General features: G+C 71.1%; 52 protein-coding genes (2 of these 52 cut by a window edge). 12 read left to right on the plus strand and 40 right to left on the minus strand.

The window, feature by feature from the left end; genetic code table 11:
• Positions 1-429 carry the 3' end of an MATE family efflux transporter gene (locus tag ABH935_RS37640; protein ID WP_370382749.1) on the plus strand. 1,266 nt of this gene lie to the left of the window's left edge, so the window shows 429 of its 1,695 coding nt (coding positions 1,267-1,695); its start codon lies off the left edge, out of view; it ends in the stop codon at positions 427-429.
• On the opposite strand, the gene ABH935_RS37645 is transcribed toward ABH935_RS37640, so the two are convergent.
• The 14 genes from ABH935_RS37645 to ABH935_RS37710 all read right to left on the minus strand — a co-directional run bounded on the left by ABH935_RS37645 (position 407) and on the right by ABH935_RS37710 (position 15,288).
• Complete coding sequence (locus tag ABH935_RS37645; protein ID WP_370382750.1) at positions 407-2,251, minus strand: phosphodiester glycosidase family protein; 1,845 nt, start codon at positions 2,249-2,251, stop codon at positions 407-409. The two genes, ABH935_RS37640 and ABH935_RS37645, sit on opposite strands and share 23 nt — an antisense overlap.
• A gap of 208 nt (positions 2,252-2,459) precedes the next feature.
• Complete coding sequence (locus tag ABH935_RS37650; RefSeq protein WP_370382751.1) at positions 2,460-3,263, minus strand: VIT1/CCC1 transporter family protein; 804 nt, start codon at positions 3,261-3,263, stop codon at positions 2,460-2,462.
• Positions 3,264-3,283: 20 nt separating this feature from the next.
• Positions 3,284-4,432: a prolipoprotein diacylglyceryl transferase gene (lgt, locus tag ABH935_RS37655; RefSeq protein WP_370382752.1), complete on the minus strand. Its 1,149-nt coding sequence runs from the start codon at positions 4,430-4,432 to the stop codon at positions 3,284-3,286.
• Positions 4,433-4,487: 55 nt separating this feature from the next.
• Complete coding sequence (locus tag ABH935_RS37660; RefSeq protein ID WP_370382753.1) at positions 4,488-5,483, minus strand: DsbA family protein; 996 nt, start codon at positions 5,481-5,483, stop codon at positions 4,488-4,490.
• A 220-nt stretch (positions 5,484-5,703) separates the two neighbouring features.
• Positions 5,704-6,552 (minus strand): DsbA family protein, encoded by an 849-nt coding sequence (locus tag ABH935_RS37665; RefSeq protein ID WP_370382754.1) that lies wholly within the window; start codon positions 6,550-6,552, stop codon positions 5,704-5,706.
• A gap of 44 nt (positions 6,553-6,596) precedes the next feature.
• Positions 6,597-7,127 carry a MauE/DoxX family redox-associated membrane protein gene (locus ABH935_RS37670; protein WP_370382755.1) on the minus strand — a complete coding sequence of 177 codons (531 nt, stop codon included), beginning with the start codon at positions 7,125-7,127 and terminating at the stop codon, positions 6,597-6,599.
• Positions 7,128-8,126: 999 nt separating this feature from the next.
• Complete coding sequence (gene trpA / locus ABH935_RS37675; RefSeq protein ID WP_370382756.1) at positions 8,127-8,936, minus strand: tryptophan synthase subunit alpha; 810 nt, start codon at positions 8,934-8,936, stop codon at positions 8,127-8,129.
• Entirely contained in the window at positions 8,933-10,207 is a 1,275-nt protein-coding gene (trpB, locus tag ABH935_RS37680) for a tryptophan synthase subunit beta (RefSeq protein ID WP_370382757.1), read from the minus strand. Before trpB ends, trpA begins: the two co-directional genes overlap by 4 nt.
• 178 nt (positions 10,208-10,385) lie before the next feature.
• Positions 10,386-11,210 (minus strand): indole-3-glycerol phosphate synthase TrpC, encoded by an 825-nt coding sequence (trpC, locus tag ABH935_RS37685; protein ID WP_370382758.1) that lies wholly within the window; start codon positions 11,208-11,210, stop codon positions 10,386-10,388.
• A 231-nt stretch (positions 11,211-11,441) separates the two neighbouring features.
• Positions 11,442-11,648: an HGxxPAAW family protein gene (locus ABH935_RS37690; RefSeq protein WP_370382759.1), complete on the minus strand. Its 207-nt coding sequence runs from the start codon at positions 11,646-11,648 to the stop codon at positions 11,442-11,444.
• A 55-nt stretch (positions 11,649-11,703) separates the two neighbouring features.
• The gene (locus tag ABH935_RS37695) at positions 11,704-12,540 is read right to left on the minus strand and encodes a Trp biosynthesis-associated membrane protein (RefSeq protein WP_370382760.1); all 837 of its coding nucleotides are present in this window, start codon (positions 12,538-12,540) and stop codon (positions 11,704-11,706) included.
• A complete protein-coding gene (locus ABH935_RS37700; protein ID WP_370382761.1) occupies positions 12,537-14,087 on the minus strand; it encodes an anthranilate synthase component I in 1,551 nt (516 codons plus the stop codon). The genes ABH935_RS37695 and ABH935_RS37700 overlap by 4 nt, the downstream gene beginning before the upstream one ends.
• On the minus strand, positions 14,084-14,548 hold the full coding sequence (gene hisI, locus ABH935_RS37705) for a phosphoribosyl-AMP cyclohydrolase (RefSeq protein ID WP_370382762.1): 465 nt from the start codon (positions 14,546-14,548) through the stop codon (positions 14,084-14,086). Before hisI ends, ABH935_RS37700 begins: the two co-directional genes overlap by 4 nt.
• A 191-nt stretch (positions 14,549-14,739) precedes the next feature.
• Positions 14,740-15,288, minus strand: a complete 549-nt coding sequence (locus ABH935_RS37710; RefSeq protein ID WP_370382763.1) for a hypothetical protein — start codon at positions 15,286-15,288, stop codon at positions 14,740-14,742.
• Positions 15,289-15,494: 206 nt separating this feature from the next.
• Between ABH935_RS37710 and ABH935_RS37715 the strand changes: the two genes are divergently transcribed.
• Together ABH935_RS37715 and ABH935_RS37720 are read left to right on the plus strand one after the other, a co-directional pair.
• Positions 15,495-16,544 carry a LysR family transcriptional regulator gene (locus tag ABH935_RS37715; protein WP_370382764.1) on the plus strand — a complete coding sequence of 350 codons (1,050 nt, stop codon included), beginning with the start codon at positions 15,495-15,497 and terminating at the stop codon, positions 16,542-16,544.
• 78 nt (positions 16,545-16,622) lie between these two features.
• The gene (locus ABH935_RS37720) at positions 16,623-17,288 is read left to right on the plus strand and encodes a DUF1707 domain-containing protein (protein ID WP_370382765.1); all 666 of its coding nucleotides are present in this window, start codon (positions 16,623-16,625) and stop codon (positions 17,286-17,288) included.
• Between the two features lie 115 nt (positions 17,289-17,403).
• On the opposite strand, the gene ABH935_RS37725 is transcribed toward ABH935_RS37720, so the two are convergent.
• Both ABH935_RS37725 and ABH935_RS37730 read right to left on the minus strand, forming a co-directional pair.
• Positions 17,404-19,323 (minus strand): ABC transporter ATP-binding protein, encoded by a 1,920-nt coding sequence (locus tag ABH935_RS37725; RefSeq protein ID WP_370382766.1) that lies wholly within the window; start codon positions 19,321-19,323, stop codon positions 17,404-17,406.
• A complete protein-coding gene (locus tag ABH935_RS37730; RefSeq protein ID WP_370382767.1) occupies positions 19,320-21,131 on the minus strand; it encodes an ABC transporter ATP-binding protein in 1,812 nt (603 codons plus the stop codon). Before ABH935_RS37730 ends, ABH935_RS37725 begins: the two co-directional genes overlap by 4 nt.
• Positions 21,132-21,632: 501 nt before the next feature.
• On the opposite strand from ABH935_RS37730, the gene ABH935_RS37735 reads away from it, so the two are divergent.
• Positions 21,633-23,069 (plus strand): hypothetical protein, encoded by a 1,437-nt coding sequence (locus ABH935_RS37735; protein WP_370382768.1) that lies wholly within the window; start codon positions 21,633-21,635, stop codon positions 23,067-23,069.
• On the opposite strand, the gene ABH935_RS37740 is transcribed toward ABH935_RS37735, so the two are convergent.
• From ABH935_RS37740 to hisD, 12 genes are all read right to left on the minus strand, one after another.
• Positions 23,046-23,729: a response regulator gene (locus tag ABH935_RS37740; RefSeq protein ID WP_370382769.1), complete on the minus strand. Its 684-nt coding sequence runs from the start codon at positions 23,727-23,729 to the stop codon at positions 23,046-23,048. The two genes, ABH935_RS37735 and ABH935_RS37740, sit on opposite strands and share 24 nt — an antisense overlap.
• Positions 23,726-25,132: a sensor histidine kinase gene (locus ABH935_RS37745; RefSeq protein WP_370382770.1), complete on the minus strand. Its 1,407-nt coding sequence runs from the start codon at positions 25,130-25,132 to the stop codon at positions 23,726-23,728. Before ABH935_RS37745 ends, ABH935_RS37740 begins: the two co-directional genes overlap by 4 nt.
• Positions 25,129-25,974, minus strand: a complete 846-nt coding sequence (locus ABH935_RS37750) for an ABC transporter permease subunit (RefSeq protein ID WP_370382771.1) — start codon at positions 25,972-25,974, stop codon at positions 25,129-25,131. The genes ABH935_RS37745 and ABH935_RS37750 overlap by 4 nt, the downstream gene beginning before the upstream one ends.
• Positions 25,971-26,924, minus strand: a complete 954-nt coding sequence (locus ABH935_RS37755; protein ID WP_370382772.1) for an ABC transporter ATP-binding protein — start codon at positions 26,922-26,924, stop codon at positions 25,971-25,973. The genes ABH935_RS37750 and ABH935_RS37755 overlap by 4 nt, the downstream gene beginning before the upstream one ends.
• 897 nt (positions 26,925-27,821) lie before the next feature.
• The gene (gene hisF, locus ABH935_RS37760; RefSeq protein WP_370382773.1) at positions 27,822-28,610 is read right to left on the minus strand and encodes an imidazole glycerol phosphate synthase subunit HisF; all 789 of its coding nucleotides are present in this window, start codon (positions 28,608-28,610) and stop codon (positions 27,822-27,824) included.
• 39 nt (positions 28,611-28,649) lie between these two features.
• Positions 28,650-29,045, minus strand: a complete 396-nt coding sequence (locus ABH935_RS37765) for a RidA family protein (protein ID WP_370382774.1) — start codon at positions 29,043-29,045, stop codon at positions 28,650-28,652.
• A gap of 5 nt (positions 29,046-29,050) precedes the next feature.
• Positions 29,051-29,782: a bifunctional 1-(5-phosphoribosyl)-5-((5-phosphoribosylamino)methylideneamino)imidazole-4-carboxamide isomerase/phosphoribosylanthranilate isomerase PriA gene (gene priA, locus ABH935_RS37770; protein WP_370382775.1), complete on the minus strand. Its 732-nt coding sequence runs from the start codon at positions 29,780-29,782 to the stop codon at positions 29,051-29,053.
• A 40-nt stretch (positions 29,783-29,822) separates the two neighbouring features.
• Positions 29,823-30,461 carry an imidazole glycerol phosphate synthase subunit HisH gene (gene hisH / locus ABH935_RS37775; protein ID WP_370382776.1) on the minus strand — a complete coding sequence of 213 codons (639 nt, stop codon included), beginning with the start codon at positions 30,459-30,461 and terminating at the stop codon, positions 29,823-29,825.
• The gene (locus ABH935_RS37780) at positions 30,458-30,628 is read right to left on the minus strand and encodes a hypothetical protein (protein WP_370363869.1); all 171 of its coding nucleotides are present in this window, start codon (positions 30,626-30,628) and stop codon (positions 30,458-30,460) included. The genes hisH and ABH935_RS37780 overlap by 4 nt, the downstream gene beginning before the upstream one ends.
• Positions 30,629-30,630: 2 nt before the next feature.
• A complete protein-coding gene (gene hisB, locus ABH935_RS37785) occupies positions 30,631-31,221 on the minus strand; it encodes an imidazoleglycerol-phosphate dehydratase HisB (RefSeq protein WP_194917447.1) in 591 nt (196 codons plus the stop codon).
• Positions 31,218-32,321, minus strand: a complete 1,104-nt coding sequence (locus tag ABH935_RS37790) for a histidinol-phosphate transaminase (RefSeq protein ID WP_370382777.1) — start codon at positions 32,319-32,321, stop codon at positions 31,218-31,220. Before ABH935_RS37790 ends, hisB begins: the two co-directional genes overlap by 4 nt.
• Before the next feature lie 2 nt (positions 32,322-32,323).
• Positions 32,324-33,673, minus strand: coding sequence for a histidinol dehydrogenase (gene hisD / locus ABH935_RS37795; protein WP_370382778.1), 1,350 nt, complete (start codon positions 33,671-33,673; stop codon positions 32,324-32,326).
• An 86-nt stretch (positions 33,674-33,759) separates the two neighbouring features.
• Between hisD and ABH935_RS37800 the strand changes: the two genes are divergently transcribed.
• Positions 33,760-34,425 (plus strand): LON peptidase substrate-binding domain-containing protein, encoded by a 666-nt coding sequence (locus ABH935_RS37800; protein WP_370353200.1) that lies wholly within the window; start codon positions 33,760-33,762, stop codon positions 34,423-34,425.
• Between the two features lie 110 nt (positions 34,426-34,535).
• Here ABH935_RS37800 and ABH935_RS37805 read toward each other — a convergent pair whose 3' ends face one another.
• Positions 34,536-35,504 carry a hypothetical protein gene (locus tag ABH935_RS37805; protein WP_370382779.1) on the minus strand — a complete coding sequence of 323 codons (969 nt, stop codon included), beginning with the start codon at positions 35,502-35,504 and terminating at the stop codon, positions 34,536-34,538.
• A gap of 121 nt (positions 35,505-35,625) precedes the next feature.
• Here ABH935_RS37805 and ybaK point away from each other — a divergent pair, with 121 nt between their 5' ends.
• A complete protein-coding gene (ybaK, locus tag ABH935_RS37810) occupies positions 35,626-36,123 on the plus strand; it encodes a Cys-tRNA(Pro) deacylase (RefSeq protein WP_370382780.1) in 498 nt (165 codons plus the stop codon).
• Positions 36,124-36,126: 3 nt separating this feature from the next.
• Here ybaK and ABH935_RS37815 read toward each other — a convergent pair whose 3' ends face one another.
• The 4 genes from ABH935_RS37815 to ABH935_RS37830 all read right to left on the minus strand — a co-directional run bounded on the left by ABH935_RS37815 (position 36,127) and on the right by ABH935_RS37830 (position 39,386).
• On the minus strand, positions 36,127-37,008 hold the full coding sequence (locus tag ABH935_RS37815; protein ID WP_370382781.1) for a DUF4436 family protein: 882 nt from the start codon (positions 37,006-37,008) through the stop codon (positions 36,127-36,129).
• A 73-nt stretch (positions 37,009-37,081) separates the two neighbouring features.
• Entirely contained in the window at positions 37,082-38,020 is a 939-nt protein-coding gene (locus tag ABH935_RS37820; RefSeq protein ID WP_370382782.1) for an RluA family pseudouridine synthase, read from the minus strand.
• A gap of 28 nt (positions 38,021-38,048) precedes the next feature.
• Entirely contained in the window at positions 38,049-38,858 is an 810-nt protein-coding gene (gene lspA / locus ABH935_RS37825; RefSeq protein WP_370382783.1) for a signal peptidase II, read from the minus strand.
• A 93-nt stretch (positions 38,859-38,951) separates the two neighbouring features.
• Positions 38,952-39,386: a TraR/DksA family transcriptional regulator gene (locus tag ABH935_RS37830; RefSeq protein ID WP_370382784.1), complete on the minus strand. Its 435-nt coding sequence runs from the start codon at positions 39,384-39,386 to the stop codon at positions 38,952-38,954.
• On the opposite strand from ABH935_RS37830, the gene ABH935_RS37835 reads away from it, so the two are divergent.
• Complete coding sequence (locus ABH935_RS37835) at positions 39,376-39,759, plus strand: hypothetical protein (RefSeq protein ID WP_370382785.1); 384 nt, start codon at positions 39,376-39,378, stop codon at positions 39,757-39,759. The two genes, ABH935_RS37830 and ABH935_RS37835, sit on opposite strands and share 11 nt — an antisense overlap.
• A gap of 246 nt (positions 39,760-40,005) precedes the next feature.
• Here the strand turns inward: ABH935_RS37835 and ABH935_RS37840 are convergent, their stop codons facing one another.
• Complete coding sequence (locus tag ABH935_RS37840) at positions 40,006-40,284, minus strand: DUF167 domain-containing protein (RefSeq protein ID WP_370382786.1); 279 nt, start codon at positions 40,282-40,284, stop codon at positions 40,006-40,008.
• Positions 40,285-40,588: 304 nt separating this feature from the next.
• On the opposite strand from ABH935_RS37840, the gene ileS reads away from it, so the two are divergent.
• Entirely contained in the window at positions 40,589-43,786 is a 3,198-nt protein-coding gene (gene ileS / locus ABH935_RS37845; protein ID WP_370382787.1) for an isoleucine--tRNA ligase, read from the plus strand.
• A gap of 63 nt (positions 43,787-43,849) precedes the next feature.
• Here the strand turns inward: ileS and ABH935_RS37850 are convergent, their stop codons facing one another.
• Positions 43,850-44,338 carry a hypothetical protein gene (locus ABH935_RS37850; RefSeq protein ID WP_370382788.1) on the minus strand — a complete coding sequence of 163 codons (489 nt, stop codon included), beginning with the start codon at positions 44,336-44,338 and terminating at the stop codon, positions 43,850-43,852.
• 371 nt (positions 44,339-44,709) lie between these two features.
• Here ABH935_RS37850 and ABH935_RS37855 point away from each other — a divergent pair, with 371 nt between their 5' ends.
• Positions 44,710-45,978: an NYN domain-containing protein gene (locus tag ABH935_RS37855; RefSeq protein WP_370382789.1), complete on the plus strand. Its 1,269-nt coding sequence runs from the start codon at positions 44,710-44,712 to the stop codon at positions 45,976-45,978.
• On the opposite strand, the gene ABH935_RS37860 is transcribed toward ABH935_RS37855, so the two are convergent.
• The 3 genes from ABH935_RS37860 to ABH935_RS37870 are packed head-to-tail and all read right to left on the minus strand — an operon-like array spanning position 45,911 to position 48,479.
• Entirely contained in the window at positions 45,911-46,834 is a 924-nt protein-coding gene (locus tag ABH935_RS37860) for a TauD/TfdA dioxygenase family protein (protein ID WP_370382790.1), read from the minus strand. The two genes, ABH935_RS37855 and ABH935_RS37860, sit on opposite strands and share 68 nt — an antisense overlap.
• Positions 46,835-46,838: 4 nt before the next feature.
• A complete protein-coding gene (locus ABH935_RS37865; RefSeq protein ID WP_370382791.1) occupies positions 46,839-47,468 on the minus strand; it encodes a TetR/AcrR family transcriptional regulator in 630 nt (209 codons plus the stop codon).
• A gap of 45 nt (positions 47,469-47,513) precedes the next feature.
• Positions 47,514-48,479: a phosphotransferase family protein gene (locus ABH935_RS37870; protein WP_370382792.1), complete on the minus strand. Its 966-nt coding sequence runs from the start codon at positions 48,477-48,479 to the stop codon at positions 47,514-47,516.
• A gap of 114 nt (positions 48,480-48,593) precedes the next feature.
• Between ABH935_RS37870 and ABH935_RS37875 the strand changes: the two genes are divergently transcribed.
• Positions 48,594-49,454 (plus strand): exodeoxyribonuclease III, encoded by an 861-nt coding sequence (locus tag ABH935_RS37875; protein ID WP_370382793.1) that lies wholly within the window; start codon positions 48,594-48,596, stop codon positions 49,452-49,454.
• A gap of 9 nt (positions 49,455-49,463) precedes the next feature.
• Here ABH935_RS37875 and glgB read toward each other — a convergent pair whose 3' ends face one another.
• Both glgB and ABH935_RS37885 read right to left on the minus strand, forming a co-directional pair.
• Positions 49,464-51,350, minus strand: a complete 1,887-nt coding sequence (glgB, locus tag ABH935_RS37880) for a 1,4-alpha-glucan branching protein GlgB (protein WP_370382794.1) — start codon at positions 51,348-51,350, stop codon at positions 49,464-49,466.
• Complete coding sequence (locus ABH935_RS37885; protein ID WP_370382795.1) at positions 51,347-52,654, minus strand: glycosyltransferase family 4 protein; 1,308 nt, start codon at positions 52,652-52,654, stop codon at positions 51,347-51,349. Before ABH935_RS37885 ends, glgB begins: the two co-directional genes overlap by 4 nt.
• A 178-nt stretch (positions 52,655-52,832) precedes the next feature.
• Here ABH935_RS37885 and ABH935_RS37890 point away from each other — a divergent pair, with 178 nt between their 5' ends.
• On the plus strand, positions 52,833-55,511 hold the full coding sequence (locus ABH935_RS37890; protein WP_370382796.1) for a glucosidase: 2,679 nt from the start codon (positions 52,833-52,835) through the stop codon (positions 55,509-55,511).
• Between the two features lie 1,281 nt (positions 55,512-56,792).
• Positions 56,793-57,671, plus strand: partial view of an ROK family protein gene (locus tag ABH935_RS37895; protein ID WP_370382797.1) — the 5' portion only. 423 nt of this gene lie beyond the right edge of the window; 879 of the gene's 1,302 nt are visible here — the first part of the coding sequence; its start codon is at positions 56,793-56,795; its stop codon lies off the right edge, out of view.

Genomic DNA, 57,671 nt, shown 5'->3' on the forward strand with positions numbered 1-57,671 from the left:
ACCATCCACTCCGCGCGCAGCGCACCCGATCGCCGCATCGGGTCCGCGGTCCTCGGCGTCGGTGCCGTGCTGGGTCTGGGCGCCGCCGTGGTGTACGCCGCCACGGCGCCGTGGATCATGGCCGCGTTCACCGCGCGCCCCGACGTGGCAGGGGTCGGCGTGGTGTTCCTGCGGTGGCTGGCGCTGTACCTGGTGCCGACGGCGGTGGTGATCGGCCTGTCGGGGGTGCTCGCGACCGGGCGCGGCGGGCGGCGGTTGCTGCCGGTGACCGTCGTCGGGACGGTGCTGGCCGTGGTGCTGGCGCACGTGCTCAGCGGGCCGTTCGGGCTCGCCGGGGTCTGGGCCGCGATGGCGAGCAGCGCGGCACTTCAGTGTGCCGCGCTGCTGGTGGTGCTCCGGGGTGCTGTCAGCGCAGGTACACGGCCATGAAGTCCTTCGTGGAGTTCACGAAGAACTTGTTCGGGCCCTGCAGGAAGTCCTCGTACAGCTTCGAGGTGTCCGGGTTGCCGTCGCGGTTCGGGAAGTACTGGAAGTCCGCCCAGCGCAGGTTGATGTCCAGCTGCATCGCGCGGACGGCGCCGGCGTCCTTCAGCAGGCGGGCCAGGGAGGGCGCGGTCAGCTCGTTGCCGCCGACCCAGACGATGTCGCCGTCCGCCTTCACACCGACGCCGGAGCGCCACACCGCGGCCGAGCCGTGGTCGGCGCGGCCCCAGGTGGAGCTGTCGTCGATGTAGGAGACGACCTGGCCGTTGTCGACCATCAGCTTCAGGTTCTGGCGGACGCTGGCGATGTCGGCGTTCTTCTGGAAGCTGTAGTCACGGCCCCACATGCCGACCGCCATGTGGCCGTCCTTGAAGATGACCTCGCTGGCCGCGCCGTCGACCAGGGGGGCGGCGGTGACGCCGTGGTCGTAGTAGCCGCCGTGCGATTCGCTGATCTTGAAGCCGCCGTTGAACAGCGCGATCAGGTTGGGGCGGGCGTTGGCGTCGATCTGGTTCGGGACGTTGGTGATGATCGAGTTCAGCCCGCCCTCGTGCCCGGGGTGCAGCACGTAGCTGGAGTGCTTCTGGTCGATCACCGCGACGTCGGCGGTGACGCCGGTGTACGTCGCGTCCGGCCGGACCCGCGCGACCTGCACCACCGGCTGCCCGCTCGGGGTCTGCACCGCGACCTGGAACTCGCCCTCGCCGGACTCCAGCGTCAGCCCGGGCGGGGCCGGCAGGCGCGGCTGCATCGGGATCACGTCGGCCTGGCTGCTCGGCGCGCCGGGCTTGCTCGGGACGCCGTTCTTCGACGGCTTGGCCGACGGCGGCGCGTTCGTCGGGCCGAGGTCGGTGAACTGCTTGACGTCCACCGAACCGCCCTTGGACGGCGGGTTCAGGTCGTACTGCCACTGCTCCAGCGTCGTCACCACGCCGGCGAGGCCGTGGTCGTGGCCCCACTCGGCCAGCCGCGCCTGCACGGTGTCAGTGCCCGGCGAGGTCAGGGCACCGGTGATGGACCAGGCGATGGTGCCGAAGAAGACCAGCACGCAACCCCACAGCGAGCGCACCACGATCTTGCGGCGACGGCGTTGCTTCGGGTTCAGGCGCGCCTTGTGCTTCCACGGCAAGACCCGGACACCGCGTCCGTACAAAGGAGTGTGGCGCTTGCGCCGCGCCGGGAACGGAGCCTCGGCGTCCTCGTCGCCGGCCTCGGCGTGCGCGGCGGCCTCGTGGCCGGGACCGGAGTCCGGGCCGTGGTCGCGGCCGTGGTCGCGGCCGTCGGCGGAATCACCGCCGCCGGAGTCGCCGCCCCGGAAACCGCCGCCGCCACCGCCCGCGCCACCGGCAGAACCGGCGACGTCGCCGGAAGCCTCGGCGACGGCACGCGCCGTCTCGTCCGCGACGTCCTGCGGGACCGGCACCGGCACGACGTCGGTCACCGCGGGCCCGGTGGGCTCCTGGGTGATGTGCGTCGCGTCGAGCGGGGCGGTCGCAGCCTGCGGGCGTACCCGCATGTGGTCGTGGTCGCCGGCCGATGTCAACGAGACCGTCTCGGCCAGCGCGTCTCCCTGCTGGGGCGTCACCGCCGGCAGCGACACGGTCTCGTCCAGCGCGGCGCGCTCGGCACTGCCCGCGCCCGCACCCGCGGTGTCGGCATCGGCATCGGTATCAGAATCGACCACCCGGTCCCCGTGAACCGCCCCGACGTCGCCGTCGGTCGGCTCGCCGTCCCGCAGGCCTTCCAGCTCCTCGCTCTTCGCGGACACCAGCCGCACCTCTCCTCGCCCTGATCCGGCGCCGCCCGATCCCCGTCAGCGGCCCCGCGTCTGCCCGTATGCTCTACGTCTTCGACGCGAGCGGGGCACGACTGGTTGCCTCGAACCTCAATACCTGATCTCGCGAGTCATCTCCCACCGATCGACGCCCGCCGAACACCGCTTAGCCCAGATGATGTGATTTATACATCATTGGGACTCAGCCTAGGTGTCCGCCGATCAGCACGCCGAGTCCGAAGGTCACCACCGCGGCCGCCGCGCCGAACAGCAGCTGCCGCAGGCCGGAGAACCACCAGGAGCGGGAGGACACTCGCGACACTATCGCCCCGCAGGCGAACAGGCCGCCGAAAGCCAGCAGCATCGCCACCCACAGCTGGTTCAGACCCAGCAGGTAGGGCAGCAGCGGCAGCACCGCGCCGATCGCGAACGACCCGAAACTGGACACCGCGGCCACCACCGGGCTCGGCAGATCGGTCGGGTCGATCCCGAGCTCCTCCTGCACGTGCACGATCAGCGCCTGGTCCGGATCCCGGTGGATCTGCCGCGCCGCCTCCAGCGCGAGATCGGGGTCCAGCCCGCGCTCGGTGAGGAACTCGGCGAGCTCCTTCATCTCCGCGGCCGGCCGCCGGGCCAGCTCCAGCCGCTCCATCTCGATCTCGGCCTGGGTGACCTCGGTCTGGCTGGCCACCGAGATGAACTCCCCGGCGGCCATCGAGCACGCGCCGGCGACCAGCCCGGCCAGGCCGGTCAGCACGATGGTCTTGTGCGCCGCCGCCCCCCCGGCCATGCCGGCGATCAGCGAGAAGTTGGACACCAGGCCGTCGGTGACGCCGAAGACGGCCGGCCGCAGCCAGCCGCCGGTGACGTCCCGGTGGTGGTCCTTCGGGATGGAAGGGCCCTGGTGGGCCGGGTGTGAACGGTCGTCCGGGCCGGAGGGGCCGGAGCCGGAATCGTCGTCAGTGGTCGGATCGGGGACAAGGACGGAAGCGTCAGGGTGATTCATCGACTCGATCCTGGCAGGCGTTACGGGTTCGAGGACTCGCTCGCCTTGCCGGTCGGTGTCGACACCACGTCGGGTCCGCCGTCCTGGGCCGGGACCACTACGACTTCGGATTCCTCAGCAGCGACGGATGCATCCTCACCTGCTTCGGAAGCCTCGTCCGCGGCGGCGGGCTCGGAGTCCGCCTCCAGTTTCCCAGGTTCGCCAGCCTGTTCGCCAACAAGGGCAGCCTCAGTAAGGGCGTCCTCACCAGCGTCTTCAGGCGTTTCGGAGGTCTCCGCGGCGACCGCCGGGTAAGGGGTGGTCTCCCGCCCCGGGCACTTCTTCCGGGACCACACGAAGTACCCGACCGCGCCGGCGAACACGATGATCGCGGTCCAGTCGTTCAGCCGCATGCCCAGGAAGTGGTGCGCGTCGTCGATGCGCAGCGACTCGATCCAGAACCGGCCCACGGTGTACGCCGCGACGTAGACCGCGAACACCCGGCCGTAGCCGAGCTTGAACCGCCGGTCGGCCCACAGGCACAGCACCGCGACGCCGACGCACCAGATCGACTCGTACAGGAACGTCGGGTGGAACGGCCCGCCGGCGACCAGTTCGGCCTTGCCGTCCGGACCGATCACCGAGGTCTGCGTCGTGGTGTCCATGACGTGCACGTTCAGACCCCACGGCAGGCTGGTGTGGCTGCCGTAGAGCTCGTTGTTGAACCAGTTGCCCCACCGGCCCAGCGCCTGCGCCAGCACGATGCCCGGCGCCGCGGCGTCGGCGAACGTGCGCAGGCTCGCACCGCGCCGCCGGCAGCCGATGTACGCCCCGACGGCGCCCAGCGCGATGGCGCCCCAGATCCCCAGACCGCCCTGCCAGACGTAGAGCGCCTTGACCGGGTCCCCGTCCTTGCCGAAGTACGGGGCCGAGGTCGTGATGACGTGGTAAAGACGCCCGCCGACCAGGCCGAACGGCACCGCCCAGATGGCGATGTCGACGACCTCCTGCGGCTTGCCCCCGCGGGCCCGCCAGCGCTTGTCGCCGAGCCAGACGGCGACGAGGATCCCGGCCAGGATGCACATGGCGTACATCCGGATCGGGATCGGGCCCAGGTGGTACTGGGCCTTGGTCGGACTCGGGAGGTCCGCCAGGTACGTGGCGACCTGGTGCGCGCAGGTGTGGCTCATCGGGGGCGGGCGTCCTCGGGTGGTGGGGGTGGGCGCAGGTCAGACAGCGGTCGGGTCAGGACTTCGACGAGCTCGGGGTGGAACCGGACGTCGAGCCGGACGTCGAGCCGGACGTCGAGGACGACGAGCCGGACGTCGACGGCGCGCCCGACGTCGTGCCCGAGGACGACGGCGTCGACGGCGCGGAGGACGAGGCCCCGGACGACGGCGCCGAGCTGGGCGCGGTCGGCAGCGTGGCCTTGGTGCCGGCCTTGCCGCCGTCCTTCTGGAACGCGGCGTCGAGCTGCTGCTGGAAGTACTGCAGGATCGCGGCCGGGGTCTGCTGGGTGAAGGAGAGCTGCTGGCCGTCGACGAAGACCGTCGGCGTACCCGGCAGACCCAGCTTGTTGAAGTTGTCGGCGTTGGACTGCACCCAGCCGTTGTGCGTACCGCTGGTCACGCAGCTCTGGAAGGCGGTGCTGGCCTTCAGCGACGGGATCTGGTCGGCGATCGCCAGGATCGGGGTCTTGGAGGACCAGGGGTCGGTCGACTCGTTCGGCTGGTTCGCGTAGAGCAGGTCGTGCAGGGGCAGGAACTGGCCCTCGTCCTGCGCGCAGGCCGCGGCGTTGGCGCCGTTGAGCGACCCGGTGCCGTTGTCGTGGCTGTCGATGATGCGCGCCGGGTGGTAGGTGATCTGCAGCTTCCCGGCCTCGACGTACTGCCGGTAGGTCGGCTCGACCGCCTGCTCGACCGCCTGGCACACCGGGCAGCGGAAGTCCTCGAACACGTTCATCTTCACCGGGGCGTCGTCCGAGCCGACGTGGATGCCCGTGGCCTTGTCGGACTTGGCGACCGGGTCGACCACCGCCGCGACCGGGGCGGAGTAGGGCGCGCTGTTGTGCTTGGCCGCGGAGACCGCGATGCCGACGCCCGCCGCCACGCCGACGACCAGCACGACGACACCGCCGATGGTCATCTGCTTGCGGCGCCGCTCAGCCCGCTGGCGGGCGATCTTCTCCGCCAACACCCGCTCGCGAGCGTTCTGCTTCCCTACCCGGTTCGCCTGGCTCATCGTCGTTAACAGTCCCTGTCCGATGCCGTCTGGTATGGGCACACCACCGTTCCATCCCCGGGGCGCGCGCACCGCATCCTATGCGGTGACGACGTGGAAACGCACCGGAGGTGGCTCGGGTTGCGGCAAATCCTTCAGGAACTTTTAGGCCGCCGTCCGGCGGTGTCGGCGCGACACCGCCGGACGGCGCCCGGCGCGATCGGGCGAACACCCAGGCGGATCAGCCCTGCTTCGCGACGGCGGCGTCAAGCGCAGCCTTGTAGTCGGCGGTCTGCTGGGTGCCGGGCACGGCGTTCGGGTCCTTGAGCGTGAAGGAAGTTCCGTCGATGTAGATGTCCGGCGTGCCGACGCTGCCACCGAGCTTCTTGCTCAGCCAGTTGTAGTTGTCCTTGATCCACTGCGCGTACTTGCCACTGCGCGCGCACTCGTCGAACGTCGCACTGCGCAGGTTCGGGACCTGGCCCGCGAGGTTGAGCATGGTGTCCACCGAGCCGTAGGAGTCGTTGCTCTCATCCGGCTGGTTCTTGTAGATCAGGTCGTGGAAGGCGATGAACTCGGCCTGCCCGACATCCGCGGCGCAGGCCAGCGTGGCGCCGCCGACCAGCGAGCCCTGACCACCACCGTTGCGGTCGATGAGGTCGACGAGCCGGTAGTGGACCTGGATCTTGCCGGCGTCGGCGTACTCCTTATTGGTGGCGCCGAAGAAGGACTCGGCCTCCTTACAGAAGGGGCAGCGGACGTCCTCGTCCACCTCGACGGTGACCTTGGCACCGGCCTTGCCATAGACGATGGCGCCGGGATCGGAGGCAGTCCCGGGGCTCGGCACCACACCGGAGGGCGCAGCAAACGGCTGACCGGCGCCATAGGCATTGCGAGCGTTCTTATTACTGTTCGACTGGTTGTGCTGCACCAGCACGCCGATCAACACCGCGAGCGCGATCAGCGCCACCACCACGCCACCAACGATGAACTGCTTCCGCCGCCGCTCAGCCGCAGCCTGCTGGCGGCGCGCCTCAGCGGCCCGCTCCCGTCCGGTACGTCGCGGACCGCCGCCGCCAGAGCTCGTCATGACCCCATGGTGCAGGGGCCATGATCAAGCAACAATCGGACAGGTCAGATCGGGTCACCCAGCAGCGCCCGCTCCAGCGAGAGCTTAGACGCCGGCTTCCAGATCAACCACGCCGCCGGAACCATGTAGAGCAGGTCCCGCAGCACGTCCAGCGTGTAGCGCGTGTGCCCCTTGGGCACCAGCCCACCACTGCCACCACAACCGCAGCTGATGGCGATGCCCCGCGCACCCAGCGACATGATGCCGCCGATGTACACCAACAGCAGCAGCGCGGAGAAGACCGCCACCAGACGCGTCCCCAGCCCCAGGATCAGCAGCAGCCCCAGCGCCATCTCGAAGTACGGCTGCGCATACCCGAACGGCGTGACCAGCGACTCCGGCAGGATCTTGAAGTCACGCACACTCTGCGCATTGGTCTCCGGCGAACCCAGCTTGCCGATGCTGTAGTTGAGCCACATCGCCGCCAACAACAAGCGCATGACCAGGCTGATCCACTGCTGGTTGCGATCCACGAACCCACGGACACCACCGGACACCGGCGCACTCTTGTCCTTGGCAGCGGCCTTGGAAGCCATCGAAGTCATAACCTTCTGTCCTCGGACGGTGACGGTGCACACGCACCGCAAGTCTGGGCGGGCTTCACAAGTTACAGGCACTCCGGACCCCGGCGGGAGTGCCGCTCACTCCCGCGGGGGAACTTCCTAGCGGTTTCTCAGCTACAGTGGGTGACCGGCGCCGGCGGCACAGCAGGCGCGCCGGCGCGGCCAGGCCGCCGGTCCCGGCGAGAAGCGGGGCCTCGGCAGCTGCAGGTGGTGACGGGCCAGCACTGGCCGACCACGCGGTGAGGGGGTCCGAAGGACCATGTGGGGTGTTGGTTCTGGGTCCCTCGCCGCGTCGGCGGGCTCTGCCAACCTGGCCGGTTTGGCGGTGTCAAGCCGAACGAGGCTGTACCACAGCAGCAGGGGTGCGGCTTGATTCCGCCAAACCGGGCTGGTTCCGTTTACGGCGACGACGCGGCGAGGGACCCAGAACCTCGGCGACCACAAGCAGCGACCGCCAGCAAACAACGCGGCGCGACCCCGAGCGGATAGGAAGCCGACCAGTCGCGGGCCGCCAGCATGCAGCAGGTCGCGCGGGTCGCCCCCTCGCTGTAGAGCGCCCGCCGGAGGCCTCAAGGCGCCCACCACGCCCGACGATTGCCGCCTACGACATGCGCAGTGACTCGGACCGACGCGCGGTTGTGAACACGAAAACCGGCGGCCGCCGACGCAACCCAGTGTGCGAATCGGGCATGCTGGCATTTTGTTAGGGAATTATCGCCCCTTATACACAGGTATAGCACGCGCTACCAACACTGCCACGGCACCGCCAGCCGCCAGCGCGACCTGCGAGGCACAACCGAACTGCGTCCCCCTGCGAGGTCATCAACCCCTGCGCGAAGCCGTAAAAATCGCCGGTAAAACCACAGCCCAAGCGCCACTCGCCCCGAAACGGATGCAGATACAGATCATGCGGCCGAGCCCGAAGCCCAAGCCCAGCCGCATGACCGACCACACAGAGACCCCCCGAGCCCCCTACCGCCCCTTACTCCCCCGCCGCACGCCGTCGGCCAGCTCGGCGGCCAGCTCCCGCACCGCCTCGACCCCCTTGCGCGGGTCGCGGTTGTCCAGCAGCCGCCGCACGAACGCCGAGCCGACGATCACGCCGTCCGCGTACGCCGCGATCTCCGCGGCCTGGTCCCCAGTCGACACCCCGAGCCCGACGCACACCGCCTGCTCGGTGGCCTGCCTGGTCCGCTCGACGAGCGCCCGCGCAGCGTGCCCGACCTGCTCGCGCGCCCCAGTAACTCCCATCACCGCCCCCGCATACACGAACCCATCGCACGCCTGCGCCGTCAGCGCGATCCGCTCCGGCGTGGAGCTCGGCGCGACCAGGAACACCCGCTTGACGCCGTGCGCCTCAGTCGCAGCGATCCACGGCCCGGCCTCCTCAGGAATCAGATCCGGCGTGATCACCCCGCTCCCGCCAACCGCCGCGAGCTCGCCGGCGAATCGCTCCACGCCGTAGTGCTCGATCGGGTTCCAGTACGACATGATCAGCGCCGCAGCCCCGGTATCCGCCACCGCCCCCGCCGCGCGGATGACGTCCGGCGTGCCGACGCCGCGCGCCAGCGCCTGGTCGGCGGCGGCCTGGATGACCGGCCCGTCCATCGCCGGGTCGGAGTACGGCAGCCCGACCTCGATGATGTCGCAGCCGCCCTCGACCATGGCGCGCATGGCGTCGATGGAGCCGTCGACTGTCGGGTAGCCCGCCGGGAGGTAGCCGATGAGCACCGCGCGGTTCTCCGCCCGGGCGCTCTTGAGAACGTCCTGAAGCCGGTTCACAGCTCTCCCCCCTCGAATCCGAAGTACGCCGCCGCCGTGTGCATGTCCTTGTCGCCGCGACCGGAGAGGTTCACGACGATCACCGGCTCCCGCCCGAGTTCGGCCGCCAGCCGCGGCGCGATGCGCAGCGCCCCGGCCAGGGCGTGCGCGGACTCGATGGCCGGGATGATGCCCTCGGTCTCGCACAGCACGCGGAAGGCGTCCATCGCCTCGCTGTCGTCGACGGGCTCGTAGATCGCGCGGCCGGTGGCGTGCAGCCAGGCGTGCTCGGGGCCGACGGCCGGGTAGTCCAGGCCGGCGGAGATGCTGTGGCTCTCCTTGGTCTGGCCGTACTCGTCCTGGAGAAGGAAGGTGCGGGTGCCGTGCAGCACCCCCACAGAGCCGCCGGTGATCGAGGCCGCGTGCAGGCCGGTGGAGACGCCGGAGCCGCCGGCCTCGAAGCCGTAGAGCTTGACCGACTCGTCCGGCACGAAGGTGTGGAAGACGCCGATCGCGTTGGAGCCGCCGCCGACGCAGGCGGCGACGGCGTCCGGCAGCGCACCGGTAACCTCCAGCGTCTGCCGCCGCGCCTCCACCCCGATGATCCGTGCGAAGTCGCGCACCATAGCCGGGAACGGATGCGGACCAGCAGCGGTACCGAGCAGGTAATACGTCGTGTCAGCACTGGCGACCCAGTCGCGCAGCGCCTCGTTGATCGCGTCCTTCAACGTCTGCGACCCGATAGCCACCGGCACCACCTCGGCACCGAGCATCCGCATCCGCGCCACATTCAGCGCCTGCCGCTTGGTGTCCTCGGCGCCCATGTACACGACGCAGTCCAGCCCGAGCAGCGCCGCCGCGGTCGCGGTCGCCACCCCGTGCTGCCCGGCGCCGGTCTCGGCGATGACCCGGGTCTTGCCCATGCGCTTGGCGAGCAACGCCTGGCCCAGCACATTGTTGATCTTGTGCGACCCGGTGTGGTTCAGGTCCTCCCGCTTGAGCAGGATCCGGGCCCCAGCGCGCCGGGACAGGTTCCGCGCCTCGGTGAGCAGGCTCGGACGGTTGGCGTAGTGCAGCAGGAGGTCGGCGAACTCCTGGTGGAACGCCGGATCGGTCTTCGAGGTCTCATAAGCCTCGGTGACCTCTTTCAGCACGGCCATCAGCGCCTCTGGCATGAAGCGGCCGCCGAACAGGGCGTCGTCGGTCGGGAAGTGCCCGGTGCCGTCGGGCAGCGCGGCCGTGGCCGCGTACGCCGAGATGATCTCAGCGCGAGGATCTGTCTGGTCAGACATGGTGGATTCCCATGGATGGGTGATGTGTCGAGCTAGGACAGGAGCGAGTGACTACGCTTCCTGCCATCGCCGCGCCGCCGGGGCGTGCCGCCACCACGGTCGGCGGCGGGCCGCAGCCCTCGGCTTGGTCGACATCACGATCCTGGACTCTACCGTCTTCCGCCCTCGCGCGTGGCGCTCAGGAGCGACCGTTCCGCAGAGCGGGATGGGCACCGGCGGCCACCAGGTCGGCGACCGCGGCGCGCGGGTCCTTGCCGGTCACCAGCGACTCGCCGACCAGCACCGCGTCGGCGCCGGCGTTGGCGTAGGCGATGAGGTCGTGCGGGCCGCGCACGCCGGACTCGGCGACGCGCACGACGCCGTCCGGCACCAGCGGGGCCAGCCGCGCGAAGGTGTCGCGCTTGACTTCCAGGGTCTTCAGGTCGCGGGCGTTGACGCCGATCAGCCGCGCGCCGGCGTCCAACGCGCGCCGCACCTCTTCCTCGTCGTGCACCTCGACCAGCGGCGTCAGCCCGATGGAGACGGCGCGCTCGATCAGCGACTCCAGCGCCGGCTGCTCCAGCGCGGCGACGATCAGCAGGGCGAGGTCGGCGCCGTGCGCGCGGGCCTCCCACAGCTGGTAGCTGGTGACGATGAAGTCCTTGCGCAGGACCGCGATGTCGACCTTCTGGCGGACGTCGTCCAGGTCGGCGAGCGAGCCGCCGAAGCGGCGCTGCTCGGTCAGCACAGAGATGACGGTGGCGCCGCCGGCCTCGTAGTCGGCGGCCAGGCCCGCGGGGTCCGCGATGGCGGCGAGCGCGCCCTTGGACGGCGAGGAGCGCTTCACCTCGGCGATGACCTTCACGCCGTCGCCGCCGGCCCCGCCGCGGCGCAGCGCCTCGACGCCGTCGATCGCGCTGTCCATGCGGGCGACCTTGGCCTTCAGGTCGTCCAGGCTGATCTTCTCCTGGCGCTCGGCGAGGTCGAGGCGGACGCCTTCGATGATCTCGGCAAGTACGTTCACCGTCGTCAGCTCCCCTCGATCGCCTCACCAGGTGGACTTTGCCGTCCGCGGTATGGGCGGCGTGTCCGACGTCTCACTCTAGCGGCTCCGGAGGGGCTCCGAAGTCCAGTGATCTTCTGGTGGGACCATCGAACGCCCCGCGAAGCGCGCCGCCGGCCGGCCTCCGAGGCCGCGGATCCGCTGGTCCGCGGCCGGATGCGGCCGGTCGCCGCCGACGCGACAGCCGCGCCGCTACTTCGCGGCGGCGCCGAGGCCCATCGCGGACATGGCCTTGCCGACGATCGGCGAGATCACGGCGATCGCGCCGCCGACGATGGCCAGCGCCGGGATGCCGGTCACCAGGCCCGCGCCGCCGATCAGGAAGCCGATGATGCAGAGGAAGACAGCGGTCCAGGCGGCCGGGGTGCTGCCGTGGTCTTCGCCGTGGGATGACGACATGGTGCTCCTAGCACTTACAGGTGGTCTCAGTCGGTTCTATTGTCACCGATTCGGCCTAGTGCTCGGCGCGCGGGGTGGCTCCAGCCGGCTCGGCGGCCTCGGTGGGCTCGGCCGGCTCGGTGGGGTCCTCGCCGCGGTCGAGGGCGTCCCAGAGGTCCTTGGCGGTGCCGGTGTCTGCGGCGCGCGCGGCGGTCTTGGAAGCCGCGTTCTCATAGCGCGACGACATGCCCGGCCACGTCGCGCCGCGAACCACCGCCGCCACACCGGCCAGCGCCACCAGCACGCCGCCGAACGCCGCGAGGGCCCACCAGGACGCCATGTGCGCGTCCATGGAGTGGGTCGCATAGCCCTTCGCCGCGGCCTTGTCGGCCAGCACGCGGGAGGCATGGCTCGCACCGCGCTCGCCGAACGCGTAGACCGCCACCCCGACACCGGCCGCGATCAGCAGCACTCCGACCAGCCGCCGAGCCAGCCGCTGGGTGGCGAACAGCGCGAGAGCGCCGGCCAGCGCGGTGAGGCCGAGGGCGGTGACGCCGGCGGAGAGGTCGTCGCCGCTGGCCGTGACCTTGAGCGTGTTCGGAGCGACGCCGGCCAGGCCGGTGGCCCAGGGGCGGCCGGCCGAGGCCCAGGCGATGATGCCGCCGAGGAGGGCGATCAGGACCGTGGTGCTCAGTTCGCGGCGGCCTGCTCGGCGGGCGGCTTGGGCCGGGTCGGTGGGCCCGGTGGCCTGTGCGGGCACCGTTGCCGCAGCCTCCGGAATCTCCGCCGCGCCGCTGCTCGCCGCCTCGCCGGCGCCGGTCCCGCGAGCACTGTCGTGCTCGGCAGCAGTCCTCGCCGCAGCCCGGCCCGCCTCAGCTCCCGAACCAACTCCCGAATCAGCTCCCGAACTCACGCGACACCCTCCCCGACCGCCGACCGCATCGTCCCGGCGACCGCGACCGCCTTCAGCACCGCCATCGCCTTGTTCCGGCACTCCTGGTCCTCCGAGGCCGGGTCCGAGTCCGCGACGATCCCGGCGCCGGCCTGCACGTACGCCACGCCGTCGCGCATCAGCACCGTGCGGATCGCGATGGCGGTGTCGGCGTCGCCGGCGAAGTCCAGGTAGCCGACGATGCCGCCGTACAGGCCGCGCCGCGTCGGTTCGTTCTGCTCGATGATCTCCATCGCGCGGGGTTTCGGGGCGCCGGACAGGGTGCCGGCCGGGAAGGTCGCGGTCACCGCGTCGAAGGCGGTCCTGCCCGGCGCCAGGTCGCCGATCACCGTCGACACGATGTGCATCACGTGGCTGTAGCGCTCGACCGCCATGAAGTCCACGACCTCCACCGAGCCCGGACGGCTGATCCGCCCCAGGTCGTTGCGGCCGAGGTCGACCAGCATCAGGTGCTCGGCGCGCTCCTTGGGATCGGCCAGCAGGTCGGCGGCCAGCTGCGCGTCCTGCTCCGGGTCCGCGCCGCGGGGGCGCGTGCCGGCGATCGGGTGCAGCATCGCGCGGCCCTCGGTGACCTTCACCAGCGCCTCCGGGGAGGAGCCGACGATGTCGAAGCCGTCCTGCGCGCTCCCGTCCGGGCCCGGCACGCGCAGCAGGTACATGTACGGGCTCGGATTCGTCGCCCGCAGCACCCGGTAGACGTCCAGCGCCGAGGCCGACACCTCCGCCTCGAAGCGCTGGCTCACGACGATCTGGAAGGCCTCGCCGGACTTGATCTCCTCGATGCAGCGCAGCACCGTCTCGCGGTAGTCCTCGGGCGTGCGGTTCGCGGTGAACCGCGGCGCGACCGCCGGGTCGTACACCACCGGCGCGTTCACCACCGGGGCGTTCAGCGCGGCGGTCATCGCGTCCAGCCGCTCGACGGCGCGCGCGTACGCCGCGTCGACACCCGAGGGCAGGTTGTCGTGGTTCACCACGTTGGCGATGAGCCACACCGAGCCGTCGGCGTGGTCCAGCACCGCCAGGTCCAGGCTGAGCAGGAACGTCAGCTCCGGAATCCGCAGGTCGTCCTTGGCCAGCTCGGGCAGCCGCTCCAGGCGGCGCACCGCGTCGTACCCCATGTAGCCGACCAGGCCGCCGGTCAGCGGGGGCAGCCCCGGGAGCCGCGGCGTGTGCAGCAGCTCCAGCGTCTCGCGCAGCACGTCCAGCGGGTCGCCGGAGGTCGGCAGCCCGACCGGCGGCTCGCCGATCCAGTGCGCGACCCCGTCCTGCTCGCTCAGCGCGGCGCCGGTGCTGACTCCGACGAAGGAGTACCGCGACCAGATGCCGTGCTCGGCCGACTCCAGCAGGAAGGTGCCGGGCCGCTCCCCGGCGAGCTTGCGGTACAGCCCGACCGGCGTCTCGCCGTCGGCCAGCACGCGCCGCACCACCGGGATCACCCGGCGGTCGGCGGCCAGCTCGCGGAAGGTCGGCAGGTCCGGGGTGTCCACCCCTGGGGGGAAGGCCGTCATGCCGCCGATTCTCCCAGAGGCCCGCGCGCCGCCGACGGGGAGTCCGGAGATCCGTCCGTTGACACCCCCTCGTTCCCCTCGCCAGAGGCCTCCGCGGCCGCCCCCAGCGGCAGCGCCCCGGCGTCGAAGCACGTCCGGTCCCCGGTGTGGCACGCCCCGCCGCTCTGGTCCACCTTCAGCAGCACCGCGTCCCCGTCGCAGTCCAGCGCGGCGGCCTTGAGGATCTGCACGTTCCCGGACGTGTCCCCCTTGGTCCAGTACTCCCGCCGCGAGCGCGACCAGTACGTGACCCGGCCGCTGGTCAGCGTCCGCCGCAGCGCCTCGTCGTCCATCCAGGCCAGCATCAGCACCTCACCGGTGTCGTGCTGCTGCGCGATCGCGGCGAACAGGCCGTGCTCGTCGCGCTTGAGCCGGGAGGCGATCGCCGGGAGGAGGGCCGGGGTGGGGACTTCGTCGGTCATGCACCCATTGTCGCCCGGGCGCCGGCCGCTGGTTCAGGCGGGTTCAGCCCGCGGACGCCCCGGACCGGGTCCTGGATGCGCTTCGCCATCGCGGCGCTGGAGTAACTGGACGCGTAGCGCTGGAGTACCTCGACGCATAGTGCCGCCGACCGACGCCACTCAGGCGACGGCCGGCGACCCCCCGATCGGGCTCATCCCCGCGAACGACGCCCCCGGACATGCGCGACGTACGCGTTGGACGACGGCAGCCACAGCGCCACCACCATCAGCCCCGCGCACGCCATCTCGGCGACGTCGAACACGTGCAGCAGCCCCGGCGTCTGGTCGCGGGCGTCGATCGCCGCCATGGCCACGGCTACCACCGCGAGCAGCGTCGCGACGATCCGCAGCTTGCGCGCGCCGCGGGCGATCGGCCGGAACAGGGCCAGGTAACCCAGCGCGAGCACGATGCCTATGTACGCGCGCGCCTGGAGCGTTCCGTAGGCCTGGTTGACCGCGTCGTCGATCATCGAGCCGAGGTCCAGCCCGGCGGTCTGGCCGCCGGTCACCTGGTTCACGGCGTCGGTGGCCATGCCGTGCAGCAGGGATTTGCCGTCGGTCAGGGCCACCACCGCGTTGGCGAGGGTGGCGACGGCGGCCAGGGCCGCGAGTGCGGCGGCGGCCTTGATCGTGGCCGGCCGGGTGGGCGCGTCGGCATATGCGCGCCTGGCTGTCCGGTCACGGGTGTCTTGGATACTCACAACGGTCTTCCTCCTATGACGGCATGGCAAAGCAGCCGTCAGGCGGCTTGAGAAGGTGGGATTGGTGGTGCGCAGCGAGTCTGCTACGGCCGCCGCGCGCCGGTAAACACTTCGCGGCTGTCATCGCGAACAGTTCGCAGGTAACTGAGATCAGTTCCCTGTCACCTGATCCGGTGGACACCGCGCTCTTGTGCTGTACTGCCGTGATGGACCGCGCCGACCTGCCGAGCCCGTTGCTGGACGCCACGTTCGACCAACTCCGTACCCTGACGGTGGTGTACGAGACCGGGTCGGCGCTGCGGGCGGCGCGGGCGCTGGAGCGCGAGCAGTCCAGCGTGCAGAAGCAGTTGGACACGCTGAACCGGATGTTCCAGCGGATGTGCGGGGAGCAGCTGGTGCTGCGGGCCGGGCGCGGCAAGGACTTCCTGTTCACCCCGACCGGCGAGGCGGTGGTGGAACTGAGCCGCCGCACGCTGGAGGACTGGACGCGCGGGGTGCACGGGGCGCGGCGGCGGCTGGGCCGGCGGGTCACGGTCGGCACCACGGAGCTGATGCTGCCGTTCCTGGCCGGGGCCCGGGAACGGATCGCCGAGGCGCTGGCCGGGCTGGGCGTACAGCTGCACGTCGTCCACATCCGCACCCGGGATCTGGCGCGCACGCTGGAGGCGAACGAGGTCGACGTGGTGTGCGGCTCCATGGTGGTCCCGGCCGGCGGCACCGAGCACCGCGAGCGCTACGACGTCGTCGAGCGCTACCGCAGCCGGCTCGCGCTGCTCACGAACCTGGCGCCGATCGACCTGCCGGACGCGCCGGTGGACGGCGCGCAGCTGGCGAAGCTGCCGCTGGCGCTGCCCACGGACGGCCTGATCACCGAGTTCACGGCGCGCTGGTACGGCCCCGGCTACCGTGACCGGCTGACGGTCGCCGCCGACATCAGCGATCTGACATACGGCTTCTCGCTCCTGATCTCGGGCCTGGTCGCCGGCTGCATGCTGGTCACCGAGGGCATCGCGCACGCCGCGGCGACCGGCTCGCTGGCGACCGCGGCGGGCTTGCGCCGGGTGCCGCTCGGCGCCGGCTTCACCCCGGATCTGGAGTTGCTCACCGGCGCGTTCGCGCTGCGCGGGGAACGGTCCCGGGTCCCGCCGGGACATCCGCTGGCGCTGTTGTGGGAGGCGTTCGAGGCGGAGGTCGAGGCCCACACGCCGGGGGTGCTGGCGCTGGAGGGCCGGGACGAGCGGTCGGCGGCGGTCTAGCCGAATCCGCGCTGGGGTCGGGTGCCCGTTTGCGATATAACGTGAAGGTAATCGCGACCACGTGGAAGGGACCTGCGGATGTCGAGCGAGCCGGCCAAGTCACCCGCGCTGCGCGCCTCCGACGCGGACCGCGACCGGGTCATCGACGCGCTGCGCGCCGCGGTCACGGACGGCCGGCTCGATCCGGCGGAGTACGACGAGCGGGTCGAGACGGCACTGTCGGCGCGCACCTTCGAGGCGCTGGCGCCGCTGACGGCCGACCTGGGTTCGGGTCCGGGCGCCGGGGTCGCTGTGCCGCCGTCGGCAGCGACGGCGAAGGCCGGGGCCAAGCGGCTCGTCGTCAGGCAGAAGCACGGGTTCGTGCGCCGCGACGGCGACTGGACGCTGCCGGAGCACCTGGTGGTGCGCACCCGGTGGTCCGCGGTCGAGCTGGACCTGACGCAGGCCGTGCGCACCGGGCCGGAGCTGGTCGTGGACATGCGGGTGGTCGGCGGCGGGGTGACGCTGTTCCTCGCGCCGGGCATGGTGGTGGACGCCAACGACCTGGCGGTGAAGTTCGGCGGGACGACGATCACCCGGGACTCCGGCGACGGCGCGCCGACGACGCTGCGGATCCGGATCGCGGGCCGGTTGAAGCACGGCGGGATCGAGACGCGCTGGGTGCGGCCCGGCGAGGACAAGCCCGGCCCCGGCGAGAAGAACCAGCCGAGCGACGGCGACGGCAAGACCGAGGCCACCGCCTGACCGACGCGCCGAGCCGCTGACCGGCCAGTCGGCCCCGCGACGAAAGCGCGCCGCCCGGAAAAACCATCCCGGCCGGCGCGCGCCCCGTCACAGCCCCCTGCTCCACAGCCCCCTGCTACGACGACTGCTGCCGCGCCCAGCTCTCGTACAGCCCCGAGTACACCCCGCCGGCGCCCACGAGTTCCCGGTGCGGCCCGCGCTCCACGATCTGCCCGGCGTCGAACACGAACACCTCGTCGGCGGCCTCGGCCGTGGACAGCCGGTGCGCGATGGCGATCGACGTCCGGCCGCGCGTCAGCCCGTCCAGCGCCCGCGTGATCCGCACCTCGGTGGCCGGGTCCACGGCCGAGGTGGCCTCGTCCAGCACCAGCAGGTCCGGGTCGGCGATGTAGGCCCGGGCCAGCGCGACCAGCTGCCGCTCCCCCGCCGACAGCGACTCGCCGCGCTGCCCGACCCGGGTGTCGAGCCCGTCGGGCAGGCCGTCGAGCCAGTCGGTCAGGCCCAGGTCCTCGAACGCGCGGCGCACCTCGGCGTCGGTGGCGCCGGGCTTTCCATAGCGCACGTTGTCCCCGACGGTCATGTCGAACAGGAAGCCGTCCTGCGGCACCATGACCATGCGGGAGCGCAGTGTCTCGAAGTCCACGTCCTTCAACGGCACGCCGTTGAGCAGGATCCGGCCGGAGCTCGGGTCCATCAGCCGGGTCAGCAGCTTGGCGAACGTCGTCTTGCCCGAGCCGGTCTCGCCGACCACCGCCACGCGCGTGCGCGGCGTGATCTGCGTGCTGAGCGAATGCAGCACCGGGGCTCCGCCGGGGTAGGCGAACACGACGTCCTCGAATCCGACGCCCAGCGGCCCGTCCGGCGGCGTGACGCCCGCGGGGCCCGGGTCCACCACGTCCGGCGGCTGCTCCAGCAGCCCGACGATGCGGCGCCAGCCGGCGATCGCGTTCTGCGCCTCGTTCAGCTGCTCGGTGGCGAACTGCACCGGCGAGATGAACAGGTTCACCAGGAACAGCATCGCCGTCAGGTCGCCGGCGGACAGGTGGCCGCCGACCCCGATCATCACCCCGACGACCACGATCGCGGCGTTGACCAGCCCGGCGACCAGCTCGCCCATGGAGAACGTGACGACGATCAGCCGCTGGGTCCGCACCTGCGAGTCGCGGGTGCCCTCCACGGCCGCGCCGATCCGGCGGCCGGCGCGGTCCTCGATGCCGTAGGCGCGCAGCACGTCGGCGCCGACCAGCGCCTCGGAGACCTCGCCGAGCATCTTCCCGTAGCGCCGCCGCACCTTGCGGTACGCGCGGCCGGTGCGGCCCTGGATCTTGCGCATGACCAGGAACATCGGCACGAAGCAGACCCAGACCAGGATGGTCAGCTGCCAGGAGAACACGGCCATCACGATCGTGACGACCACGACCTGCGCGACGGCCACGAACAGTTGCATGCCGCCCTGCTGGATGAACACCGTGACCGTGTCGATGTCGCTGGTGACCCGGCTGACCAGGGCGCCGCGCTGCTCGGCCTGCTGGTGCAGCAGCGACAGGTCGTGGACGTGCCGGAAGGCCTTGGTGCGCACCTCGGCCAGCCCGCGCTCGCTGGAGGTGTAGAGCCGGAAGTTCATCAGGTACGCCGACACCGCGGTGATCAGCACGGCCACGGCGCTGAGCGCGACCATGGTGCGCACCTCGCCGTAGTCGGGGCCGCCCTTGGCGAGGATCCCGTGGTCCAGCGTCTGCTGCACGGTCAGCGGGATCACGACCCGGCCGACGGTGGCGATCAGGGCCAGGGCCAGCGTCCAGCCCAGGCCCTTGGTGAAGGCCGGAGCCAGGCGGACGCCGCGGCGCAGGACGGCGTAGCCGCCGTCGAGGGCTTCGGGGAGCTGGTAGCCGCCGGTGGCGACGGTGTTCTCTTCGGTGCCGAGGTCGTCGTCGAGATCGGTGTCGGCGTTCTTGGCATCGGCGTTCTCGGCGCCGGACTTCCTGGCACCGGCTTTGTCGGCGCCGGACCTCGCGTCAGCGGTCGCGGTGCTCATCGGCCGGCCTCCTGCAGCTCGCTGTCGCGCTTCTCGCTGTCCTGCTTCTCGCTGTCCTGCTGTTCCTTCTCGTGCGCCGCGTCGCGCTCCTCGTGGTCGCGCTCGTAGGCGGTGATCAGGTCGCGGTACCCCTCGCACCGCTCGACCAGCTCCAGGTGCGGGCCGCGGTCCACGATCCGGCCGTGCTCCACGTACACCACCTCGTCGGCCAGCGCGATCGTGGCCTTGCGGTAGGCGACCACCAGGACCGTGGAGGCCAGCGCGCCCCGGCCGGCGGCGTCCCGCAGGCCGCCCAGGATCGCGGCCTCGACCTGCGGGTCCACGCTGGCCGTGCAGTCGTCCAGGATCAGCAGCCGGGGCCGGCGGATCAGCGCCCTGGCCAGCGCCAGCCGCTGCCGCTGGCCGCCGGACAGCGTCGCGCCGCGCTCGCCGAGACCTGCGTCCAGGCCCTCGGGCAGGCGCTGGACGAACCGGTCGGCCTGCGCCAGCCGCAGCGCGGCCCAGACCTGCTCGTCGTCGGCGTCGCCGTCCAGCCGGATGTTGTCGCGGATGCTGTCGGCGAACAGGAACGTCTGCTGCGGGACCAGCGAGACCTGCGCCGGGATCTGGCCGCGGGCGAAGTCACGGACGTCGGTGCCGTCCAGCCGGACGGTGCCGCTGTCGGGGTCGGCGAGCCGGGCCAGCAGGCCGGTGAGGGTGGACTTGCCGGCGCCGGTCGGGCCGACCAGGGCCACGGTCGAGCCGGGCCGCAGGGTCAGGTCGACGTCGCGCAGGATCGCCTGGCCGTCGTAGCCGAAGCTGACGTGCTCCAGGTGGACCTCGGCCGCGCCGCCGGAAGGTGCCTGCCGGGTGCCGTACTCCATGTCGCCCTGGGCTTGCAGCACAGCCTTGACCCGGCTGTAGCCGACCACCGAGCGCGGCAGTTCGCCCAGGACCCAGCCGATGGCGCGCAGCGGGAAGGCCAGCAGCGTGATCAGGTAGGCGACCTGCACGACCTGCCCGGCCTGGATCGCGCCGGAGGCCACCCGGGAGGTGCCGACCAGCAGCGCGACCAGCACGCCGAGGTTCGGGACCGCCTCCAGCGCCGGGTCGAAGAACGCGCGGGCCCGGCCGGCGGCGATGTTCGCGTCCCGCAGCCGGTCGGCGGCCTCGGCGAAGCGCCCGGTCTCCACGTCCTCACGGCCCAGGGTCTTCACGACCAGGCCGCCGTCGAACGACTCGTGCGCGATCTCCGCGACGCCGGCCCGCATCTCCTGGGCGGCGGCCAGCCGAGGCGCGGCGAAGCGCTGGTAGACGGTGTTCAGCACGATGATCGCCGGAAACAGCAGGAACCCGATGATCGCCAGCACGGGGTCGGTGAGCACCATCGACACCAGGGCCGCGACCATCATGATCAGCACGCCCAGGGACATCGGCAGCGGGGCGATGAACTGCCAGGTCATGTCCACGTCGGAGCCGGCGTTGGAGAGCAGCTGGCCGGTGGGGTGCCGACGGTGCCAGGACAGCGGCAGCTGCAGGTAGCGGTCGGAGACCGCGCGCCGGTACCGCGACTGGAGGCGGAACTGCATCACGCCGGCGAGCAGGCGCCGGCCGATGATGCCCAGCACCTTGGCCACCGCCACGCCCAGGATCAGCAGCCCGGCGGTCAGCGTGGCTCCGACCGGCACCTTCCCGGCCTTGAACGCCGGCAGCACCGCGTGGTCGGTGGCCCAGCCCACGGCCCAGGCCGCGCCGACGGTCATGATCCCGTACACCGCGCTGCCGGTGACCGCCGCGGCGAAGACCCGCGGCTCGGTCCGGATCGCCACCCCGAGCAACCCGAACCCTCTTCTGAGGATGGACTGCTGCGCGCGCGCAGTTGTCTGTAAACTCTCCGTGCTCAACTCATCCCACCCATGTCACGACGGCTGCCTGCCCAGGCACCACTGTGGCGGACAACACCGGGCCGGGTAAAACCCATTCCGGATGCGCAGGTATTACTCCCGATTTGCTTCGGTCACCGACACACCGGGGGCATCCTGCGAATACACCGATGGCATCTTGCAACCAAATCGGTGTACGCAAGTGTTTATAAGAAGACGGTCAGCACGAAGCCGTCGTTCGAGAGGTTCACGCCCCGGCCCGCCGGGGCGCGCACCATCTGCGCCCGGGTAGCGCCGCCCGGTGCCGGGCTTGTCCTGGCCGGAATGTTCGTGCGGCCGGTCAGTGGGGACGGCGCGGTGTTACTCGCACTGGTGTGCGGGTAACACCAACTCCTGAGGTGAGCCGCGGCCAACGTCGATCGCGGCTGGTGACGGAACGGGGGAGACATGGGCGGGGATGAGCCGCGCGATGTCATGGTGCAAGAGGCCGTCAAAGGCCTGGCGGAGAATCCGGCGCTGCCGCCGGACATGGTGTTCCGGCTGCTCGCGTGGCCGGGCGAGCTGCGGGCGGTGGCCGAACGGCCGGACCTGAGCGACGCGATGGTCGCCGAGATCATCGCGCGCGACGATCGCTGGCAGGTGCACGCGCTGGCGCTGAATCCGTGGCTGTGCCACAAGTTCCGGATGCTGCTGGCGCGCCACGCCGATCCCGGGATCCGGGCCGCGGTCGTGGTCGGCGGCGAGGTCGGCGCGGCCTGCCCGGATCAGCGGCCTGACCAGCGGCCCGATCGGCCGCGCGATCAGCGCCGGGAGCTGTTCGAGGCGCTGATCGACGACGACTCGCGCGAGGTCCGCGAGACCCTGGCGCGCACCGAAGGCGTCCCGGCGGACCTGCGCGCCCGGCTGGCCGCCGACCCGGACCCGCAGATCCGGGTCATGCTCGCGCAGTGGTGGTCCGGGGCCCCGGAGAACGTGCGCGAGGCGCTGCTCGGCGACCCGGACGAGAAGGTCCGCTCGGCGGCCTTCTCCGCCTACTTCCGCTATCTGGTCCTCGACGACGCCCTGATCGACCTGCTGGCCCGGGACCCGGAGAGCGCGGTGCGGGCGCAGCTGGCCGCGCGCCCGGACCTGCCGGAGGAGATGCTCAGCGTCCTTACTCGGGATCCCAGTCCGGTGGTGCGGCTGGCCGTGTTCGCCCGCCCCGACACCCCCGATGCGGTCCGGGCGGCCGTGCACTCGGACATCACCGACAACGCCCCGACCCTGGACGACCTGATCGCCGCCGACGACGAGTACGGCCTGGTCTTCGAGTACTTACAGGCCGACTCGGCCCTGGGCATGTTGCGGCCGGCCTGGGTCACCGCCGAGGCCGAGCGCCACGTCGACTCGCCGTACCCCTGCTTCCGCGCCGCCGCCGCGCTCAGCACGAAGCTGCCGATCGAAGCCGTGCGGCGGCTGCTGGACGACGAGGACGAACAGGTCCGGATGACGATGGTGCGCACCGCGCCACACCTGGTCGACCCGGCGCGCGCCGAACGGATCGAGCGCCTGCACCGGTGGGACGGCCTGACGATGTGGTGGGAGTACGAACCGGTGCTGACGCATCCGGAGGAGACGATGGAGCGCTTCGCCGTCGACCCGGAGCCGCGACTGCGGGCCCTGGCCTCCGGGCATCCGGACCTGCCGGCGGATCTGGCCGTGCGGCTGGCGTCCGATCCGGAGGCCTCGGTGCGCGCGGCCGCGGCCGGCCACCGGAACCTGCCGACCGCGAACCTGGTGGCTCTAATCGCCGACACCTCCGAGCGCGTGGTCCACGCCGCCGCGGCCTCGCCGTACCTGCCGCTGGAGGAGATGGACCGGCTACTTGTCCGTGCCGGGCTGTGAGCCGGCGGCGACGAGGCCGACCTCGTAGGCGAACACCACGGCCTGGACCCGGTCGCGCAGCTCCAGCTTCGGCAGGATCCGGCTGACGTGGGTCTTCACCGTGGCCTCGGACAGGCCCAGGGTCTCGGCGATCTCGGCGTTGGACCGGCCGCGGGCGATCTCGACCAGGACCTCGCGTTCGCGGTCGGTGAGCCGCTCCAGGCGCTCGTCGGCCCGCGGGCCGGCGCCGGCCGGGTCGCTCTGGCGCGCGAAGGCCTCGATGAGCTGGCGGGTGATGCGCGGAGCGACGACGCCGTCGCCTGCGGCCACGGTGCGGATGCCGGCGATGAGGTCGGCGGGGTGCGCGTTCTTCAGCAGGAAGCCGGCGGCCCCGGCGCGCAGCGCGGCGAAGGCGTACTCGTCGAGGTCGAACGTGGTGAGGATGAGGACCCGGGAGGGCAGGTCGGCGGCGGTGATGCGGGCGGTGGCCTCGATGCCGTCCACGCCGGGCATGCGCACGTCCATCAGCACCACGTCGGGCTTGAGCCGGGCGGCCAGCGCGACGGCCTCGGCGCCGTCGCCGGCCTCGCCGACCACCGCGACGTCGGGCTGCGCCTCCAGCACCATGCGGAAGCCCATGCGCAGCAGCGGGGCGTCGTCCACCAGCAGGACGTCGATCACGCGGGCTCCCCGGGCACGACCGTGACCGGCACCCGCGCGTGGACCCGCCAGCCGCGGCCGATGTTGCGCGGCCCGGCTTCCAGCTCGCCGCCGAAGGCCGCGACGCGCTCCTTCATGCCGGCGATGCCGTGGCCGCCGTTTTCGGCGCCGAGGTCGCTGACGTCGCCGAGCCTTTTGATGCCGCTGATCCCGCTGATCCGGCCGGTTCCGCCGATCCCGCTGCCGGGCGCCGCGGCCGCGTTCGCCGCGACGTTGCCGTCGTCGAGCACCGTCACTTCTATGGCCTCCTGGCCGAAGTCCAGCCGGACCCGCGCCGACGCGCCGGGTTCGGCGTGCTTGCGGGTGTTGGTCAGGGCCTCCTGCACCACCCGGAACACCGCGAGCTCCACGCCCGAGGACAGGTCCGGCCGCACACCGCTGACCACCAGTTCCACCGGCAGCCCGGCGACCCGCACCTCGGCCAGCAGCGTGTCCAGCTGCGCGAGCCCGGGCTGCGGGTGCAGTTCGGCCATGGTGGCGCCGGCCGAGCCGCGCAGGACGCCGAGCACGCGCTGCATGTCGGTGATCGCCTGGCGTCCGACCTCCGAGGCCTTGGCGACGGCCTCGGCCGCGCGGTCCGGGGAGGTGTGCACGACGTAGGAGGCGCCGTCGGTCAGCGCGACCATCACCGACAGGCTGTGTGTGACGACGTCGTGGACCTCCCGCGCGATCGACGCGCGCTCGGAGGCCGCGGCGATCTGCGCCTGCTGGTCGCGTTCGAACTCCAGCCGCCGCGCGCGCTCCTCCAGCGTCGCGAAGTAGGCGCGCCGGGTGCGGGTGTTGACGCCGAGCACCGCCGCGGCCGTGACCATGCCGGAGACGAAGACGAAGACGCGCAGCGCGCCGTTCCCGCTCGCCCAGGACGCGGCGACCATCACCGCGCCGATCTCCATCACGCCGATGGCGGCCAGCGTGCGGCGGATCGGGGCGTGCGCGGCGACCGAGTAGAGCGCGATCAGCGGCGCGAAGTCGACCTGGGGCATCAGCATGTCGAAGGCCCACTGCCCGAAGGCGAACGCCGCCACGACCGCGAACACGCCGGTCGGGAAGCGTCGGCGCAGCACCAGCGGCAGGAAGAAGCCGAACATCAGGATCCAGCCCAGGACGGGTTGGTGCGCCGGACGCAGGTACAGGTGACCGCTGAACGGCACCAACACCGCCGCCACGGACAGGGCGTCCACCGTCGTGGGATGCGCGGCGGCCCACTGCTGGGCCCGCCGCAGGGCGTTCTCCAGGCCCGCGGCCTGCAGGAATCGCTTCATCCCCGGCGAGCTCAGCCACGCCGACACCGTGGTCGGCGCGTCCACGACGGCCCGAAGACCCCGGCGGCTGCCGGGGTCTTCGGGGACTGTCGCAGAGCTCACGCGTCTCGTTTCTTCAGCAAGACGGCCGCCGCGGCCATCGCCACCACAGCGTAACCAACGAACAGCGCGAACCCGGCCCACGGCTTCATGTCCGGGGAGGTGGTGGTCAGCGCCATCACCCGCTGTCCGGCGTTGCTCGGCAGGTACGGGTTGATGTGGTCGCCCCAGGAGGTGAGGTTCAGGACCTCGCCCAGGACCGGCAGCACCAGCAGGATCCCGAACAGCGAGGCGATGGCGCCGGCGGTGCTCCGGATGATCGCGCCGAGAGCCACGCCGAGCAGCCCGACCACCGTCAGGTACAGGCCCTCGCCGAACACCGCGCGCAGCACGCCGGGGTCGGAGATGCTCTTCTGGATGTGGATCGAGGAGAAGATCGACTGCGCCAGGAAGAAGCAGACGAAGGAGGTGATCGTCATGACGACCCAGGCGACGACGGTGAACACCAGCGCCTTGGCCCACAGCACCGGCAGCCGCTTGGGCGCGGCGGCCAGCGAGGCCCGGATCATGCCGGTGGTGTACTCACCGGTGATCATCATGACCCCGAGCACCCCGACCGCGAGCTGCCCGAGGAACACCCCGCGCATCGGGTCGGCGACCGGGTCGACCTCCTTCTGCCGGGCCGCGCTCATGTGCGGGTAGTGGCTCTTCATCGCCAGGCTGAACAGCAGCGCGATGGCGATCATCGCCCCGACGCCGGCGACCAGCGACCAGCGCGAGGAGCGCAGGGTGCGGAACTTGATCCACTCGCTCTTGATGATCCGGCCCTGCGTCACCTTGCCGGTGTGGACGCGGACCGGCGGGGGGGTCGTGGGGCTCGTGGGGCTCTGTGCGACGGCGGTCACGCGTTCACCTCGACATCAGTGGTGGCCGCCTCGCCGGCGGTCTTCGGCACCGGGGCGCGGTACTCCACGGCGTCGCCGGTGAGCTCCATGAACGCCTCCTCCAGCGAGGCCTCATGCGGAGCGAGCTCGAACAGCGTGATCCGGTTCTCGGCCGCGATGGTGCCGATCCGGTCGCTGGTCAGGCCCTGGACCTGCAGCTCGCCCTCGACCGAGGAGGAGACGGTGACGTCCGGACCGGCCAGCAGCTCCCGCAGCTTGGCGGCGTCGGGCGTCCGCACCTTGACGCTGCCGGTGGAGGCGCGCGAGATGAATTCGGCCACCGACGTGTCGGCGATGAGCTTGCCCTGCCCGATCACGATCAGGTGCTCGGCGGTGAGCGCCATCTCGGACATGAGGTGGCTGGAGACGAAGATCGTGCGGCCCTCGGAGGCCAGGCTCTTGAGCAGGTTCCGGATCCAGAGGATGCCCTCGGGGTCGAGCCCGTTGACGGGCTCGTCCAGGATCAGCGTGTCAGGGTCGCCGAGCAGCGCGCTGGCGATGCCCAGGCGCTGCCCCATGCCGAGGGAGAACCCGCCGGCGCGCTTCTTCGCGACGTCGCGGAGGCCTACGAGGTCGATGACCTCGTCGACGCGCGACCGCTCGATGCCGGTGGTGGCGGCGAGGGCGAGGAGGTGGTTGTAGGCGGTGCGCCCGGTGTGGATGGCCTTGGCCTCCAGGAGGGCGCCCACCTCGTGGAGGGGCGCGGCGTGCTCGGCGTAGGGCTTGCCGTTGACGGTCACAGCGCCGGAGGTGGGCCGGTCCAGCCCGAGGATCATGCGCATGGTGGTGGACTTGCCGGCGCCGTTCGGGCCGAGGAAGCCGGTCACCACGCCGGGGCGGACGGTGAAGGACAAGTCGGAGACGGCGGTCTTTTCGCCGTAGCGTTTGGTTAGGCTGCGTGCCTCGATCATGGGGCAACGGTATGGGGTGGGGGGTGGGGGGGTCGTCAGACCGGATGGGGATGTTGGTGGGGGGTGGGCTGCATCTTGGGATGTAGGGGGGGTGCATAGCGGGATGGAGGATGGGGGTGGGGGTGGGGGTCGGGGTCGGGTTCGGCGGCAGGTTCGGTGCAGGTTCGGGTTCTGGGGGGGGTGGGGGTGGGGGGTCGCGGTGCGGTAGGTACGTGGGCTGGTTGCGGTTGGTTTGTTGGTTTACAGGCGATTTTTACGGCTTCGCGCATGGTTTGATGACCTCGCAGGGGGACGCAGTTCGGTTGTGCCCCGCATGTTGCGCTGGCGGCCGGCGGTTTTGGTGTTGGTGTTGGTGTCGGCGGCGCGTGCTATATCTGTCTATAAGGGGCGATAATTTCCTAACAAAATGCTGGCATGCCCGACTCGCACACTGGGTCACGTCGGCGGCTGCCGGTTTCCGTGTCCACAACCGCGCACAGGTCCGAGTCACTGCGCACGCGTTGCGTTGGCGGCAATCGTCGTGCGTGGTGGGCACCTCAAGGCCTCCGGCGGGCGCTCTACAGCGAGGGGGCGACCCGCGCGTCCTGCTGTCTGGCGGCGGTCCGGGACTGGTCGGCTCCCTATCCGCTGTTGCCTGCGTTGCGCTGGTCGGCGGCGGTCGCTGCTTGTGGTCACCGAGGTTCTGGGCCCCTCGCCACGTCGTCGCCTTACGGAACCAGCCCGGTTCGGTGGCGTCAAGCCGCATCACTGTTGCTGTGGTCCGGCTCCGTCCGGCTGGACACCACCAAACCGGCCAGGTTGGCTTCGCCCGCCGACGCGGCGAGGGACCCAGAACCAACACCCCGCATGGTCCGGTCGGACACGGCCACCGCGTCGCCGGCTGCGCTGTCCGCGCGGCTACCGCACCGCGAAGCCAGCCTCGCGCAGCGATCCCTTGACCTCGCCGATCGTCACATCTCCGAAGTGGAACACCGATGCTGCCAGCACCGCGTCCGCGCCCGCCGCGACGGCGGGGGCGAAGTGCTCCGTCGCGCCGGCGCCGCCGGAGGCGATCAGGGGGACTGTCACTGCGGCGCGGACTGCGGCCAGCATCTGTAGGTCGAAGCCCTGCTTCATGCCGTCGGCGTCGATCGAGTTCAGTAGGATCTCGCCTGCGCCGAGCTCCGCCGCGCGCGCGGCCCAGGCCACGGCGTCGATGCCGGTGGAGTGGCGGCCGCCGTGGGTGGTGACTTCGAAGCCGGATTCCGTGCTTACGCCCTGCGGGCAGCGGCGTGCGTCGACCGACAGGACCAGTACCTGGTTCCCGAAGCGGTCGGCGATCTCGGCGATCAGCTCTGGGCGGGTCACCGCTGCTGTGTTCACGCCGACCTTGTCTGCTCCCGCGCGCAGCAGGCGGTCCACGTCCTGGACCGAGCGCACTCCGCCGCCGACTGTGAGTGGGATGAAGACCTGGTCCGCGGTGCGGCCTACCACGTCGTAGACCGTCTCGCGGGCGTCGCTGGATGCTGTGACGTCCAGGAACGTCAGCTCGTCGGCGCCGGCTGCGTCATAAGCCCGCGCCAGCTCCACCGGGTCGCCCGCGTCGCGCAGGTTCTCGAAGTTCACGCCCTTGACCACGCGGCCGGCGTTGACGTCCAGGCACGGGATGACGCGGACGGCCAGCTGGCCGAGGGCGGCGGTGCTCACTTGCTGCTCCTTCTCGGAAGTCTGAATATCGGGGCTCTGCTATGCAGCTCCGGCCCGATAAGCGTCCAAATCCACTTCGACCAGCATCCCGGGGTCCGTCAGCCCCGACACCACCAGGGCGGTGGCAGCGGGTCGGTACTCCGCAAAAACCTCGCCATGCGCCCGGCCCACCTCGGCGACGTCCCGCGCATGCACCACGTACCACCGGGTCCGTACCACGTCCTGCAGTGCGAACCCGACCTCTTCCAACGCCTTGCGAGCGGTCTCCAGCGCGACCTTCATCTGGGCGTACGGATCGCCGTTGCCCTGCACCCTGCCGTCGACGGTGGCGGTGCATCCCGCGACCCACGCGTGCGGCCCGGCGACGACCACCCGTGAGTAGCCGTACTCGCTCTCCCATTGCCCTCCGGAGCTGATCCGCTGGATGCTGCTCATATATCTCACGCGCTCCTGGTGAGTTCGAGGGCTTCTTCAAGTGTGAACGCGCCCGCGTAGAGCGCCTTGCCGACGATAGCGCCCTCCACGCCGATCGGCACCAGCGTCGCCAGAGCCTCCAGGTCCGCCAGCGACGACACCCCGCCGCTGGCCACGACCGGCTTGTCGGTGGCCGCGCAGACGTCGCGCAGCAGGTCCAGGTTCGGGCCGGTCAGGGTGCCGTCGCGGTTGACGTCGGTGACGACGTAGCGGGCGCAGCCGTCGGCGTCCAGGCGCTGCAGCACCTCGAACAGCTGGCCGCCCTCCTGCGTCCAGCCGCGTGCGGCCAGCGTGGTGCCGCGCACGTCCAGTCCGACCGCGATCTTGTCGCCGTGCTCGGCGATCACCTCGCCGACCCACTCCGGGCGCTCCAGGGCGGCGGTTCCGAGGTTGACGCGCGTGCAGCCGGTGGCCAGGGCGCGCTTGAGCGACACGCTGTCTCGGATGCCGCCGGACAGTTCGACCTTCACGTCCACCGAGCCGATCACGACGGCCAGCAGGTCGGCGTTGGTGCCGCGGCCGAAGGCGGCGTCGAGGTCCACCAGGTGGATCCACTCGGCGCCGGCCTCCTGCCAGGCCAGCGCGGCGGCGAGCGGGTCGCCGTAGGAGGTCTCGGAGCCGGCGGCGCCCTGCACGAGACGGACGGCCTGGCCGTCGGCGACGTCGACGGCGGGCAGGAGTTCGAGGTAGCCGGACATCAGATCCCTGTTCTTCGAGTGTTGATTGATGGTGCTCGGTTCAGGACAGCTGCTTGAGCCAGTTCTCCAGCACGTGCAGACCGGCGTCGCCGGACTTCTCCGGATGGAACTGCGTAGCCGACAACGGACCGTTCTCCACCGCGGCGACGAACGGCTCGCCGTGCGTGGCCCACGTCACCAACGGCGCGGCCATCCGCCCGGTGTCGGTCAGCTCCCACTTGCGCACCCCATATGAGTGAACGAAGTAGAAGCGCGTGTCGGCGTCGAGCCCGGCGAACAACCGCGAGCCCTCGGCCACGTCCAGCGTGTTCCACCCCATGTGCGGGATGATCGGCGCGTCCAGCCGCTCCACGGTTCCGGGCCACTCGTGGCACCCGGCGGTCTCCACGCCGTGCTCCACCCCGCGCTCGAACAGGATCTGCATCCCGACACAGATCCCCAGCACCGGCCGGCCGCCGGCCAGGCGTCGCCCGATGATCCGGTCGCCTTTGACCGCCTTGAGCCCGGCCATGCACGCCGCATAAGCCCCCACCCCGGGCACGAACAGCCCGTCGGCGTTCAGCGCGGCCTCGACGTCCGCCGTGACGCTGACCTGCGCGCCGGCCCGCTCCAGCGCCCGCTCGGCGGAGCGGATGTTCCCGGAGCCGTAGTCCAGGACCACGACGGAGGGCTTGCTCACCAGCGCATCACCCCGCCGGCGATCGCCATGCCGGCGCACAGCACCAGCAGTATCGACATCACTCGCATGTTGCTGTTGCCGGAGGCCTGCCGGAACAGCGAGAAGGCCCCTCCGAAGAGGAAAAGGCCGAGGAACACCAGTCCCGCGGCCGCGTAACTGCCGGTCATCTCTAAAGGACACCCTTCGTGCTCGGAATACCGTTCACTCTAGGGTCCGGCGTGCAGGCCTCCCTCAGCGCCCTGGCCAGCGCCTTGAACTGGGCCTCGACCACGTGGTGCGCGATCCGGCCGTAGGGGACGCGGATGTGCAGGCAGATCTGCGCCTGCGCCACGAACGACTCGAAGATGTGCCGGGTCAGCTCGGTGTCGAAGTCCCCGATCATCGGCGCCAGGTGCTCGGGCATCTCGTGCACCAGGTACGGCCGCCCCGACAGGTCCACGACCACCTCGGCCAGGGTCTCGTCCAGCGGCACCCGGGCGTCGGCGAACCGGCGCAGGCCCGCCTTGGTGCCCAGGGCCTCGCGGAAGGCGGCGCCGAGCGCCAGCGAGGTGTCCTCGACGGTGTGGTGGCCGTCGATGTGCAGGTCGCCCTCGGTCTTCACGGTGAGGTCGAACAGGCCGTGCTTGGCCAGCTGGTGCAGCATGTGGTCGAAGAAGCCCACGCCGGTGGAGATCTCGGCCTCGCCGGTGCCGTCGAGGTCGATCTCCACCAGGACGCCGGTCTCGCCGGTCGTCCGCTCCACCCTGCCCACGCGGCTCACGATTCTCCATCCAACACAGCGAGGCTCTCCTTCAAGGCGTCCAGGAACGCCGTCGTCTCAGACTCGGTCCCGGCGGTGACCCGCAGCATGCCGGGGATGCCCACATCACGGATCAGGACGCCGTGGTCGAGGATCTTCTGCCACAGCGTCTTCTGGTCCCCGCCCGGCACGCCGAAGAACACGAAGTTGGCGTCGGAGGGGACCACGTGCAGCCCGAGCGCGGTGAGCTCGGCGACGACGCGGTCCCGCTGCGCCTTCACCGCGTCCACGGTGCCGAGCAGCGCCGCGACGTGCTTCAGCGCGGTGCGCGCGGCGGCCTGCGTGAGCGCCGAGAGGTGGTACGGCAGGCGCACCAGCAGCAGCGCGTCGATCACCGCCGGGTCGGCGGCGAGGTAGCCGACGCGCGCCCCAGCCATGGCGAAGGCCTTCGACATGGTGCGGGTGACGATCAGCCGAGGGTTCTCCGGCAACAATGTCAGCGCCGAGGGCGTGCCGGGCCGTGCGAACTCGAAGTACGCCTCGTCGACCACCACCATCGCGCCGACCTGGTCCGCGGCCTTGACCACGGCCCGGATCACGTCCAGCTCCATCGCCGTCCCGGTCGGGTTGTTCGGCGAGGTCAGGAACACGATGTTCGGCTGGTGCCGCTCGATCGCCGCGACGGCCTTGGCGGCGTCGAGCGTGTAGTCGCCCTCGCGCAGGCCGGAGATCCACTCGGTGGCGGTCGCCAGCGCGATCAGGCGGTGCATCGAGTAGGAGGGCTCGAAGCCGATGGCGCTGCGGCCGGGGCCGCCGAAGACCTGGAGGATCTGCTGCAGGACCTCGTTGGAGCCGTTGGCGGCCCAGACGTTGCGGACGGTCAGACCGTGGTCGAGGTAGTCGGCCAGGTCCTTGCGCAGGTCGGTGGCGTCGCGGTCGGGGTAGCGGTTGAGCGTGGTCGCCGCGTCGGTGACGGCTTTCGCGAGGTCCGCCACGAGTTCGGCCGGCGGACCGTAAGGATTCTCATTCGTGTTCAGCGGATACGGCACGTCGATCTGGGGCGCGCCGTACGGCGTCAGCTCCCGCAGATCGTCGCGGATCGGCAGGTCGCGGTAGTCCACCGTCAGCCCCGATCCTCGAAGCGGGCCGTCACGGCCTCGCCGTGCGCGGGCAGGTCCTCGGCGTTGGCCAGGGCCACGACCAGGCCGGAGGCCTCGGCCAGGGCCTCGCGGGTGTACTCGACGACATGGATGCCGCGCAGGAAGCTCTGGACCGACAGCCCCGAGCTGTGGCAGGCGCAGCCGCCGGTCGGCAGCACGTGGTTGGAGCCGGCCAGGTAGTCGCCGAGGCTCACCGGCGCGAAGGAGCCGACGAACACCGCGCCGGCGTTGCGCACCTTGGCCGCGTCGGCGGCCGCGTCGCGGGTCTGGATCTCCAGGTGCTCGGCGGCGTAGCCGTTGGCCACGATCAGCGCCGCGTCGACGTCGTCGACCAGCACGATCGCCGACTGCCGCCCCGCCAGGGACTCGCGGATGCGCTCGGTGTGCTTGGTCGCCGCTACTCGGGTCTCCAGCTCCTTGACGACCTGGTCGGCCAGCTCCTCGGAGTCGGTGACCAGCACCGCGGCGGCCAGCGGGTCGTGCTCGGCCTGGCTGATCAGGTCGGCGGCGACGACACCGGCGTCGGCGGAGTCGTCGGCGACCACCATGATCTCGGTCGGGCCGGCCTCGGCGTCGATGCCGATGACGCCCTTGAGCAGCCGCTTGGCCGCGGCGACGTAGATGTTGCCGGGGCCGGTGACCAGGTCGGCGCGGCGGCAGACGATGGCGCCGTCCGCGTCCTGGTAGCCGTAGGCGAACATCGCGATGGCCTGCGAGCCGCCGACGGCGTAGACCTCGTCCACGCCGAGCAGCGCGCACGCGGCCAGGATCGTGGGGTGCGGCAGCCCGCCGAACTCCTTCTGCGGCGGCGAGGCGACGGCCAGCGAGCCGACCCCGGCCTCCTGCGCCGGCACCACGTTCATCACCACGGAGGACGGATACACGGCCCGGCCGCCGGGCACGTACAGCCCGACGCGGTCCACCGGCACCCAGCGCTCGCTGACGGTGCCGCCGGGGACGACCTGCGTGGTCGTGGTCTGGCGGCGCTGGTCCCGGTGCACCTTGCGGGCCCGGCGGATCGACTCCTCCAACGCGGCCTTGACCTGCGGATCCAGCTGCGCCACGGCCTCGGCGAGCGCCGAGGGGGCAACCTTCACCTGCTGCAGCTCGACCCCGTCGAACTTGGCCCCGTACTCGATCAGCGCCGCCTCGCCGCGATGGTGCACGTCCTCGACGATCGGCCGGACGACGGCCAGGGCCGCCTCCACATCCAGCTCGGCCCTGGGCACCAGGGCGCGGGGATCCGACGGCATTCCCCCAAAAACCGCCGCCGTGTCCAGAGCGCGACCGCGCAGGTCGATTCGAGTGATCACGTCACGATTCTAGTTCGGCGAGGAACGCCGGTCCGGCGCGTCCGCAGAGTGGGCACCCCGCGCCGGGGAGCGACTAGATTGAGTGCGTGACGACAGAGCTACCGCTGTTCCCCCTCGGAAGCGTGCTCTTCCCGGGCGTCGTACTCCCCCTGCACATTTTCGAACACCGCTACCGGCAGCTGGTCAGGGACCTGTCGGCGCTGCCCGAGGGCGCGCCGCGCCGGTTCGGCGTGCTCGCCGTCAAGGACGGGCACGAGGTGGGGCACGGCAACGTCACGGCGCTGTACGACGTGGGCTGCACCGCCGAGATCGACTCGATCGTGGAGTACGAGGACGGCCGCTTCGACATCACCACCACCGGCGTCCACCGCTTCCGGCTGGAGGCCTTCGACGACGAGGGGCCCTACGCGCGCGGCGAGGTCGAGCTGCTCGACGAGGTGGCCGGGCCGGAGGCGGAGGTGCTGGCTCCGGGGCTGACGGCGCTGTTCCGCAAGTACCAGGCCGCGCTGTCGGAGCTGCGGGGCGTACAGGTCGGGTCGATTCCGGAGCTGCCGGAGGACCCGACGGTGCTGTCGTACCTGATCGGCGCGGCGACGGTGCTGGACACGTACGAGAAGCAGCGGCTGCTCACCACGGAGACGACCGTGGACCGGCTGCGCGCCGAGGCGAAGATCCTGCGGCGGGAGACCGGGATCTTGAAGAACCTGCCGTCCCTGCCGGCGGTGGACCTGCTGCGGCGGCGAAGCCGGTAGGGCGCGCCGCAGGTCGCCGCTCGCTGCTTGCCGCCCCTGATCGCGAAACGCCGCCGCGCGACGGAAGGTCGGCGGCGGCGCGTGCGAGAACGACGGCGGCTTGTCCGGTATCAGCCCAGGGAGTTGTCCGCCTGCGGCGCGCCCGAGGTGGCGCCGGGTGCGGGTCCCGATCCGTTGTCGGATCCCGGCTGATGCTGCGGCTGCGGCTGCGGCTGCCCTTGCGGTTGCGGCTGTCCCTGCGGCTGCGGCTCCTGCTGACCGGCCGGCAACCCATAAGGATTCGCCGCCGTGAAGTACCCCTGCGCCTGCGCCGGGCCCTGCCACGCCGGCGGCGACGGCTTCGTGAAAGCCCACGTCAGCGCCAGGAACAGCACCGTCCCCAGGAGCGGCGCGGCCAGGTAGAGCCCTTGCGCGTGCAGCGCGACCGGCGCGTGGAAGTTGTGTCCGGCGGCGATGATGTGCAGCACGGTCAGCGGGTCGGGCAACGACACCCAGCGTCCCAGCGCCGCCGTGATCGTCGAGGCCGCCAGCCCGCCGAGCAGCACGCCGACCCACGCCCCGATCGCCGCACCCTCCCGGTTGCCCTCACGGTCGAGCCCTGCGAACAGGCCGCGCCGCGCCAGCACGAACCCGAGGATGCCCAGCAACAGGCCGACGATCGCGGTGAAGACGAAGTAGTACCCGTCGACGCTCGCGATGCCCTTCGCCTCGGGCGACACCAGCAGCTGGGACTGGTCGACGCCGGAGGTCACCTGCGGGACCGCGTTGGCCGGCAGCGTCAGCCACACCGTCGGCGCGAACCGGTACCAGGCCAGCGCGGACAGCACGCCGAGCACTGCCCCGGTGACCAGCAGGATCGCCGCGGCCAGCAGGTCGGGACGCCAGAGCAGCAGCAGTTCCCGCAGCGACCGCCCGGGCCGGCCCGACGCACCCGGAGCGACCGGTCCGCCGGGTCCGGTCGGCGCGAGGTTCGGCACCTTCGGCAGGCCCTGGGCACTCTGCGGTTCCTCGAAGGGGTTCCGCCACGGCGAGGAACCCTGGCTCTGCCCATCGGCAGTCGGCGAAGTCTGGTCGTTCATCGTCCATCAGCTTTTCATGCCGCGCCCCATCCTGGCAGCCGGGAGTGGCGGTTGGTGCCGAACCAGGACGCCGCGACGCCCGCGACGCCCGTGCCGACGGCGTTCCTGGCACCATTGCCGCATGGCAGCGAAGAACCGGCAGGCGAGCGGAACCCCGGCCACCGCCCTGCTCAGCAAGGAAGGTGTGGAGTTCACCGTCCATACCTATGACCACGACCCGAGCGCGGCGTCCTACGGCCAGGAGGCGGCGGACGCGATGGGCGTCGAGCCCGACCGCGTCTTCAAAACCCTGGTCGCGGACGTGGACGGCGACCTGGTCGTGGCCGTCGTCCCGGTCTCCGGCGCCCTGGACCTGAAGGCCCTGGCGACAGCGGTCGGCGGCAAGAAGGCGGCGATGGCCGACCCGGCCGCCGTCACCCGCACCACCGGCTACGTCCTCGGCGGCGTCTCCCCGCTGGGCCAGCGCAAACCGCTGCCGACCGTGGTCGACGAAACCGCACAACTGTTCGACACCATGTTCTGCTCGGCCGGCAAGCGCGGGATGGAGATCGAGCTGGCCCCCGGCGACCTGGTGCGGCTGACCGACGCGGTGGTGGCCGAGATCGGGCGACAGGGGTAGCTCCTACCGCCCCGCCTCCGCCGCCACCTCGACCTTGGTCCCCCGCAGCACCGCGTAGACCATCGAGAACGCCACGATCGCCTCGGCCCACAGGAACACCGTGTAGTCCAGCAGGCAGCCGATCGGCGGCTGCCCCGGCGCGGTGTTCCGGTACCCGGCCAGTGCGAACAGCGAGGCCGCCATCCAGCCCAGGCCCGGCCAGACCATGCCCAGGCGGCGGTGGCCCATCACCAGCGCGCCGACCAGGACCGACAGGGCCAGGGCCCACATGATCACGTACATCAGCCACACCATCACGAACGTGCCGCGGGTCCGGCGCAGCTGGAGGTCGAAGCCGGGCTCGGTCTCGTCGCCGCTCACGGTCGCGCGGGTCACGAAGCCGGGGTCGGAGTCGACGATCTCGACGGCGGTCGGGGCCGGCTGGCCGCCGACGGTCGCGGCGAACGCGAGCGTGGTCGAGTAACGGTCGAACGGGTAGTCGGCGATGTCGCCGCCGGGCAGGTCCATCAGCATGTCCTTGGACACGATGCGCTTGCCGGCCGGGTACGTGAGCTCGCCGGAGGACAGCGACGAGGTCTCGACGGTCAGGTCCTGCGTCGGGAAGACGTTGTCGCCGCCCTTGGCGTACTTGCCGACGACGGTCACGAACACCCGCACCTGCGCGTCGTTGCGCGCGGCCTCGACCCGGTTGATGGTCGCCACGATGTCGACGCGGTCCGGCGCGCCGGTGGCGCCCGCGCCGAAGCCGCTGTGCCGGCCGCCCCGGTCCAGGTGGGACAGGTAGACGCCGACCCCTGTAGCCAGCGCCACCAGCAGGACCGCACCGACCATCGACGCCCAGGTGCGCGGATGCGCCGGGGGCCACCACCAATCCGTTCTCTGCACGAGTCCAGTGAACCGCCAAGATCCCCCGGCGCCCCGCAGCAACGCCGCAGGGCTCGATGAAACGGGTGCCGAATCAGCTCTCGGCGGCGATGAGGTCCAGCGCGCGCTGCAGGTCGTCCGGGTACTGACTCTCGAACTGCACCCACTCCCCCGTGCCGGGATGCTCGAAGCCCAGGCTCACCGCGTGCAGCCACTGCCGCGTCAGCCCCAGCCGCTCCCCGAGCTTCGGGTCCGCGCCGTACTGCAGGTCGCCGACGCAGGGGTGCCGCAGCGCCGCCATGTGCACGCGGATCTGGTGCGTCCGGCCGGTCTCCAGCTTGATCGCCAGCAGCGTCGCCGCGCGGTAGGCCTCGATCGTCTCGTAGTGCGTGACGCTGTCCTTGCCGTCCCGGACCACCGCGAACTTGTAGTCGTGGTGCGGATGCCGGCCGATCGGCGCGTCCACGGTCCCGCGCATCGGGTCCGGATGCCCCTGCACCAGCGTGTGGTAGCGCTTGTCCACGGTCCGGTCCCGGAACGCCTGCTTGAGCAGCGTGTAGGCGCGCTCGGACTTCGCCACGACCATCAGGCCGGAAGTCCCGACGTCCAGCCGGTGCACGACGCCCTGGCGCTCGGCGGACCCGGACGTCGAGATCCGGTACCCGGCCGCGGCCAGCCCGCCGATGACGGTCGTCCCCAGCCACCCCACGCTCGGGTGCGCCGCGACCCCGACCGGCTTGTCGATGACCACGATGTCCTCGTCGTCGTGCACGATCCGCATGCCCTCGACGGCCTCGGCCTTCACCGCCACCGGATCGGCAGCCGGCGGCAGCTCGATCTCCAGCCACGACCCGCCGCGCACCCGGTCGGACTTCCCGGCCTCCGCGCCGTCCACCCGCACCCGGCCGTCCGCGGCCAGCTCGGCGGCACGGGTCCGCGACAGACCGAACATGCGGGCCAGCGCGGCGTCGAGGCGTTCGCCTTCGAGGCCGTCCGGGATGGGGAGGCTGCGGAGATCAGACATGGCCACCATTATCCGGCAGCGCGGAGGCAGCCCCGGACTACTCGTCCTCGGCGGAGGAATCCTCGGGCTTCCCGTCCTGCGACGAGTACGGCGACGGCACCGCCACAGCCTCGGCCTCGGCCTCGGGCTTCCCGTCCTTGTGCCGCGACCCGTCCGGCTGCATGCCGAGGAACGACAGCAGCACCATGAGGCAGCCGCCGACCACGATCGAGGAGTCGGCGAGGTTGAACACCGGGAAGTCGTAGTGCACCAGCGGGAACGTCGGGAACTGCAGGAAGTCCACGACATCGCCGCGCCCGATCCCCGGCGCCCGGAAGAGCCGGTCGCTCAGGTTCCCCAGCGCGCCGCCGAGCAGCAGCCCCAGCGCGATGGCCCAGGGCAGCGAGCGCAGATTGCGCGAGACCCGCAGGATCACGAACACCACGCACGCCGCGATGAAGGTGAACACCCAGGTCTGGCCCTCGCCGATGGAGAAGGCCGCCCCGGAGTTGCGGATCAGGGTGAGGTTCAGGAAGCCGCCGGGCACGTGCACCGGACCGCGGTCCTGGAGGTTCGCCACCACCAGCGCCTTGCTGACCGTGTCGATGGCCAGGGCGAGCGCCGCGAAGATCAGCACGATGCCGATGCGGCGCTTGCGCTGCGGTGCGGCTTCGGCGGTGCCTTCCGCACCGGTGGCCTCGGAGTCGGTCTCGGACTCGGCCTCAGGCTCGGTCCCGGCCTCGGCCCTCAAAGAATCCGACTCGGAAACATCGGACGCACTGGCATCCCCAGCACCCCCGGCAGTCTCGTCGACGATCCCGACCACGTCCTCGGCCACCTCTGAATCCGCACGTACTTCTGAAGCCACGCGCACACCCTACCTTCGCGGCGCCGGAGACGAAGCGCGATCACGCCAGGAAGATCCACGGCCCGGCGCCTGGCGCCGGGCCGGATCCGTGCCTCAGCGGCGTTCCTGCTTCTGCTTGCAGCTCATGCACAGCGTGGCCCGCGGGAACGCCTGCAGCCGGTACTTGCCGACCGGCTCGCCGCAGGACTCGCAGACGCCGTAGGTCCCGGCCGCCAGCCGGGCCAGCGCGCGCTCGGTCTGCTGGAGCATCTCCCGGGCGTTGTTCGCTATGGCCATCTCGTGCTCGCGCTCGAAGTTCTTGGTCCCGGCGTCGGCCTGGTCGTCGCCGGCCCCCTCGCCGGAGTCCCGCAGCAGGTCGGCGATGCCGGTCTCGGCGGTGCTGATCTCCCGGCGCAGCCGCGCCGCGTCGCCTTCGAGCTCGGCCTGGAGCTCGCCGACCTCGTCCGGGGTCCAGGGGTCCTCGCCGGTCCGGTACGGCGGCAGGCCGCCGACCCCGGCCACGGCCTCGGTGATCTGCGTGACCGTCATGGGAGTCTCCTTGTCCGCGGGAACCTCTGCCGAGGTGGTGGTCGTCGACGGCTTCGTGGCCGTCTTCGTCGTGGCTTCGGCCGTGCTCTGGGCCGTGTTCTGGGCCGTGTTCTTGGCCGAAACCGAAGCGGTCGGCCCGGTCGCCGACCGCCGCGCCTCACCGGCACCGGGGCGGCGGGTCGGCGGCGAGGCCTTGGCCCCGGTCGCGGCCCGAGTCGGCTTGGGCACCGCCTTGCCGGCCGCCGCCTTCGTCACGCCGCCCTTAGTGGACACAGCGCCCTTGCTGGACACCGTCGCGCCGTGCGTGGCCCCCGTGGCCGCCTCTGATGCCTTCGTCCTGCTCGTCGTCACGGCCGTCATCCTCGCTCTCTGACGTGGCGGCGCAGTGCGCTCTCACTGAGCACGCTGTACACCCTCACCGGGCCCGTCCGCCCCCAACTCACACGCGACGTGTAGCGTGCCCACGTCGGGCCCCCGCTAATCACGCTTCGTGAGGGGAGAAACGTCCCAAGCCGCCCACCAGTTCCCGTCGAACACTTGCGCACCAAACATTCACTCGTTCGGGCTAAGTGGCCTGCGGGGCCGGTACGGCCGGGTGTTCCCGCGGTTTCCGCCCGGTTCAGCCGAGCAGCTCCCGCACCAGCTCGCGCAGGGTTTCGGGGTCTTCCGAAGAAACACCTAAGACTTTGTCGCGCGACGTGGCTCCAGTGATCAACATGACGGTCCGGCGCGGCATTCCCAGCGCCTCAGCGACCGCCCGGAGGGCCGCTTCGGTCGCCGCGCCGTCGATCGCCTTCGCCGTGACGGCCACGATGAGTGACCGATCTCCGTGCCGTCCGCCGACCCGGGTCCGGGAGCTCCCGGGCTTCACGCGAATTGGAATTCGGAGCTCCTCCATACCGCTTACAATGACACGAGTACCCGAGCAGGCAGCGACGGGACGAGTAGCGCGGCGGGAAAGCCTCAGCGATCCGGGGACGGTGCGAGCCCGGAGGCGGACGCCGCGCGAAAATCACCCCCGAGCCGCCGGAAGAAAGGGCCGCGAGGCCCGAGTAGAACCGGCCGGATACGCAATGAAGTGGACATATCGTTGACCACGGTGTGTCAAGGAGGGTGGTACCGCGGTACCGGCGCTTTATATGGAGAGCGCCAGTGTCGTCCCTTCGTCGGTTCGGCTCCTACGACGAAGGAAGGCACCGCGCATGACTGCGCCTGATCCGAGGCTGTACCGCCCCGTCAACGCCCAGCTCGATCTCCCGGCGATGGACGCTGAGATCATCGACTTCTGGCGCGGCGCCGCCATCTTCGACAAGAGCCTGAAGGCCACCGAGGGTGCCCCGCGCTGGACCTTCTACGAGGGCCCGCCGACCGCGAACGGCCGCCCCGGCACCCACCATGTGGAAGCCCGCGTCTTCAAGGACGTCTTCCCGCGGTTCAAGACCATGCAGGGCCACCGCGTGGACCGCAAGGCCGGCTGGGACTGCCACGGGCTGCCGGTGGAGCTGGCCGTGGAGGCCGAGCTCGGCTTCACGAACAAGCAGGACATCGAGGCCTACGGCATCGCGGAGTTCAACGCCAAGTGCCGCGAGTCGGTGCGCCGGCACGTGGACGCCTTCGAGAAGCTCACCGAGCGCATGGGCTACTGGGTCAACACCGACGAGGCGTACTGGACGATGAACCCGTCCTACGTCGAGTCGGTCTGGTGGTCGCTGAAGCAGATCTTCGACAAGGGCCTGCTGGTCCAGGACCACCGGGTCGCGCCCTACTGCCCGCGCTGCGGCACCGGCCTGTCCGACCACGAGCTGGCGCAGGGCTATGAGACCGTCGTGGACCCCTCGGTCTACGTCCGCTTCCCGCTGACCTCCGGTCCGCTGGCCGGCAGCACCTCGCTGCTGGTCTGGACGACCACGCCCTGGACCCTGGTGTCGAACACCGCGGTCGCGGCGCACCCGGAGGTCACCTACGTGGTGGTCACCGACGGCGCCGAGCGCCTGGTCGTCGCCGAGCCGCTGGTCGCCAAGGCGCTCGGCGAGGGCTGGGAGCCCACCGGCGAGACCTACACCGGCGCCGAGATGGAGCGCTGGACCTACCAGCGCCCCTTCGAGCTCGTCGACGTCCCGGACGCGCACTTCGTGGTGCTGGCCGACTACGTCACCACCGAGGACGGCACCGGCCTGGTGCACCAGGCCCCGGCCTTCGGCGCCGACGACCTGGCCGTCTGCAAGAAGTACGGCCTGCCGGTGGTGAACCCGATCCGCGGCGACGGCACCTTCGAGGAGTCGGTGCCGATGGTCGGCGGCGTGTTCTTCAAGAAGGCCGACGAGGTCCTGACCTCGGACCTGCGCGAGCGCGGCGTGCTGTTCAAGCACCTGGAGTACGAGCACAGCTACCCGCACTGCTGGCGCTGCCACACCGCGCTGCTCTACTACGCGCAGCCGGCCTGGTACATCCGCACCACCGCGTTGAAGGACGCGATGATGCGCGAGAACGACGCGACCAACTGGTTCCCGGACAACGTCAAGTACGGCCGCTTCGGCGACTGGCTGAACAACAACATCGACTGGTCGCTGTCGCGCAAGCGCTACTGGGGCACGCCGCTGCCGCTGTGGGTGTGCGAGGACAACCACGTGACCGCCGTCGGCTCGCTGAAGGAGCTCGGCGAGCTGTCCGGGCAGGACGTGTCCGAGCTGGACCCGCACCGGCCGTTCGTGGACGACGTCACGATGCCCTGCCCGCAGTGTTCGAAGACGGCCACCCGCGTGCCGGAGGTCATCGACGGCTGGTACGACTCCGGCTCGATGCCGTTCGCGCAGCACGGCTACCCCTATGCCGAGGGCTCGGTCGCGGCCTTCGAGAACGCCTACCCGGCGGACTTCATCGCCGAGGCCATCGACCAGACCCGCGGCTGGTTCTACTCGCTGCTGGCGGTCGGCACGCTGGTCTTCGACAAGTCCTCGTACAAGAACGTCCTGTGCCTGGGCCACATCCTGGCCGAGGACGGCCGCAAGATGTCCAAGCACCTGGGCAACATCCTGGAGCCGATCCCGCTGATGGACCAGCACGGCGCCGACGCCGTCCGCTGGTTCATGCTGGCCGGCGGCTCGCCGTGGTCGGCCCGCCGGGTCGGGCACGCGACGATCCAGGAAGTCGTCCGCAAGACCCTGCTGACGTACTGGAACACGGTCTCCTTCCAGGCCCTCTACGGCCGCACCGGCGGCTGGGCGCCGTCGGAGGCGGACCCGAAGCCGAGCGAGCGGCCCGCCCTGGACCGCTGGGTGCTGTCGGAGCTCAACGTCCTGATCCGCGAAGTCACCGCGGCCATGGACGAGTTCGACACCCTGAAGGTCGGCAAGCTCCTGTCGGCGTTCGTGGACGACCTGTCCAACTGGTACGTCCGCCGCGCCCGCCGCCGCTTCTGGAACGCCGAGCCCGCCGCCATGGCCACCCTGCACGAGGCGCTGGAGACGGTGACGAAGCTGATGGCGCCGATGGTCCCGTTCATCACCGAGCGGGTCTGGCAGGACCTGGTCCGCCCGGTGTCGGACGAGGCGCCGGAGTCCGTGCACCTGGCGACCTGGCCGGTGGCGGACGACACGCTGATCGACGCCGACCTGGCCGAGCAGATGGCCCTCACCCGCCGCCTGGTCGAGCTGGGCCGCGCCACCCGCGCGGACTCCGGCGTGAAGACCCGCCAGCCGCTGTCGCGAGCCCTGGTCGGAGCCCCGGGCTGGGCCGCGCTCAGCGAGGAGCTGCGCTCGCAGCTGCTGGAGGAGCTGAACGTCGTGACGACGTCACCGCTGGCGGACGCCGGCGGCGAGCTGATCGACTACAGCGCGAAGGGCAACTTCCGCACGCTGGGCGCACGCTTCGCGAAGCGGACGCCGCTGGTCGCCGCCGCCATCGCCGCCGCCGACGCCGGGGCGCTGGCCACGGCGCTGCGCTCGCAGGGCGCGGCGACGGTCGTCGTGGAGGGCGAGGAGGTGACGGTGTCTCCGGAGGAGGTGATCGTCACCGAGACCCCGCGCGAAGGCTGGGCCGTGGCCACCGCGGGCGGCGAGACCGTCGCGCTGGACCTGCACGTCACGCCGGAGCTGCGCCGCGCGGGGCTGGCACGCGACGTGGTGCGGTTCCTGCAGGAGACGCGGAAGGCCACGGGCTTGGACGTGGCGGACCGGATCCGGCTGACATGGGAACTGCTGCCGGAGGCGGAGACCGGCACCGAGACGGCCGAGGCAGTGCGCGAGCACGCGGCGATGATCGCCGACGAGGTACTGGCCGTGGAGTTCGCCGAGGGCGAGGTCGCGACCGACGAGGACCCGGCCGAGCTGGCGAAGCTGCAGGCCGCGATCGCCGGGGACGCGGATCTGGGGCTCCGGTTCCGGATCGCCAAGGCGATCTGAGCTGCGGGGGCCGGCTGGGCTTGGGCGGTCTCCGCCAAACCCAGCCGGCCCCGAGCTGTCTCTTCAGTTGATCGGAATATCCCGCACCAAAATGATCCCCGCCATGATCCCGTTCACCCCGACGGCCTGCGTCCAGTAGGCGTTGACCGTCGACCCCGACGCCGGCGCGTCCACCACGAAGTCGCCGACCAACGGCTGGCCCGGGTCGATGTTGCCGTCCGAACTCCCGCTTCCGAGGGTCCACAGCGGGTCGAAGTTCTCTGCCTTCAGCGTGTTGCCCTGCGCGTCGACCACCACGCCGCCGGTGAAGACCCCCTCGTTCATGCTGACCTGCTGGCCGCTCTGGTTGTCGGCGTAGAGGTGGATCACGATCTTCGCCCCGTTGCGCGCGGCCCTGAGTTTGATCGTCAGCGCGTGGCCCGCCGGTGCGCCCTTCGGCCAGGTCGCCGTCACCGACTTGTCGGAGTTCAGCGCGACGGTGATCGGTTGCGGGTCGGCCAGCTGGCCTTGGGGCGTCCAGTTGCCGGCGGCGGGCGGCGGCGACACGGGCACCGAAGAAGACGCCGATGAAGAAGTCTCCGAAGAATCAGTCGCAGAAGGCGAAGAAGACCCCGTCGCCCCAGTGGGTCCTGCCGTCGTCGCCGCCGTAGTCGAGGAACCCGCCGCCACCCCGCTCGGGCCGCCGCTCGCCGCCGCGACCGACCCGCTACTGGCGCACCCCTGAAGCCCCACCCCCGTGATCATCACAACGCATATGCCTGCCATATTCCGCATTCGCCGACGCCCAGCCAAGAACTGAGTCATCATCCCCCCGAGTCTTCGCATGTCGCCGATTCTGCCGTCAGCAGGCTTATTCCGTAAACCCGCCTCCCAGCCGGTCTGTCGTGTTGCCACCTTCCACGACCATGTGACACTTTTACCCAATGGATCGCTGTGCCGTCTTGGTCGACGCCGGATATGTACTAGCCGCCGCCGCCAACGTGGTGAGCGGTGATCCCGGCCGCCCCGGAATCGATGTCGACTACCCGGGCCTGGTGACCGCGCTGACCGAGCGCGCCGCGCTTGAGACCGGCCTGCCGGTCCTGCGGGTGTACTGGTACGACGCCGCGCCGGCCACCGGGCCGACCCGGGACCAGCGCCTGCTCCGCGTCCTGGACGGGGTCAAGCTGCGGCTGGGCAAGCTCGTGCGGCGCGACGACGGCAAGTTCGAACAAAAGGGCGTCGACACCTTCCTGCACGCCGACCTCACCGGCCTGGCCCGCAAGCGCGCGGTCGCCGACGTGGTCCTGGTCAGCGGGGACGAGGACCTCCTCCACGCGGTCGAGGAGGCGCAGGAGTACGGCACCCGCATCCACCTGTGGGGCGCCGCCTCGGACTACAACCAGTCCCTGGAGCTCATCGCCGCCGTGGACAAGTCGATGACGCTGTCCGAGGAGTGGCTCAAGCCCTACGTCTGGGTGAAACCCCAGCCCGGCATGGGCGACAACGCCGGCTGCGAGCCGACCAAGACCGGCCCCGGCGAGCACGCCAAGCCCGCGCACAAGGTGTTCCCCTCGCCGCTGGACATGCCACCACGCGTACTGCACCCCACCGAGTCCCCCAAAACCCCGCTGGCCAACAGCCGCTTCCCCAAGCTCTGGCAGGTCACGTCCCCGACCCAGCGCTTCCTGGACGCCGAGGAGAACAAGAGCTTCGGCCGCGCGGACCCCATCGACGTCGGCCGGGCCTACGTCGCCCGCTGGATGGCCCGCGCCACCGAGGCCGAGCGCCGCCGGCTCACCGACTGGACCGCGACCTGGACCTGGGTCCCGCACGACCTGGACCCGGACCTGCTCCGCTTCGCCAACGACCTGGGCATCGACACCTGGGAGGCGGAGCTGGAACCGATCAAGCACGAGTTGCGCGCCGGGTTCCTCGACGGGCTGAAGAAGTGGCGCGACCAGCACGACGGCGACGCGCCGGGGATGATGCCGGGGACCGCGCACGCTCCGACGGCGACCACAACGGAACCCGCAGCTCCCGCAGCTCCGCCGGCCGCCAGCTCAGCACCGACCGAGCCGGCCGCATCACCGGCCGAAGCGACACCACCCACCGTCCCCGCGCCCCAACCCCCGCCCGCCCCGCCTACCGAGGCCGGTCCCCCAGAATCGCAGCACGCTCCATCACCCGGCGCTGCGGGAAATAGTCACTGACCGCATAGTGCTGCACGGCCCGGTTGTCCCAGAACGCGATCGAACCGGCCGCCCACTTGAACCGCACCTGGAACTCCGGCACCGCGGCCTGCCGGAACAGCGCCTTCAGCAGTTCCTCGCTCTCGTCGTCGTCCAGCCCGACGATGTGCGTCGTGAAGATCGCGTTGACGAACAGCGTCCGCCGTCCGGTCCGCGGATGGATCCGCACGACCGGATGCTCCACCGCCGGGTACTTCTCCTGCATCTCCCTGAGCTTGTCCGCATCCATGCCGAGCCCGAACGGCAGCGTGAAGTCGTGCACCGCGACCCGCCCCTCGATCCGGGCCTTGACCTGCTCGGGCAGGAAGTCGTACGCGGCGGCCATGTCCGCGAAGCAGGTGTCGCCCCCGGCCTCGGGCACGTCCAGGGCCCGCAGCACCGAGCCGAGCGCGGGCCGCTCACGCCAGGTGACGTCGGCGTGCCACACGTTCTCCACCCCCGCGTTCTCCGCCCCCTTCTCAAAACGCACGATCTCCGGAACATCGCCCTGCGGCAGGAAGGGGTGGATCTCCAATTCGCCCCACATTCCTGCGAAATCACGATGCCCGGCCCCGGTGAGCCGGTTCTGGTCCCGGAAAAACAGGACCTTGAATTCCAGCAGCGCCCGGTCCAGCTCGGCGAAAACCTCGGGCGCGATCGGTTCGCTGAGATCGATATCCGAAATCTCGGCACCGATCAGTTGGGTGCACGGCGTGACGGTGATGAACTCGTATGGGTGAGATTCTTCGCCTTCCGGCAGGCGTCGCAGGCCCCTGCGCGGGCCGGCGTGGACTTCGCGGCCGGTGAGGAGGGCTTGGAGGGTGGCGTAGGGGGCCATGGGCTCACTCCTTGTGCGTCGGGTGCATTGGGTCCGCCGGATGTGTCGGATCGGAAAGAATCGCGGCGCCGGCGGCGACCAACGTCTCGGTCCCGACGCCGGCGCCCGGATGCCGCTCACGATCGGCGAGCGAGGTGATGACCAGCAGCGCCACCAACCGCATCCGTTCGGCGTACACGCCGGGCGGCAGGCGCAGCTGGCCAGTAGCTGCCTGGAGTCCGGATATCAGAGCCCGAATGCTCGAACCCTCCGGACGCTCCAAGGCGAGCGAGGCCGGGTCGTACTCCGGATACCGCATCGCCTCAGCGAGAAAGCGCAGATACCACGACGGCCGCCCGGCCTTCTCGGCATCGGTCAGCGTCTCGGCCAGCGGTTCCACCAGAGCCCTGACATATGTTCGAACATCACGACCGGCCTGCGCGGCCAAGAACTCCAGCCGCCGCGCGTTGATCGGCCCCATCCGATGCTCGTACAACGCGCCGACCAACGCGTCCCGCGTCCCGAAGTGATACGCGACCGCCGACGTGTTCCGCTGCCCGGAGTCCGCCGCGATCTGACGCAGCGACACCGCCTCGATGCCGTCCTCGGCGAACCGCCGCTCGGCCGCCTCCAGGATCCTGATACGTGCGCTCACGCGGCGCACGTTAACGCGATTGCGTTAAAAGCGGAAGAGCGAACCTCAGTCCATCAGGGTGCGTAGCCACTCCAACCCCGCCGCGCTGAAAGCCGCCTGGAACGGCCGCAACGTCGGCAGTCCCGGCGGCGCCGGCTTGCGGCTCGCGCACGTGATCACGCCGACGACCCCGACCGCGAAGGCCCGCACCGCCTCCGGATCCGCCCCCGCGAGCAGCGGATGCGCGGTGACGATCCCCGCCAGCTCCGGGCCGCCGTACATCCACACGTTCGGCACGAAGAGCGCCATGTCCAGCCACGCCGCACCCCGCGAGGCCCACGGCCAGTCCACGACGTACACGCGGTCGTCGGTGATCAGGATGTTGTCGGCGCGCACGTCGAAATTGACGAGCGTGTCGCCCTCGCACAGCGCCGCCACGCCCTCCTCGATCGCGGCCAGCCGATCCAGCCGCCCGAGCGCCCACGCGTCGAGCCACGCCAGGTCGTCCTCGCCGGCCGCACAAGCCTTCGCGAGACTGCGCCAGCCGGTGAATCCGACCAGTTGCTCGAACACCGGCGGCACGTCGTCGATCGGCGACGGCGTCAGCGACTCGGCCAACTCTCCGAGCGCGTCCACCGTCCTGCGCAGCTCGTCCACGTCCCAGTCGGGGCCCGGGTTCCGGCCGTCGATCTCCTCGAAGACCAGGACCACCCAGCCGTCCTCGTCCAGCGAGCCCAGCAGCTTCGGCACCGGCGCGTGCTCCGGCATCTGCGCGGAGTACTTCGCCTCCCGGCGGTGCATGTCCGGCGAATCAGGGTTCGTCTCCACGCTGACCGCCTTGACGAACGCCCGCCGTCCGGTCGACGTCCGCAGCCGCACCGCCGGCCCCGGCGAGAATCCGCCCGTTTGCGACACGGCCTCGACCACCGCTCCCCCGCCCAGGATGTCCAGGACGCGGGCTCTGAGGTGTTCCGGCACGGCGGTCCACGGCGCGCGCACACCGCTGGCCGCGGGGATCGGTCGTCTCGTCATTCAGGCATGATGCCGGTGATGCCCGGCAGGCGTCATCCCGATTACCTCGAACGGGCCGGTCACCGCCGGTGCCGATGGCCGTGACCGTCCCCGGCGCCCGTTACGCTGGTGCGCGTGCTGACCGTCTCCACCGTCAACGTCAACGGCATCCGTGCCGCCGCCGCCAAGGGCTTCACCGAGTGGCTGAACGCCACCCCGGCGGAGGTCGTGTGCCTGCAAGAGGTCCGGGCCGAACCGGACCAGTTCCCGGCGCACCTGCGCGCCCCCGACGGCTGGCACACGCTCATCGCCCCGGCCGCCGCCAAGGGCCGCGCCGGCGTCGCCCTCTACAGCCGCATCGCCCCGACCAGCAGCCGCATCGGCTTCGGCGACCCCGAATTCGACACTTCCGGCCGCTATGCCGAGATGCAGCTCCCCACCCTCACCGTCGGCAGCCTCTACCTGCCCGCAGGCGAGGTCGGCACTGAGCGCCAGGCGGAGAAGGAACGCTTCATGAAGGCCTTCCACGCCCACCTGACCGCCCTGAACACCGAGGCCGCCGCGACCGGCCGCGCCGTCCTGATCTGCGGCGACTGGAACATCGCCCACCAGGAAGCCGACATCAAGAACTGGAAGGCCAACCAAAAGAACTCCGGCTTCCTCCCCGAGGAACGCGAGTGGCTCACCAGCGTGATGACGGACGCCGGCTACGTGGACGTGGTCCGCACCCTGCACCCCGGCGTCGAGGGCCCGTACTCGTGGTGGAGCTTCCGGGGCAAGGCGTTCGACAACGACAGCGGGTGGCGGATCGACTACCAGATGGCGTCGGCGAACCTCGCGACGGTCGCGTCTTCGGCCGTGACGGAGCGCGCCGCGAGCTATGGGGAACGCTGGTCGGACCACGCTCCGGTGACGTGCGCCTACGACTGGGACCTCGCGGCGGTGCCGGCTCCGCGGGCTCCGATCGAGGGCGTCGCCGCCACCGCCGTCGACTGACCGACTAGATCAGCCCGGTCCGTCGCCGACGCCACCTGCGCCACCGGCATCGCCGCCATCCCCACCCACCCCAGGATGCCGCCCCGCCAACCACACCACGGACCGGGCCCCAACCGTCACCCGCGCCGACGCCGCCTCACCCGACGACGGCTCAGCGTCCGCCACCACCACTCCAAGGTTGCCCGAGCCTGAGCCGCCGTAGATGCTCGCGTCAGTATTGAGCACCTCGCGCCAGGTTCCGGGCCAGGGCATAGCGATCCGGTAGTCGCGGAGCTCTCCTCCGGAGAAGTTGGCGACGCACACGAGCGCGGAGCCGTCGTCGTAGCTCCCGAACCTGGCGAAGGCCAGGAGGTTCGCGCCGGGGTCCGACACCAGCCAGTACGTCGCGTGCGCGTCGGCGTCGCGGGTCCACAATGCCGGGGTCTCGCGGTAGCGGGTGTTGACGTCGGCCAGCAGCCGGGCGAGACCGCCATCCTCCGAGTCGTGCGTCGGCCAGTCCAGCCCGCGTTCCTCGCTCCACTCGGCCCGCTGCCCGAACTCGCCGCCCATGAACAGCAGCTTCTTGCCGGGGAACGCCCACTGATACGCCAGCAGCCCGCGCAGGCCGCCCACCTGATCCTCCCGCGTACCGGGCTGCTTGCTCGCCAGCGACTGTTTGCCGTGCACCACCTCGTCGTGCGACAGCGGCAACAAGTAGTTCTCACTGAACGCGTACGTCGAGGGCTGTGTCAGATCACTGTGATGATGACTGCGGTGCACAGGGTCACGCACCACGTAGCGGAGCGTGTCGTTCATCCACCCCATGTTCCACTTCAGGTCGAACCCGAGCCCGCCCTCACTCGTCGGCCGCGTCACCCCCGGCCACGCCGCCGACTCCTCGGCGATCGTCACCACGCCGGGGTGTCGGCTGTGGATCGCCTCGTTGAGGCTCCGCAGCAGGGAGGTGGCGTCCAGGTTCTCCGTGCCGCCGAACATGTTCGGCTCCCACTGCCCCGGTCCCCGCGAGTAGTCCAGGTGCAGCATCGAGGAGACCGCGTCCACGCGGAGTCCGTCGGCGTGGAACTCCTCGATCCAGTACAGCGCCGAGGCGACGAGGAAGTCGCGCACCTCCCACCGCGCGAAGTCGAAGACCAGGCTTCCCCAGTCGGGATGCTCGCCGCGCCGGGGATCAGGGTGCTCATACATGGCGGTGCCGTCGAAGCGCGCCAGGGCCCAGTCGTCCCGGGCGAAATGCGCCGGGACCCAGTCGAACAGCACCCCGATCTCCGCCTGATGCAGCCGGTCCACCAGGTACCGCAGGTCGTCGGGATGCCCCAGCCGCGAGGTCGGGGCGAAGAAGCCGGTCGTCTGATAGCCCCAGGACCCGCCGTAGGGGTGCTCCATCACCGGCAGGAACTCCACGTGCGTGAACCCGTGCCGCTGCACGTGATCCACCAGCTCCGACGCCAGGTCCCAGTAGGTCCGTCCGCGCCGCCACGACGGCAGGTGCACCTCGTACACCGACATCGGCTGCGAAGCCGGCCCGACGGCCGCCTCGTGCCGCGCCTTCAGCCAGTCAGTGTCCTGCCATTCGTACGACGAGGCGAAGATCCGCGAAGCACTGGCCGGCGGCGTCTCCGTATGAAACGCCACGGGATCAGCCTTCAGCCGCCACACCCCGTCGGCGCCCAGCACCCGGTACTTGTACCGGTCCCACTGTCCGGCGCCCTCGGCGAAGCCGTGCCAGCAGCCGGTCCAGTCGTCGCGGTTCAGCTCGGCGGCACGGTTCGGGTCCCAGCCGTTGAAGTCCCCGGCCACCTGCACCCGCCGCGCGTTCGGCGCCCACACCGCGAAGCGGGTGCCACCCGGCTCCGGGTGGGCGCCGAACCGGTCCCAAAAACGAGGCTCGCCGCTCAAGCCGCCAACCCCGCCGACGCCAACAGGTTGCCCTCCGGTATGACGATCTGCCGCTCCCGCGAGCGCCACAGCTCCTCCGGCTCGGCCGGAGCCGACGGCGCCGCGTCGACGGCCCGCGTGTACGCCGCCGCGGTCTGCTCGCCGACCGTCGGCCAGCCGTAGCGCCGGCGCACCATCGCCTTGGCCGTGGCCACCATCCGGCGCGCGCCGGGCCGGTCCTCCAGCAGCGTGGACACCGAGCGCGCGAGCGCGTCCTCGTCGCGTGCCGGGAAGGTCACGCCGGTGACCCCGGGCTCGACGATCTCGGCCAGCCCGCCGGTGGCCGACACGGCCAGCGGGGCGCCGGCCGCGGCGGCTTCCAGGGCCACCATGCCGAACGGCTCGTACAGGCTCGGCACGACCATCGCGTCGGTGGCGGCCATCGTCGCCGACAGGTGCGAGCCGACGAAGCCGCCGAAGCTGACCGCGTGCTGAAGCCCCAGGCGGTGGGTCAGGTCCTCCAGCTCGCCGCGGTTCGGGCCGTCGCCGCAGATGACGGCGCGTAGCCCGGGGTGCGCGCGGCGCAGTTCGGGCAGCGCGTGCAGCAGGTGCTGCACGCCCTTCTCGTGGACCAGCCGGCCGGCGAAGCCGACCAGCGGCCCGCTACCGGCGTATTTCGCGCGGGCCAGACCGACCTGCTTGGGTTCGGCGCGCCAGCGGGGCATGTCCACCCCGTTGGGGATGGCGTCGATCTTGGCCGCCGGCACGTCCAGCAGCACCGACACCTCACGCCGCATGTACTGGGAGCAGACCAGCACCCGGGAGGCCTCCTGGGCCAGCCAGCACTCGATGGAGTGGATGCCGCGGTTCAGGTCGCCGGGCAGCCAGCCCTGGTGCCGGCCGGCCTCGGTGGCGTGGATGGTGGCCACCAGCGGGATGCCCAGATGGTCCTTGACCGTGACGGCGGCATGGGTGACGAGCCAGTCGTGGGCGTGGACGAGTTCGTAGTCCTGGCCGCGGGCGGCGTGCAGGGCGGTGCGGGTCAAGGTGTGGTTGAAGGCGACGGCCCAGGCCAGCAAGTGGTCGGTGTCCAGGGGGATGACCGGCGGGTCCTGCGGGGCCCGCACCACGCGCACCCCGTCCACGACCTCGTCCAGCGGTGCGCCGGGGGCGTGGCGGGTGGCGACGGTCACATCGTGCCCGGCCCGGGCCAGGGTGGTGGCCAGGGCGTGCACATGCCGTCCGAGGCCGCCGACCATGACCGGCGGGTACTCCCAGGAAAGCATGAGGAGCTTCCTTTTGCGGAACGCGGTCGTAGCGGTCATCGTCGCCTCCTCGTCAGGGATCACGGATGCCGTCCGCTCAAGGCGTGTTTCGGCGGTGCGACAAGCATCGCCGCAGGACATTGCGCGCACGTTGCGGCAGTGAGGCCATCGTGTTCGCGTTCGGCGCCCATGGGTTTTCCGGAAACAGACCGAAACCATCAGGGTCCACACTGGCCCCATGGAAGACGCCGAGCGGATCCGCCTGAACGCCGCCGACGCCGAGGGGCACGCGCACGTACCCTGGCGCAGATGGGGCCCCTACCTGGCCGAACGCGCGTGGGGCACGGTCCGCGAGGACTATTCCGAGGGCGGCACGGCCTGGGACTACTTCCCGCACGATCACGCGAGATCCCGCGCGTACCGCTGGAACGAGGACGGGCTCGGCGGGATCTGCGACGACCAGCAGCGGTTCTGTTTCGCGCTCGCCTTCTGGAACGGCGCGGACCCGATCCTGAAGGAGCGGCTGTTCGGCGTCGGCGGCCACGAGGGCAACCACGGCGAGGACGTCAAGGAATACTGGTGGTTCCTGGACTCCACCCCCACGCACTCCTGGATGCGCTGGCGGTACCACTACCCGCAGCAGGAGTTCCCGTACCACGACCTGCTGGACACCACGCGGAGCCGGGGCGGCGCGGATCCCGAGTACGAGCTCGCGGACACCGGGATCTTCGACGAGGACCGCTACTGGGCCATCACCGCCGACTACGCGAAGGCCGGACCGCACGACCTGTGCATCCGGGTGCGCGTGGAGAACATGGGGCTGGAGCCGGCGACCCTGCACGTACTGCCGACCCTGTGGTTCCGCAACACCTGGTCCTGGGGCATGCCGGGGCGCGACGCCATGCCCCGGATCACGGCCAGCGGCGCGCGGCTGGTCGGCGAGCACGAGCATCTCAGGCCCCTGTCACTGATCGGCGAGGGCAGCCCGGAGGTGCTGGTGTGCGACAACGAGACCAACAGCGAGCGGTTGTGGGGCTACGGCGGCTACAGCGACTTCCCCAAGGACGGGATCAACGACTACGTCGTCAACGGCGCGCAGACCGTCAACCCCGAGCGCGTGGGCACCAAGGCCGCGCTGCGCTACGTGCTGACCGTCCCGGCCTGGAAGTCGGCGGAGATCCGGCTGCGGCTGCGAATGGCCGGCCCCGACGTCCCCCCGCAGACCCGCGCGATCCTTCTGGGCAGCGGCTTCGAGAAGGTGATGGAGGAGCGCGAGCAGGAGGCCGACGAGTTCTTCGACGCACTCACCCCCGGCTCCTGCTCCGACGACGAGGCCATGGTGCTGCGGCAAGCCGTCGGCGGCCTGATGTGGTCCAAGCAGTTCTACCACTACAACGTGCCGCGCTGGCTGGACCACGACCCCGGGCACTCGGCGCCGATCGGCGGCGGCGCACGGCGCAACGCGCACTGGTGGCACATGTCGGCGCGCGACGTCATCGCCATGCCGGACACCTGGGAGTACCCGTGGTTCGCGGCCTGGGACCTGGCCTTCCACGCCGTCGCCCTGGCCCGCGTCGATCCCGGCTTCGCCAAGCAGCAACTGCAACTCCTGCTGCGCGACTGGTACCTGCACCCCAGCGGCCAGATGCCGGCCTACGAGTGGAACTTCGGCGACGTGAACCCGCCGGTCCACGCCTGGGCCGCACTCCAGGTCTTCGCCGCGGACGGCAGCCGGGACTTCGGTTTCCTCAAGCGCGTCTTCCACCGCCTACTGCTGAACTTCACGTGGTGGATCAACCGCCTGGACGCCGAGGGCAAGAACGTCTTCGAGGGCGGCTTCCTCGGGCTGGACAACATAGGGCCCTTCGACCGCAGCGCCGGCGTCCCGGCCGGCGGCGCGCTGGAGCAGAGCGACGGCACGGCGTGGATGGCCCTGTTCACGCTCACGATGATGGACATGGCACTGATCCTGGCGACGCAGGACAAGGCCTACGGCGAGCTGGTCACCAAGTTCTTCGAGCACTTCGCCCTGATCGTCGAGGCGGCCAACACCCAGGGCCTGTGGAACGAGGAGGACGGGTTCTACTACGACGTGGTCCGCGTCCCGGGGCAGGAGGGCGTCCCGCTGCGCGTCCGCTCAGTGGTCGGCCTACTCCCGCTGAGCGCCACCGCCACGGTGTCCTCGGCCGCCCTGGCCGCCGTCCCGGAGCTGGAGCAGCGCGTGGCCTGGTACCGGACGAACAAGCCGCACTACGCCGACGTCCTGGCGGGCCGCATGATGCCGGCCAGCGACCTGCGGCTGCTGACCATGGTCCGCCACGACCAGTTCCCCCGGCTGCTCCAGCGCATGCTCGACGAGAACGAGTTCCTGTCCCCCCACGGCCTACGAGCACTGTCCCGCGCGCACCTCGCGGAGCCGTTCACGGTGCACCTCGGCGAGGCCGACTACAGCGTCGGCTACGAACCGGCCGAATCGCGCTCAACCCTGTTCGGCGGCAACTCCAACTGGCGCGGGCCGATCTGGTTCCCGGTGAACTACATGCTCATCGACGCCCTCGACCGCCACCACCGCTTCTTCGGGGACCGACTGCGGGTGCCGTATCCGACGCCCGCACCTGTCACACCCGACGCCTCGACCGGCGACGCCCCGACTGGCAGCGCCCCGACCCACGAGGCGACCCTGGGCGAGATCGCCGACGACCTCTCCCGCCGCCTGGTCTCCCTGTTCCTCAACGACGCCGACGGCCGCCGCCCGGTGTTCGGCGAGAACGAGCTGTTCCAAAAGAACCCGGACTGGCACGACCTCATCCCCTTCCACGAGTACTTCCACGGCGACACAGGAGCGGGCCTCGGCGCCTCCCACCAGACCGGCTGGACGGCCCTGGTGATCAACCTGATCCTGCGGCGCTCGGGGTGAGATGGTCAGCACGCTGCCCGAGTGCGGTCAGGCTGGGGTTTTAGAGGCTTTTTACGGCTTCGCGCAGGGGTTGATGACCTCGCGGGGGGACGCAGTTCGGTTGAGCGATGTGGGTTGCGTTGGCGGCCGGCGGTTTTGATGAGCACGAGCGCGCAGCGGCTGGAGTCGACGTATGGTGCGCTGGCGGGCGGCGGTCTTCGCGGGCACGAGCGCGCGGCGGCTGGAGTCGGCGCGTGCTGCGCTGGCGGGCGGCGGTCATCGCGGGCACGAGCGCGCGGCGGCTGGAGTCGGCGCGTGCTGCGCTGGCGGGCGGCGGTCATCGCGGGCACGAGCGCGCAGCGGCTGGAGCCGGCGCATGCTGCGCTGGCGGGCGGCGGTCATCGCGGGCACGAGCGCGCAGCGGCTGGAGCCGGCGCATGCTGCGCTGGCGGGCGGCGGTTTTCGCGGGCACGAGCGCACGGCGGCTGGAGTCGACGCAGACTGCGCTGGCGGCCGGCGGTCTTCGCGGACACGAGCACGCGGCGGCTGAAGTCGACGCATGTCGCGTTGGCGGCCGGCGGTCTTCGCGGGCACGAGCGCGCACGGGTCCGAGTCACTGCGCATGCGTTGCGTAGGCGGCAATCGTCGTGCGTGGTGGGCACCTTGAGGCCTCCGGCGGGCGCTCTACAGCGAGGGGGCGACCCGCGCGTCCGGCGGTCCGGCGGCGGCCCGCGACTGCTCGGCTTTCTATCCGCTGTTGCCTGCGTTGCGCTGGTCGGCGGCGGTGTTGCTTGTGGTCACCAGGGTTCTGTGCCCCTCGCCGCGTCGTCGCCGTAAACGGAACCAGCCCGGTTTGGCGGAATCAAGCCGCATCGCTGTTGCTGTGGTACAGCCTCGTCCGGCTTGACACCGCCAAACCGGGCAGGTTGGCAGAGCCCGCCGACGCGGCGAGGGACCCAGAACCAACACCCCGCATGGTCCTTCGGACCCCCTAACGACATCGCCGGCCGGGCTGGCCCGCGCCGGGCTGCTTGCCGCCACGCCCGCGCGAAACGCAATGGTGCCGTAACACTCAACGCCCGCCCCCGCCCCGTCGCCATCCGCCGCAGACCCCTCACGCAGCCGCCCCACCCCCAGCGCCCCCACCAGCTCCAGCTCAGCGGACTGATCTTCAGTCTGCTGCCACAGTTGCCAAAACCATCCCCACGGGTTGGCAAAACCCCGCCCTTCTGTCGAAGTCTTGACGGAACTGCGCCACACCCCAAAGGTGTGTCACATCCACCCCCGACATAAGAGGGTTACATGCAACGCAGGGTCCAGCCGACAAGCGAAGCGGTCCGCGCAGCGAACCGCGCCCGCGTCGTGGACATCCTGCGCCGCTCCGGAAGCGCCACGCGCGCCGAGTTGGTCAGCGGTACCGGCCTCTCCCGCGCCACCGTCTCCAGCCTGGTCGGCGAGCTCGCCGATCGCGGCCTGGTCTCAGAGCTCCCCCAACCCGCCGCCGACGCCCCCGGACGCCCGCCGACCCGCCTCGCCCTCAACCGTGCCGCCGGCCTCGCCATCGCGGTCGACGTGGGCGTCCGGCACGTCGCCGTCGCCGTCGGCGACCTCTCGCGCAGCGTCCTCGCCGAGCGCTGGGTGTCGCTGCCGCAGGGCCACTCCGCCGAGCGCGGCACGCACATCGTCATGCGCAGCATCGAGACCACGCTCGCCGAGGCCGAGGCGGACCGCGACCAGATCGTCGGCGCGGCCATCAGCATCGCCGCCCCGATCGCGCCGGACAGCGGGCGCTTCCTCGTCCCCGGCGTCCTGCCCGGCTGGAACGGGTCGGAGCTCGCCGAGCAGATCGGCCGGACGTGGGGTATCCCGGCCGCCGTCGAGAACGACGCCAACCTCGGCGCGCTCGGCGAGTCGGTCGTCGCCGCGCCGCTCGGCGGGGACCCGCACGGCCAGGACCTCCTCTACGTCAAGCTCGCGAGCCGCGTCGGCCTCGGCATCGCCTTCGGCTCCCGTAGTGCCTTCGGCTCGCGCATCCACCGCGGCCACGACGGCTACGCCGGCGAGCTCGGCCACGTCACCGCCGACCCCGACGGCCCGGCCTGCTGGTGCGGACGCCGCGGCTGCCTGGAGCTCTACGCCGGCGCCGAGGGCATGCTGGCACGCCTGGCCGCGCGCGGCATC

Source organism: Catenulispora sp. GAS73, from assembly GCF_041262085.1.
GTDB lineage: Bacteria > Actinomycetota > Actinomycetes > Streptomycetales > Catenulisporaceae > Catenulispora.

Bases quoted from the DNA above. Each gene is read 5' to 3' on its own strand.
- ABH935_RS37715 (WP_370382764.1), top strand. From the start codon at position 15,495: ATGGACCGCGCCGACCTGCCGAGCCCGTTGCTGGACGCCACGTTCGAC.
- ABH935_RS37660 (WP_370382753.1), bottom strand. From the start codon at position 5,483: ATGAGCCAGGCGAACCGGGTAGGGAAGCAGAACGCTCGCGAGCGGGTG.
- ABH935_RS37700 (WP_370382761.1), bottom strand. From the start codon at position 14,087: ATGACGGCCTTCCCCCCAGGGGTGGACACCCCGGACCTGCCGACCTTC.
- ABH935_RS37820 (WP_370382782.1), bottom strand. From the start codon at position 38,020: ATGGTGGCCATGTCTGATCTCCGCAGCCTCCCCATCCCGGACGGCCTC.
- ABH935_RS37780 (WP_370363869.1), bottom strand. From the start codon at position 30,628: ATGACCGGCAGTTACGCGGCCGCGGGACTGGTGTTCCTCGGCCTTTTC.
- ABH935_RS37650 (WP_370382751.1), bottom strand. From the start codon at position 3,263: ATGAATCACCCTGACGCTTCCGTCCTTGTCCCCGATCCGACCACTGAC.
- ybaK (WP_370382780.1), top strand. From the start codon at position 35,626: ATGGCAGCGAAGAACCGGCAGGCGAGCGGAACCCCGGCCACCGCCCTG.
- ABH935_RS37765 (WP_370382774.1), bottom strand. From the start codon at position 29,045: ATGAGCAGCATCCAGCGGATCAGCTCCGGAGGGCAATGGGAGAGCGAG.
- ABH935_RS37725 (WP_370382766.1), bottom strand. From the start codon at position 19,323: ATGAGCACCGCGACCGCTGACGCGAGGTCCGGCGCCGACAAAGCCGGT.
- ABH935_RS37690 (WP_370382759.1), bottom strand. From the start codon at position 11,648: ATGTCGTCATCCCACGGCGAAGACCACGGCAGCACCCCGGCCGCCTGG.
- ABH935_RS37855 (WP_370382789.1), top strand. From the start codon at position 44,710: ATGGATCGCTGTGCCGTCTTGGTCGACGCCGGATATGTACTAGCCGCC.
- priA (WP_370382775.1), bottom strand. From the start codon at position 29,782: ATGTCCGGCTACCTCGAACTCCTGCCCGCCGTCGACGTCGCCGACGGC.
- ABH935_RS37890 (WP_370382796.1), top strand. From the start codon at position 52,833: ATGGAAGACGCCGAGCGGATCCGCCTGAACGCCGCCGACGCCGAGGGG.
- ABH935_RS37860 (WP_370382790.1), bottom strand. From the start codon at position 46,834: ATGGCCCCCTACGCCACCCTCCAAGCCCTCCTCACCGGCCGCGAAGTC.
- ABH935_RS37830 (WP_370382784.1), bottom strand. From the start codon at position 39,386: ATGACGGTCACGCAGATCACCGAGGCCGTGGCCGGGGTCGGCGGCCTG.
- hisI (WP_370382762.1), bottom strand. From the start codon at position 14,548: ATGACCGACGAAGTCCCCACCCCGGCCCTCCTCCCGGCGATCGCCTCC.
- ABH935_RS37870 (WP_370382792.1), bottom strand. From the start codon at position 48,479: ATGACGAGACGACCGATCCCCGCGGCCAGCGGTGTGCGCGCGCCGTGG.
- ABH935_RS37755 (WP_370382772.1), bottom strand. From the start codon at position 26,924: ATGATCGAGGCACGCAGCCTAACCAAACGCTACGGCGAAAAGACCGCC.
- ABH935_RS37840 (WP_370382786.1), bottom strand. From the start codon at position 40,284: ATGGAGGAGCTCCGAATTCCAATTCGCGTGAAGCCCGGGAGCTCCCGG.
- ABH935_RS37885 (WP_370382795.1), bottom strand. From the start codon at position 52,654: ATGACCGCTACGACCGCGTTCCGCAAAAGGAAGCTCCTCATGCTTTCC.
- ileS (WP_370382787.1), top strand. From the start codon at position 40,589: ATGACTGCGCCTGATCCGAGGCTGTACCGCCCCGTCAACGCCCAGCTC.
- ABH935_RS37670 (WP_370382755.1), bottom strand. From the start codon at position 7,127: ATGGCTTCCAAGGCCGCTGCCAAGGACAAGAGTGCGCCGGTGTCCGGT.
- ABH935_RS37720 (WP_370382765.1), top strand. From the start codon at position 16,623: ATGTCGAGCGAGCCGGCCAAGTCACCCGCGCTGCGCGCCTCCGACGCG.
- trpB (WP_370382757.1), bottom strand. From the start codon at position 10,207: ATGTCTGACCAGACAGATCCTCGCGCTGAGATCATCTCGGCGTACGCG.
- ABH935_RS37665 (WP_370382754.1), bottom strand. From the start codon at position 6,552: ATGACGAGCTCTGGCGGCGGCGGTCCGCGACGTACCGGACGGGAGCGG.
- ABH935_RS37735 (WP_370382768.1), top strand. From the start codon at position 21,633: ATGGGCGGGGATGAGCCGCGCGATGTCATGGTGCAAGAGGCCGTCAAA.
- ABH935_RS37805 (WP_370382779.1), bottom strand. From the start codon at position 35,504: ATGAACGACCAGACTTCGCCGACTGCCGATGGGCAGAGCCAGGGTTCC.
- lgt (WP_370382752.1), bottom strand. From the start codon at position 4,432: ATGAGCCACACCTGCGCGCACCAGGTCGCCACGTACCTGGCGGACCTC.